Raw genomic sequence first — 56,687 nt, 5'->3', positions numbered from 1 at the left:
ATCTGTTCGATCGACCGGGCGCCGCGTACGTCGCGGGCCCACTCCGACAGGGGTGGGCCGTCGATGCGGTACAGCAGCGATTCGATCGGCCACTCGTAGTCGAGCGCCAGCGTGAGGGGGCGCACACCCTGAATCAGGAAGCGGCCCGCTTTCGAGCGTTTGCTGCGGTTGGTGAGGTAGGACTGCCACTGCTGGAAGCGGGCATTGCGGGCGGTGACCAGGAGATTCGAGGTCGGGCGGTTCCGTCCGGACGGCGTGCGGCTCATCGTTCTCCCGGTGTCGGCGGTTGTTGCAGCATTCGGACGGTCGTGTCGGCGAGGTGTGGATCGCTGCCGTCGACCCAGCGGATACGCGTGTCCCGGCGGAACCACGACCGCTGACGGCGCACATAGCGACGAGTCCCGATGAACGTGCGCTCCCGGGCCTCGTCCAAGTCGTACTTCCCGTCGATCCACGCGAGTACCTGTGCGTAGCCGATGGCGCGCGGCGCGGTCACCCCTTCCCGCAGGCCCACGTCGATCAGACCGCGCACCTCCTCCACGAGACCGCGATCGAACATCAGCTCGGTCCGGAGTCCGATGCGTTGATCGAGTTCCGCGGTGTCCCGGTCGACACCGACAATTCTTGTGCCCCAGCGTGGTTCACCGATGCGGGGCGCAGACGCCGCGAACGGCCGACCGGTAATTTCGACGACCTCGAGGGCCCGCACCAGACGTCTGCCGTCGGTCGGAAGGATGGATGCGGCGGCATCAGGATCCACCCTGCTCAGCTCCGCATGTACTGCGGCGACACCGTGCTCGGCGAGGACGGCTTCCCACCGGGCGCGCACCGAAGGGTCGGTGGCCGGAAAGCTCCACTCGTCGAGCAGGGACTGCACATACATCATCGATCCGCCGACGACGATGGGGACGGCGCCGCGCGCCGCGATCGCCTCCACGTCACGGACCGCAGCCCGTTGGTAGTTCGCCACCGTGGCGGTCTCGGTCACGTCGAGCACGTCGAGTTGGTGGTGCACGATGCCGCGTCGCTCGTGGGGTGCCAGTTTCGCGGTCCCGATGTCCATGCCGCGATAGAGCTGCATCGCGTCGATGTTGACGATCTCCCCGCCCCACCGTTCGGCAAGGTCGAGGGCAAGCTCCGATTTCCCGGTGGCCGTGGGCCCGACGACCGCTACTGGAACCGGCGACGTCATGGACGCCACTCCCCCACGTGATACGCCACTCCATACGGCGCCGCGCTGTAGAGCGTCCGGCACGAGGAAGGGGGCGCGTCGAACACGCCGGCGAGCACCTGCCACGGAACCCGTCCACCGAGCCCCAGTTGGTTGCACAGCCCCGGTTCGAGGGCGAGAAGAGCGTCGCGGTCGCCCGACTCGAGCGCCGCATCGACTCGGGCCTGTACTCCCTCCGCTCGCGGGTCGAACGCACCGGGCGCCTTCGCGGTCAGGGTGTTGGCCCCGTCCGCGACAATCATGAGGCCGCGGGGCTCGTCGTCTCGGTCGAGGAACTCCCGCAGTGCCGCGCCGTACTCGGCGCACCGCTCGACCGGCAGGTCGGCGGCCAATATGCGGGCGTCGACCACCGCGTCCGGCGCCCAGGTTCCGCGTATCCATCCGGCTGTCAGTGCCGCAAGAGGTAGCTCCGGGTCCGGATTCTCGGCGTGTCCGGGCCGCAGCGTGACCCGGACGTCGACCCCGTAGCCCAGGTACGTGCCCTGCGCCTCGGAAGGTACATCGACGGTGGTGGCGCCCGCACCTACCGCAACCCACTCGGAGGAGAGCGCCGACAACGCCTTAACGGCCACCGCCACCGCGTCCCTCAACGATGCCGTCTCTGCTGCCGCCGCGCCCGCCAGTTCAGGGACCAGAAGCGGCGGTGAGGGCACGAGAATTGCGGCGGTGAACACACGCGTCACGCTAGTCGACCGCCCGAACGGACCCGACATCCGATTCGGCGCCTGCACTCGTTCGGTACCAACGGTGCCCGTCTGACCTGATTCAATAGTCCCCAGACCCCGTACCGGGTTCAATGGAACCAGCCCTGCCGGGTCGGTATGGAGCCGGTAATGCGTTCAGGCAGCCGTGACGCGCGGCAGAGATGAGGAAGCGATGACCGACAGTAGCGACGCACAGCCCGCCGTGGAGCCTGCCGCCGAGCAGCACGACACGCCGAAGCCGAGTGTCCCTAAACCGGGCGCCGCGAAACCGGGTGCACCCAAACCGGGCCCCACGCCGAAGCATGCACTCTCCGCCCCCGCCGTCGCAGCCCCGCCCGGGAGCGACCCCAGCAAGTTCGGCCGGGTGGACGACGACGGCACCGCGTGGGTCAAGACCGCCGACGGTGAACGGCAGATCGGTTCGTGGCAGGCCGGTGACGCTGCCGAGGGGCTGGCCCATTTCGGTCGGCGATTCGACGACCTCGCCACCGAGGTGGCCCTCCTCGAGGCCCGGCTCAACTCCGGAGCCGGAGACGCGAAGAAGACCAAGGCCGCGGCGATCGCCCTCGCCGAGTCGTTGCCGACCGCAGCGGTGATCGGTGACATCGAATCGCTCGCTGCCCGACTCGATGCCGTCATCGCCGGCTCGGACGAAGCCGCCGCGCACGCGAAACACGAGAAGGAAAAGTCGCGGCAGGCACATACCGAACGCAAGGAGGAGCTGGCCGCCGAGGCCGAGCGGATCGGCGCGGAATCCACGCAGTGGAAGGCCGCGGGCGATCGCCTCCGCGAAATCCTGGAAGAGTGGAAAACCATTCGCGGAATCGACCGGAAGGTCGACGATGCGCTGTGGAAGCGTTACTCCAAGGCGCGCGAGGCATTCAACCGACGCCGCGGCGCGCACTTCGCCGAACTCGATCGCGAACGTGCGGCGGCGAAGACGAAGAAGGAAGAGCTCGTCGCCCGCGCCGAAGCCCTTGCCGACTCCACCGATTGGGGACCCACCGCCGGGGCGTTCCGTGATCTCCTCGCCGAATGGAAGGCCGCCGGCCGCGCTCCTCGCGAAGCCGATGACGCACTGTGGAAGCGGTTCAAGGGCGCTCAGGACATGTTCTTCGCCGCGCGCAACGCCGCATCCTCCGAACGCGACGCCGAGTTCGAGGAGAATGCGGTCGCGAAGGAGGAGCTGCTGAAGTCCGCCGGACACATCGATCCCACCAAGGACATCGACGCTGCCCGAGCCGCACTACGCGACTTGCAGGAGAAGTGGGATGCCATCGGCAAGGTGCCCCGCGAGCGGATGCACGACCTCGAGGGCAAGTTGCGGGCCATCGAGAAGCGCGTGCGCGACGCCGCCGACGAACAGTGGCGACGCACCGATCCGGAGGCTCTCGCCCGGGCAGCGCAGTTCCGCGAACGCGTCAGCCAGTTCGAGGAACAGGCCGCCAAGGCGACCGCGGCCGGTAAGACCAAGGACGCCGAAAGCGCACTCGCTCAGGCGCAGCAGTGGCGTGAATGGGCCGAGGCCGCGGAGGGCGCCGTCAGCGGACAGTAAGTCCCGAGAACGGCGTCGTCAGACGTTCCAGTCGCCGCGTCGCTCCGCTTCGGCGGCAGCGGCGCGGCGTTCCTCTTCTGCGGCCAGCTGCAACGCCGTCCTGCTCCACACGACTTTCAGCCAGTGGAAGGTCAGTACGATCACGGTCAGCCAGCCGATGATCAGGCCGATACCCGGACCCGCCGCCTCGACACCCGGCGCCGGAGTCTGGCGGGTCCAGATGGCGAGCATCCCGAAGACGATCGACACGGCCGTTCCCGCGAGCGCAACCCAGGCCAGTGCCCAACGGCGCGTGATCAGCGCCAGCATCGACGCGACGACGCCGAACACCACTTCGAACCAGACGAACAGTCGCGACGGCAAAGTGATGACTTCTGCGCGGGCATCGTCCCCGTAGACCAACACCTCCCAGCCGTTCGCGACACCGGAATGCGGCAAGGTCAGGGACCCCAGCAGAATCACGACAGCGATCGCGACGACCAGCGCCCGCACTCCCGGGTCGATCTCACCGGCGACCTTCTTCTCGGCCGCGTCGAAATCTTTCAGATAGCTCTCGATCGGATCGCTCCCGCCGCTCGGACCGTTGTCCCCGCTGGTGCGATCGTCGTCGTGCGAGGAGGTCATGCGCTGCATCCCATCTGAGCGGGTAGTGGTGCCGGTGCACCGATCTGCGGGAGTCCGAGCCCGACACCGATAGGCGGAGTCTTGGGCGTGACGCCCTTCTCGAAGGAGTCACCGGCGCGGGTGCGACGGTGGGTGAGGACCGGGGTGTCGGCGACCAGGTGGTGCGGGGCCGCCGCGCTCACCACCAGGGTGACGACATCGCCGGGCCGGATGTTGCCGTCGATGTTGCCCTCGGGACGGAAATGGACGAGCCTGCCGTCGCGGGCGCGTCCGCTCATCCGCAGCGTTTCCGCGTTCTTGCGACCCTCACCGGCAGCGACGAGGAGTTCCACCTCGGCACCGACCAGCTTCCGATTCTCCTCGAGCGTGATCTCCTCCTGAAGCGCAATGAGACGCTCGTACCGTTCCTGAACAAGAGCTTTGGGGAGCTGACCCTCCATGTCGGCGGCGGGCGTGCCCGGACGCTTGGAGTACTGGAAGGTGAAGGCACTGGTGAACCGGGCCTGCCGGACGACGTCGAGTGTGCCTTGAAAGTCTTCCTCGGTCTCACCGGGGAAACCGACGATGATGTCGGTGGTGATCGCCGCGTGCGGCATCGCAGTGCGGACCTTCTCGATGATGCCCAGAAACCGCGTCGTCCGGTACGAACGCCGCATCGCCTTCAGCACGCGGTCGGAGCCGGACTGCAGCGGCATGTGCAGTTGCGGGCAGACCGCCGGAGTTTCCGCCATGGCCTCGATGACGTCGTCGGTGAATTCGGCCGGGTGCGGCGACGTGAACCGGATCCGCTCGAGTCCGTCGATCTCGCCGCATGCGCGCAGCAGTGAGGCGAACGCCCCCCGATCGCGCGGCTGCTCCGGGTCGGCGAAGGACACGCCATAGGCGTTGACGTTCTGGCCGAGGAGGGTCACTTCGAGGACGCCCTCGTTCACGAGAGCCTGAACCTCGGCGAGAATGTCGCCGGGCCTGCGGTCGACTTCCTTGCCACGAAGGGCGGGCACGATGCAGAACGTGCAGGTGTTGTTGCAGCCCACCGAGATGGACACCCACCCGGCATACGCCGACTCTCGCTTCGCGGGCAGCGTGGACGGGAACGCCTCGAGGGCGTCGAGGATCTCGACCTCGGCTCGCTGGTTGTGACGCGCCCGGTCCAGCAGCGCAGGCAGCGACCCGATGTTGTGGGTTCCGAACACGACGTCCACCCACGGCGCCTTCTTCACGACGACATCGCGGTCCTTCTGGGCCAGGCAACCACCGACCGCGATCTGCATGTCGGGGTTCTTCTCCTTCGCAGGCGCGAGATGACTCAGATTGCCGTACAGCTTGTTGTCGGCGTTCTCGCGCACCGCGCACGTGTTGAACACCACGAGGTCGGGCGTCTGCCCGGTGGCCGCCTTGGTGTACCCGGCGTCCTCGAGCAGACCCGACAGGCGCTCGGAGTCGTGCACGTTCATCTGGCAGCCGTAGGTGCGCACCTCGTAGCTGCGCTGAGAGTTCTGGTCGATCGTGTCCACGTTCCCAGGGTACGGGCCTCGACAAATCGCCTCGTCGGGGCCGCTGTGCACCACGACACCCCGTCGGCACCCGGCAGTAAAGTTTCCGTGACATCCCGAGGATTCTCGGAGTAAATGTCGAGACTGCCGCTTCCACCACATAGGGTCTTCGACTATGACGCAAGCCGACGACGCGACGCCGACACCCCCGACGGGTGCGGCCACGTCCATGATCTCGATGCAATCGGTGAACAAGCACTTCGGCGCCCTCCATGTTCTTCAGGACATCGACCTCGAAGTTCCGCGCGGGCAGGTCGTGATCGTCCTCGGACCCTCAGGTTCCGGGAAGTCGACGCTCTGCCGCACCATCAACCGCCTGGAGCCGATCGACTCCGGGGTCATCGCAGTGGACGGCAAGGTCCTGCCCGCCGAGGGCAAGGCTCTGGCAGCGCTCCGCGCCGACGTGGGCATGGTGTTCCAATCCTTCAACCTGTTCGCCCACAAGACAATTCTCGAGAACGTGATGCTCGCTCCGATGAAGGTCCGGAAGAAGAGCACCGCGGATGCGAAGGCCACCGCTCGCCAACTGCTCGAACGGGTCGGTATTGCGAATCAGGCGGACAAGTACCCCGCTCAGCTGTCGGGTGGACAGCAGCAGCGCGTAGCGATAGCGCGTGCCCTCGCCATGAATCCGAAGGTGATGCTGTTCGACGAGCCCACCTCCGCACTCGACCCCGAAATGGTCAACGAGGTCCTCGACGTCATGACCTCGCTCGCCAAGGAAGGCATGACGATGCTCGTGGTCACCCACGAGATGGGGTTCGCCCGCAAGGCCGGTGATCGCGTCCTGTTCATGGCCGACGGCCAGATCGTCGAAGACTCCGATCCCAGCACCTTCTTCACCGCTCCCGAATCGGAGCGCGCGAAGGACTTTCTCGGCAAGATTCTCAGCCACTGATCCAGTCGAGGGCCGCGGGCGGTCATCCGCTCGCGGGCTTCGGTGGACTGCCCTGTCTCAACCCGTTATTTCTATGGAGAGGAACTCGATGAGGATCAATCGCGCGATTCGTTGGGGAATCGGCGTCATGGCGGTCGCCGTCGTCGCGTCCGGCTGCGGCGGAGGTGAGGAGAAGAGCGCTTCCCAGAGTGCATCCGAGGGCAAGTTGACCGTGGGCATCAAGTTCGACCAGCCCGGTCTCGGACAGCGGAACCCCGACGGAAGCTTCAGCGGCTTCGACGTCGAGGTGGCCGAATACGTGGCCGGCAAGCTTGGCGTCGCACCCGAGAACATCGAGTTCAAGGAGTCGCCGTCCGCACAGCGCGAGACCCTTATCCAGAACGGTGAGGTCGACTACATCGTCGCCACCTACTCGATCACGGACGCCCGCAAGGAAAAGGTCGACTTTGCGGGACCATACTTCATTGCCGGACAGTCACTTCTGGTGAAGTCGGAGAACACCGACATCACGGGCCCCGATTCGCTGCGTGGTGGAAAGAAGCTGTGCTCGGTCACCGGTTCCACTCCCGCGCAGAAGGTCAAGGACCAGTACGCCCAGGATGTGCAGCTGCAGGAGTTCGACACCTACTCCGCCTGTGTCGAGGCCCTGCGTAACGGCGCGGTCGACGCCGTGACCACCGACGACATCATCCTGGCCGGTTACGCCGCCCAGTACCCGGGTGAGCTGAAGGTGGTCGGTGAACCCTTCACCGAGGAGCGGTACGGGATCGGCCTCGCCAAGGGCGACGACGAAACCCGCGGCAAGATCAACGACGCCATCGACGCGATGATCGCGGACGGTTCGTGGCAGACCGCATTCAACGACACCGTCGGAGCTTCCGGCTACCCGCTGCCTGCACCGCCGACCGTCGATCGTTACTGAGTATTTTCTCTCCGTGTCGGACGGCCTCGCTTCGGCGGGCCGTCCGACACGGTTCGACTCCAACCACCGGGATCTCGGGAGACGGTAAGTGGACCTACTGAGCAAGTACAGCGATCAGCTGATCGACGCCTTCTGGACGACGGTGCAACTCACCGCCTTCTCGGCCATCGGCGCGCTGATACTCGGCACCATCCTCGCCGCGATGCGGGTGTCGCCGATTCCCGTCGCACGCGGCGTCGGCGCCGCGTACGTGACAATCTTCCGGAACACTCCCCTGACGCTCATCATCATCTTCTGTTCGTTCGGGCTCTTTCAGACGATGGGCGTCACTCTCGCCCCCGAACAGTCACCGACCTTCTTCACCGAGAACAACTTTCGTCTCGCCGTTCTGGGTTTGAGCATCTACACCGCAGCCTTCGTCTGTGAGTCACTCCGGTCCGGTATCAACACCGTGCACGTCGGGCAGGCCGAGGCCGGACGATCACTCGGCCTCACGTTCTCCCAGAATCTGCGCCTGATCGTGCTGCCCCAGGCTTTCCGCGCCGTGACCGCGCCCCTGGGTAGCGTCCTCATCGCCTTGACCAAGAACACCACGATCGCCTCGGTGATCGGCGTCGCCGAGGCGTCACTTCTCATGAAGGAGATGATCGAGAACGAGGCCGCAATCTTCGTCGTCGGTGGCATCTTCGCCCTCGGATTCGTGGTTCTCACACTGCCAATGGGCCTTTTGTTCGGCTACCTGAGCAAGCGATTCGAGGTTGCACGATGAGCAATTCCGCCACTGTCCTCTACGACGCCCCCGGACCCCGCGCGCGGAACACCTACCGCTTGATCTCCGTGGCGGTGGCCGTCGTCCTCCTCGGCATCGGTTACCTCGTCTTCGCAGCGCTCGACGACAAGGGACAGCTGACGTCCGCGAAGTGGAATCCCTTCGTCGAGTCGACGTCGTGGACCACGTATCTGATTCCCGGCATCCGCGGAACGCTCGTGGCTGCAGCCGTGTCGATCGTGTTCGCGTTGATTCTCGGCGCGATTCTCGGTATCGGCCGACTGTCGGATCATCGGCCGATTCGGTGGATTGCCGGCGGGATCGTGGAACTTTTCCGTTCCATCCCGGTGCTGATCCTGATGATCTTCTCGTACCAGCTCTTCGCCGAATACGAGGTCTTCAAGTCGAAGTATCTGGCCCTCGCCGCCGTCATCGTGGGTCTCACTCTCTACAACGGTTCGGTGATCGCCGAAATCGTGCGCGCAGGGATCAAATCACTCCCCAAGGGGCAAAGTGAGGCGGCGATGGCCCTGGGTATGCGCAAAGGCCAGATCATGCGGACGATCCTTCTTCCGCAGGCCGTCACCGCGATGCTGCCGGCCATCATCTCGCAGATGGTGGTGGCTTTGAAGGACTCCGCCCTCGGTTACCTCATCGGGTACGTGGAGGTGGTGCGCTCGGGGCAGCAACTCGGCGCCTTCTACGGCAACTACCTGCCCGCGTTGATCGTCGTGGCCATCATCATGATTGCGCTCAACTCGACACTGACCGTGGTGGCGACCCGAGTGGAGAAGCGACTGCGTTCCGGCCGCAAGGGTGGAGCGATCCCCCCTGCGGACATCGGGGTCGTCCCTGCGGTCTCGGTTCCGGGACTGGACATTACCGACAAGAGACTGTGATGTGGAGCGGCAGGGCGGAACGCCGTCCCACCCTGCCGCTACTCCCGGAATGCTGCGGGGCTCACCCGTCGTCGAACATTCCGTCGGTGTCGTCGCCGAGGTGATCGAGCTGTTCTTTGACCACCTCGAATGCCATTCCCTGTGAAAAGCCCCGGCGGGCAAGCATCGACACGAGGCGTCGAACTGCCCGGTCGCGGTCGTCGACCGAAAGCGTCCGCAGCTTCTTCGCGACCAGTTCTGTGGCCCGTTCGCGTTCGTCTTCGCTGTCGATCTGTGCGAGCGCCTCGCTGGCGTGCTCCTGGCCGATGCCTTTGCGGCGCAATTCCATGGCAAGCGCCCGCTTGCCTTTGCCGGAGTAGGTGTGCCGCGACTGGACCCACTGCTGGGCGAAGTCGGCGTCATTGACCAATCCGACTTCGCTGAGGCGATCGAGTACACGTTCGGAGATATCGGCCGAGTAGCCCTTCTTCGCGAGCCGCTCGGACAGTTCCGCTCTGCTTCGGGCACGATCCGTGAGGAGACGCAGGCACAATTCCTTGGCCTGCGTCTCCGTCCCACCTTCGCCCGTCGGACGCACGGTCGCTTCCCTAGAAGTCGACCGGGGCAGCGTCGTCCGTCACAGCGGTCACGTCGGCCCCGATCCCAAGCTTTTCCTTGATCTTCTTCTCGATCTCGTCCCGGATGTCGGTGTTCTCCAGCAAGAACTTTCGGGCATTTTCTTTACCCTGCCCCAACTGGTCGCCTTCGTACGTGTACCAGGATCCGGACTTGCGGATGAACCCGTGCTCGACGCCCATGTCGATCAGCGAGCCTTCCTTGCTGATTCCGAGCCCGTAGAGGATGTCGAACTCTGCCTGCTTGAACGGCGGGGCCACCTTGTTCTTGACGACCTTGACGCGCGTGCGGTTACCGACCGCGTCCGTGCCGTCCTTGAGGGTCTCGATACGCCGAACATCCAGGCGCACCGAGGAGTAGAACTTCAGCGCTTTACCGCCCGTGGTCGTTTCGGGGGAACCGAACATGACGCCGATCTTCTCACGCAGCTGGTTGATGAAGATGGCGGTGGTGCCCGAATTGCTGAGCGCACCAGTCATCTTGCGCAGCGCCTGGCTCATCAGACGGGCCTGCAAACCCACGTGGCTGTCGCCCATTTCGCCTTCGATCTCGGCACGGGGGACGAGCGCCGCCACCGAGTCGATCACGAGAATGTCGAGGGCGCCGGAACGGATCAGCATGTCGGCGATTTCGAGTGCCTGCTCACCGGTGTCGGGCTGCGACACCAGCAGGGCATCGGTGTCGACACCGAGCTTCTGGGCATAGTCGGGATCGAGAGCGTGCTCGGCGTCGATGAACGCGGCGATGCCGCCGGCAGCCTGGGCATTGGCGACCGCATGCAGAGCGACCGTCGTCTTACCCGACGACTCCGGGCCGTAGATCTCGATGACTCGGCCACGGGGCAGGCCGCCGATGCCGAGGGCCACGTCCAACGCGATGGAACCGGTCGGGATGACAGCGATGGGCTGACGCACACCTTCGCCCAGGCGCATCACCGAGCCCTTGCCGAAGTTCTTGTCGATCTGCGCAAGCGCCAGGTCGAGCGCCTTGTCGCGATCGTGTGCTTGTGGTGCCATCGTCGGTCCCCATTCTCGAGTTCGTCTGTGCTCTGCGGTCAGGTTAGATCCAGGTACCGACAAGAACCGTGACCACCGAACATCTCCAGCATAGGGGAACGTGTGTTCGATTGTCGCGATCGGGGGTCCGACACGCCGCCCAGATTGCCGGCCGCCTGATCAGGCAGCGGTGCAGCTCATCTACGCCGCGGCGGTGCCGCTCATCTACGCCGCGGCGGTGCCGCTCATCTACGCTGCGGGGGGACGTCGAATTCGGCGCAGAGTTCTCGCCACACTTCCCGTGGTTCGCGGCCTTCCTCGATGGCTTCGGCGGCGGTTTTGCCACCGAGGCCGAGGAGGACGTGGTCGACGAGCAGTGCGTCGCCGCGCATCTGTCCGAACTCGTCGCGGACCAGTTGGTGAAATTCGGTCAGTCGCACGTTTCCACGCTAGCGGACGCGCGCGGCGAGGGTTGTCATCGCAGCGCTCCACGGCACACTTCGACGGGATCATCGACTTCGGCGATGGTTTTCGCGGCCCGTTGTGCCGCCTCGGCGAATGCCGCGTGGGACAGCACCTGTTCCACCGCGGCACGAAGAGCATTCGGGCTCGGTGGTCGAACGATGACGGCGCTCCCCTGCCGGACGGCACGGTTGGCCAGTTCCCATTGATCGCCGCCTCCGGGCACCACCACCACCGGGACTCCTGTAAGCAGCGCCTTTGCGAGCATCCCGTGGCCACCCCCGCAGACGACGACGTCGGCCTGCTGCAGCATGACATCCTGCCGTCCGAGCCCGGCGCGCGCCCAGGCCGGGACCGTCGTCGGCGCTCCCTCCAGAATCGAGGCGATCACCCGTACTCCGGCTCCCTCGAGTCCGCTGAGGGTGGTCTCGAGCATGCCTTCGGCGCCGGTGAAGGCGGTGGACGGCGCAACCATGACCAGCGGATCACTGCCCTCGGGGACCGGTAGCACGTCGTCGGTCGGTTCCCACAACAGCGGGCCGACCACATACGTCTCCGCAGGCCAATCGGGTCGCGGCACCTCGAGCGCAGGGAGGGTGGCGACAAGTCGGCGCACGGGCCCCGGGTCCTTGCTCGGCAGCCCGACACTGACGCGCGCCTGCGCACGCTGCCGCTCACCCTGCCGGATCGATCGTGCCGTCGCGGCCCGCATGAGCGTGTCGCGAATCCGGCCGCGGACACCGGTACCGGGAGCGAGACCACTACCTATCGGCGGCAATCCCTTCGACGGTGCGTAGAGCGGATGCGGTGACAGTTCGATCCAGGGGATTCCCAACCGCTCGGCGGCCATTCCACCGCCCGCGGTGAGGATGTCGGAGACCACCAGGTCAGGGTTCATCGCGCGCAGGTCGGGCAGGAGTTCGGTGGAGATGTGCGCGGCCCGTCCGTGGATGCGCGCACCTGCGTCGAGATCGTCGTCGATGGGCCGTGGTGCCAGGCCCCTCAGCATTTCGGTGGGCACTCCGGCTGCCCGTGCCGGCTCGATCCAGCGGGTGCCGGTGAACAGGACCGGTTCGTCGCCCGCCTCGATGAATGCCAGGCACAAGGCAAGGGCAGGAAAGGCATGTCCGGGATCCGGCCCGGCGACCACAGCGACTCGCACGAGCACAGGGTGTCACACGGCCGTCGTCACCGAGTCTCGAACGCCGATTCGGCAGCGCCCAGCGCCCGCGCCCGGTCGGCGGCGACGAGCCCGATCCGGGTACGCCGGTCGAGGAGATCATCCACGTCGAGCGCGCCCTCGTGCGAGACCCCGAAGTCGAGTTCGGCACGGCTGACGTCCAACCCGTCCGCAATCGGCGCCAGCATGGCCGGGTCGGCGGCGACGAGCGCGGCTTCGGTCCCGTAGCGGGCGATCAGCGACGGCGGCGCGGCCACGTTTTGCAGGGCGTCCGGGGAGGCCGCACCGACGAGCGGCAGTGCGCGAGTGCGGCAGGGACCCGCCTGCAGTCCTGCGAGCTCGACGACGGCGTCGACCGCGTCTTCCGCCATCTTGCGGTAGGTGGTCAGTTTGCCACCGACCACGCTGACGAGTCCCGTGCTGGAATGCAGGACCGCGTGGTTACGAGACAGGTCGGCCGTCGAGCCGTCGCCGGTGTGGAGGAGGGGGCGCAGACCAGCGAAGGTACCCAGAACATCGGAGCGTCCCAGCGGGTTCTCCAAAGCAGTGTTGACCGTGGCCAGCAGGAAGTCGATCTCCTCCTCGGACGCGGCCGGGATGTCGGGCACAGGCCCGGGTGCCGCCTCGTCCGTCAAACCCAGGTACACCCTTCCCAATTGGGCCGGCAACGCGAAGACGAAACGATTGGACGCCCCCGGGATCGGCACGGTCAGCGCGGCGGTGGGATTGCCGAGGCGGCCTGCGGACAACACGAGGTGCGTGCCACGACTCGGCCTGAGACTGATGTCGGGGTCGATCTCCCCCGACCAGACCCCCGCCGCGTTGATCACCGTGCGCGCCTCGATCACCATTTCCGACCCGGTCAACTCGTCACGCAGTGTGGCCGACGTGCCGGTCACCTTGTACGCGCCCGTCCGTGTGAGAATTTTCGCGCCGTGCATCGCCGCCGTACGGGCGAGACCGATCACGAGTCGGGCGTCGTCGACGAGCTGGCCGTCGAACGCGATGAGACCGCCTCGCAACCCCTGCCTGCGCACTGCTGGGGCGAGCTCGGCCACACGGTCGGGACGCACCGTCCGCGACCTCGGCAGGACGGTCGGCGACGTGTGTGCCCCGGCGCGCAAGATGTCGCCCGCGAGGAAACCCGCGCGAACCAGGGTCTTGCCGAACACGGTGGTGGAGTCGAGGACGGGAACCAGCTGCGGCAGTGCCCGGACGAGGTGCGGGGCCGTCCGGGTCATCAGAATCCCCCGTTCGATCGCACTTTCACGTGCGATACCGACGTTGCCCGACGCCAGGTAGCGCAATCCCCCGTGTACGAGCTTGGAACTCCACCTGCTGGTTCCGAACGCGAGGTCGCGTTTCTCGACGAGCACGACATTCAACCCCCGCGTCGCGGCATCGAGGGCCACACCGGCGCCGGTCACGCCGCCACCGATCACGAGTACGTCGATGCGCCCGTCGTCTGCCAGCTGGTGCAGTTCGCGCGTCCTGCGGTCGGCATGGAGCGCCGAGGAGTGAGACGCAATTCCGTCGGTCACCGAAGTCCTCCAGCGCTCTCGTGGTTCCGTGGTTCAAGATAGGCACCGATCGCCCGGCGCAGCTCTTCGGTAAGCGCATCGTCGGGTAGTTCCTCGGCGACCATTGCCGCTGACTGGACCGCGGACTGTGCGATGAGCAGCACCATGGTGGCGATGTGGCGACTGTCGCCGGCGCGCACGGAGTTCTGTCGCTGGCCGGCAACCACGGCGAGTGCCACCCGGTCGATGATCGCTTTCTGGCTGGTTCCCAGGCGCTCGAGGACATACGTCGTGAAGAGGTCCTGATCCGAGCGCAGAATCTTGACGAAAAGTGGATGATGTCGCACCGCCGCGGAGACGTCGACGACAGCGTCGACGAGTTGGTCGAAAACCGGCTCGGCGAGTGTGAATGCCGGGGTGAGGTCGGCGATCTCGCGCGTCATGAGGTCGGCGACCACCGCCCGGGTGTCCGCCCAACGGCGGTAGACCGTCGGTCGGCTGACCCCCGCCCGGCGTGCGACCTCGGCCAGGGTGGTTCTGCGCAACCCGAAGTCGAGGATGCAGGAACGTGCTGCGTCGAGAATGGCGTCGTCGACGCTCGGCGTGCTGTCGTCACGCGACAGAGGATTACGGATAGACATCGTGTGTAACACCGTAACGTATCGGCGATGTTCACATCTCCACACTGCAGTAGCGAGCAGCACTCGGGACTGTGGGCGTCGGCCATCAGTCGAGGGCGCGGACTCCAAGTTCGGGAATCCGGACACTTCCGTCACGGTCCGAGTTTTGCACCGCCGCCGCCAGCCCCGCCACAGCGCTTCAGGAAGACGGAGTCACTCGAAGTAGTAGAGGTCGAAGCCGACGGCGCGGTCGGCTTCGAATCCGGGGTGTGGGGCGGTGACCGCCTCGACCTGGGCGCGCGCCTGTTTTCCCACGGGGATGTCGGACAGCGCTTCGAGATAGCGTGCATGCTCGGTGAGTGACAACACGGCTCGATCGACCGTGTCCGTGACGTCGACCGCATGAGTGGGTTGCATGGTGTTGACCGCGACCCAGCGCACGCCGCGCCACGGCGGCAGTCCCCTCTCCCCCAGTTCGGGAAAGATCCACTCGTTCGCGGCATCCGCTGCGGCATCGAGGACGCTGCGTCCGAGGGCTCGATGGTCGGCACTGTTGGGCTGCCCGGGACCCCAGGTATCGCCGAAGTGTGCGGTCACCACCATGTCGGGGCGATGACGCCGAATGGCCGCAGCGAGGTCGCGGCGCAGATCCAGACTCTCGACGAGCCGCCCGTCGGGGTAGCCGAGAAACTCCACTTGGGACACCCCCACGACGGCCGCCGAGCGACGTTCCTCCTCCTCGCGGATGGGACCCGATTCGCGAGGGTGCAGTCCCGCGATTCCGGCTTCGCCACTGGTCGCGAGCACATATCGGATGTCCTTGCCCTGTGCGGTCCATCGGGCGATCGCCGCTGCCGCCCCGTATTCGATGTCATCGGGGTGGGCGACGACGACGAGCCCGCGATGCCAGTCCTCAGGTACCGGTTGCATGGTTCGAGACTGCACCTCAGAGGCGTGTGATGTCAGACTTCTCGCCGGATCCGGACATCGCCTTGTACAGGAGGCATGCCCCGAACACGACGGCACCGACGACAAGTACCCAGAACAGGCCCTCGATCAATGCACCGACGACGGCCAGCGCGATCCAGATCAGCACGATCGCGAGAACGACTTTCCAGAACATGACTTCCTCCACTCACATCTCCCCGATCGATTCCTGCGCGACATCCGATGGACCCCACTCGTCGGGTACGCACACCAGCCTGGCACGTAGATGCCCGTAAAGCACCAGGTCATCGCAAAGATCAGGGAAAGTTCAGGGTTGTCCCCCACTCCCCCGAGCCCGGGCGGCGCGGGTCATGACGCCATGGGAAAGACATGACAGAGCTCAGCGGTATCGGCGCACGATGTCGTCGATCTCGCCGAGCGCCGCGGCGAGGCCGGCCAGCTTTTCGGTAGCCGACACCAGCTCCGCACGTTCGGTGGCCAGGCCGCCCACCGCCCCGGACGCGCCGGGAACCGTGACTTCGGCGGCAGCAGCTACCAATTCCTCGAATTGATCGACGCCGTCGTCGAGTTGGGCGGCGGCGGACGCGATGGCCCGGTGGAGCGACGGCGCTGCTGCCCGGCTTCCGGCGGCGGCGCTCTCCATCTCCGCGATATCGACGGCGACCGCGTGCAGAGCGGCCGCCGCGGACCGCGCTGTGCGGTGGGTCTCCTCGATGTCATCCGGACTGATCGCCGCCGAGCGACTGAGTACCCCCAGAATTCCGTGGAGTGCGCGCTCGCTGTGCACGAGCCGCTCCATCGGCTCCCGGGCGGCCGAGGAGGGCGACGGAAGGGGCCGTCGGTCAGGGCGGCCCGGCGGCGGCACGACTGCGCCGAGCTTCCGGTAACGGTTCAGCGCCATCACGGCCGGCACCGCGAACACGACCGCGCCGCAGCCGGCCATCACCATCGACCATTCGGGAGCAGCGGCGAGGGCGAGGCCCGCAGCACCGGTCGCCGAGGATCCGGACACGATGCCGTAGCGCTGCGCCCACCGGCGAGCGCGTCGCTTCTTCCGTAACAGGCGTTCGCGCGGATCACGCCAGCGCTGAGCAGCCTCGACGACCGACTCACCGGCGTCCCGCAAGGCGCCCTGCACTCCAACGAGGCCGGATACGACAGTGGCCGACCGGACGACACGTCCGGGTCGGCCACCTCGGGTGGTACTCATGGGGATCAGTGTTCGGCTACTGACCCGCAGTGCCGGTCTGGCCCGCGGCGGGAGGCTGCTGGTTGGCGGCTGGGGTAGCCGGGGCGGCGGTCCCACCGGAAGGGAGCGCATCACCCTTCATCGACGCGCGGATCTGCTCGAGGCGGCTGTGGCCTGCCATCTGGATGCTGGCCTGCTGCACTTCCATCATGCGACCGGAGACCGAGTTCTGGGCGAGTTCGGCGGAGCCCAGTGCGTCGGCGTAGCGGCGTTCGATCTTGTCGCGCACGGCGTCGAGGCTGGGTGTATTGCCGGGCGCGGACAGCGTGCTGTCCATCGAACGCAGCGACTCGCTGACCCGCTCCTGCATCTTCGCCTGCTCGAGCTGACTGAGCAGCTTGGTGCGTTCCGCAACCTTGGACTGCAGTGCCATCGCGTTCTGCTCCACGGCCTTCTTTGCCTGCGCGGCGGCCTGGAGAGACTGATCGTGCAAAGCTTTGAGGTCTTCGACGCCCTGCTCTGCTGTGACCAGCTGAGCAGCGAATGCCTCGGCGGCGTTGGTGTACTGGATCGCCTTCTCGGTGTCACCGGCAGCTTGCGCCTGATCAGCCAGGTTGACGGCCTGCCGGGCATTGGCGTTCAGCTTCTCGACCTCGTCGAGTTGACGGCTCAGCTTCATCTCGAGCTGGCGCTGGTTGCCGATGACAGACGCGGCCTGCTGTGAAAGGGCCTGGTGCTGACGCTGCGCATCCTCGATCGCCTGCTGAATCTGAACCTTGGGGTCAGCCTTCTCATCGATCTTGGAATTGAAGAGCGCCATCAGGTACTTCCATCCCTTGACGAAAGGATTAGCCATGGGTTTGATCCTGCCTCCATCTGTTGCGCCGCGCGATGCGCGACCCGATGCGCGACCGTCACGCACCGGAACAAGGGCTGCGCCCCGACTGCCTGTCTGACCACCGAAGACGAGATCGGCGTTACGTGAAATCTATCGGTTCGGCGGGCGCGGTGCTACGCAGCAGCGAGTGCCTGCGCCGTCGGCGCGGGAATCACGACCCTCGTGTCGCGGGCGATGGTCGTCGAACCGGCCCGTGCGGACACCTCGGCCGAAGCTCCGTCAGCGGTACGCCCGGCCGACGATCGGTCGGACAGCGACTCGCTGACGTCGACGAGGACATCGGAGAGTGGAACCTCCAACGCATCGCAGATCGCCGCCAGAAGCTCGCTCGAGGCCTCTTTACGCCCCCGCTCGACCTCGGACAGGTACCCGAGGCTCACTCGCGCACTGTTCGACACCTCACGCAGGGTCCGGCTCTGCGAAACGCGCGTGCGCCGAAGACTGTCACCGATTGCCTCACGCAATAGCAGCGCCATCTCGCTCCTCCTTCATCCGTCACCTGTCTCGCCTACTCAACGCGCGAACAGGACCGATTGGTTCCCGACCTTAGCCTGCGGATGTTTCCTGCACGCGATCGAGGAGTTCCGACACGGCCGCAGAAACCGCAGATTTACGGATTCCCCATCTGTCGCCCGCCAATCGCAGTTCGAGCACCGAGTGCCCACCGGCACCGGAGATCCCCAGGAATACCGTGCCTACGGGGTGCCCGTCCTGCGTGTCCGGGCCCGCGACACCGGTCAGGCCGATCCCCCAATCGGCGGTGCAGCGCACACGTGCAGCCTCGGCAAGTCCAGCGGCGGTGGACGCCGAAACGGGTCCGTCCACGGCCAGCGAGACGGGATCCACGCCTGCAAGGGTCTCCTTCAGATTTGTCGCATAGACGACGAGGCCGCCGCGGAGGATCTTGCTGGCGCCCGGGACGCCCGCGATGGTCGCCGCGAGAAGTCCCGCCGTCAGTGATTCCGCAGTCGCGACCGTCTCACCGCGCCGGGTCAGCAGATCCACCAGTTCGCCCACGCGGGTGCCCGGGGTCAACGGGTCGGTCATGCGCCGGTACCCGCCCTCATCTCGACTCGGTGGACCCCGGCACGTAGACGAACGGCCTGGACGACATAGTCGAGCCCGGTGATCACCGTCAGCGCCACGGCAGCGCCCATGAGTACCCAGCCGGCGACATCGAAGGCGTCGGGAAGGGGCAAGAGGTAGAAACCGATCGCGATCGTCTGCACGAGTGTCTTGAGCTTTCCTCCCCTGCCTGCCGGAATGACGGCGTGGCGCAACACGGCGAACCGCAGCAGGGTGATGCCCAGTTCACGTACCGCGATGACGACCGTCACCCACCAGGGCAGATCGCCCAGCACGGAGAGACCGACCAGTGCGGCACCGATCAGCGCCTTGTCTGCGATCGGATCGGCGAGCTTGCCGAAATCGGTGACCAATCCGTATTTGCGGGCCAGCTGACCGTCGATCCGGTCCGTGATGGCCGCCACCGCGAACACGCCTGTCGCCACCAGCCGCCACACCAGCTCGTGACCGTCGCCGATCAGCAGTACGACCAGGAAGACCGGCACCAGCAAGATCCGCAGGATCGTCAGAATGTTGGCGATGTTGAGTAGTGGCACCTGCGTCTCACTCGCCGGCTCGACAGCGGGGTTCGCAGCCGTCGGGTCATCTGCCGCAGGCCGATCCTCACGCTGCGTACTCATCGGCACACCACGGCGTCGAACTGCGCCCCTGGACGTCCTGGGGATCGGGGAGAAGTCAGACGCGGTACCGGCACGTGCCTAAGAATATCGGTAGGGCTGTTGGCTAATGTTCACGCCATGACATCTCGGACGCCGAACACCGCCGACAATCAGCTGATCGTGCGGCGAGCACGAACCTCCGACGTGCCCGAGATCAAGCGTCTGATCGACATCTACGCCGGCAAGATTCTTCTCGAAAAGAATCTCGTCACTCTGTACGAATCCATCCAGGAGTTCTGGGTCGCAGAGCGTGACGACGCTGTAATCGGTTGCGGCGCAATGCACGTCCTGTGGGCCGACCTGGGCGAGGTGCGCACCATCGCAGTCGATCCGCAGGCGAAGGGCCGGGGCGCGGGCCACCAGGTGGTCGCAAAACTGATCGAGGTCGCGCGCGAACTCGAGCTCGAACGACTCTTCGTGCTCACCTTCGAGGTCGACTTCTTCGCCAAACACGGGTTCGTGGAGATCGACGGCACACCCGTCACCGCGGAGGTGTACGCCGAAATGTGCCGTTCGTACGACACCGGTGTCGCCGAGTTCCTCGACCTCAGCTATGTCAAGCCCAACACCCTCGGGAACACCCGGATGCTCCTCACACTCTGACGAATCCCGGCATCCGGGACGAAATCGGCCCAGCCGTGAGTGAATTTTCCATATCTACAGAGAGCGAAAACATGTCACTGTTCGTAGTGGAGTACACCTATTCAGACGAGACCGCGGCCGGCCGCGACGAACACCGTGCCGCACACCGGGCCTGGCTCGGTGACCTCGTCGAGGGCAAGACCGTACTGTCTTCGGGTCCGTTCGCCGACGGCAGTGGTGCCTTCATCATCGTCGACGCCGCCGACGCCGAGACCGTGGAGTTGCTGTTCACCCACGACCCGTTTGCCGTCCACAACCTGGTGACGGCGTCCCGGATCGTGGAGTGGATCCCGGTACTCGGCGAGTTCAGTCTCTGACCCGCCGAGTACCGGCCCCACCGGCGTTCCGCGAGTGAACGCTACGTGACGGAGCTCATGTGCCGCGTCTTGAGGAGGCTGGCCACGGTCGTGACGGCCAGCACCCCGACGATGACGGCGAGGGACATGCCCGTCGAGATCTCGGGGACCGCGACGTGTTCCCCGCCGTTGACGAAGCCCAGCGTGTTCTCGTGGAGCGCGTGCAACACGAGCTTGACACCGATGAACGCCAGAATGATCGACAGTCCATAGGACAGGTACACGAGCCGGTCGAGCAGCCCACCGATCAGGAAGTACAGCTGGCGCAGTCCCATGAGCGCGAACGCGTTGGCGGTGAAGACCAGGTACGGCTCCTGAGTGAGGCCGTAGATCGCCGGAATCGAGTCGAGGGCGAACAGCACGTCGGTGAAGCCGATGGCGACGAGTGCCAGAAGCAGCGGTGTGACCACGCGCTTGCCGTTGATCCTGGTGACGAGCTTGTCGCCGTCGTAGGAATCCGTGGTGGGAAGAACCTTCTTCACCAGGGTGACGATCTTGCTGTCGCGTTCCTCCTCGACCTCTTTCTCGTGCCCGTGGTCCCGGACCAGCGTGTACGCGGTGTAGATGAGGAACGCGCCGAACAGGTAGAACACCCAGCTGTAGGTGTTGATGGCCGCCGCGCCGACGGCAATGAAGATGCCGCGCATCACCAACGCCATGACGATACCGATCAGAAGTACCTTCTGCTGGAACTCCCGCGGCACGGAGAACGTCGCCATGATGATCACGAAGACGAAGAGGTTGTCGACCGACAGCGCTTTCTCGGTGACGTAACCCGCGAAGTATTCCCCGCCGTACTGGCTGCCCCAGAGCCACATCACGATCAATCCGAACAGGATCGCGATGGCGATGTACACCGTCGACCAGAAGGCCGACTCCCGGAAGCTCGGGGCGTGCGGGGTGCGCACGTGGGCGAAGAAGTCGAAGACGAACAGTCCGAGAATCACCACACAGGTGATGACCCAGACCAGCGGCGAGACATGCATGTAGACAGACCTCCGGTAGACCTCGTTGGGTACCGGAGGTCTCTCTCGCCGAGTCGGACCGAGGTCCGACCGACTGGCAGCCCCGGATCGGCAATGGTGCCGATCGTGCTGACGATGCTGCCACAGAGGTGGGGATACTCCCCTCCAAGTCGCTGACCATTCAACCACATCGCGCCGGAATCGCACATTTCGGACACTGCGTCCGCACTACTCGTCGGACGGGGCCTCGTTCGGATCTCCACCTCGGATCGACCACAACAGGCCGTCCAATTCATCGGGCTTGATCAGAACCTCACGTGCCTTGGAGCCTTCGCTGGGTCCGACGACACCCCGAGTCTCCATCAGGTCCATCAACCGGCCGGCCTTCGCGAACCCGACACGCAGTTTGCGCTGCAGCATCGACGTGGAACCGAACTGGCTGGACACGACGAGTTCGACGGCCTGCAGCAGCACGTCCATATCGTCGCCGATATCGGGGTCGACATCCTTCTTCTCCCCGACCTTCGCCGCCGTGACACCCTCGGTGTACTCCGGCTCCGCCTGGTTCTTACTGAAATCGACCACCGCCGAGATCTCTTCGTCGGTGATGAAGGCGCCCTGAAGACGGGTCGGCTTGCCCGCACCCATCGGGAGGAACAACCCGTCGCCCATACCGATCAACTTCTCGGCACCGGGCTGATCCAGGATGACTCGGGAGTCGGTGAGCGAGGACGTCGCGAAGGCGAGCCGCGAGGGCACATTGGTCTTGATCAACCCGGTTACGACGTCCACCGACGGCCGCTGCGTGGCCAGCACGAGGTGGATGCCGGCTGCACGCGCCTTCTGGGTGATGCGCACGATCGCTTCCTCGACATCGCGCGGTGCGGTCATCATGAGGTCCGCCAGCTCGTCGACGATGGCGAGAATGTACGGATACGGACGGTAGACCCGTTCACTTCCGAGTGGGGCAGTGATTTCCCCGGACTTCACCTTGGAGTTGAAGTCGTCGATGTGGCGCACCCGATTGGCCTGCATGTCCTGGTAACGCTGTTCCATCTCTTCCACCAACCAGGCCAGCGCGGCAGCGGCCTTCTTGGGCTGGGTGATGATGGGCGTGATGAGGTGCGGAATGCCCTCGTACGGCGTCAGTTCGACCATCTTGGGGTCGATGAGGATCATCCGAACCTCGTCGGGCGTCGCGCGCGAGAGCAGCGACACCAGCATCGAGTTGACGAAGCTGGACTTACCGGAGCCGGTCGACCCTGCCACGAGCAGATGCGGCATCTTGGCCAGGTTCGCGCTGACGAAGTGGCCCTCGATGTCCTTACCGAGACCGATCACCAGCGGATGATGGTCCTTCCGCGTCGAGGGCGCGGTGAGGACGTCTGCCAGGCGCACCATCTCACGGTCTGAGTTGGGCACCTCGATACCGACGGCGGACTTTCCGGGGATCGGCGCCAACAGGCGCACGTTGTCGGTGGCGACGGCATACGCGATATTGCGGGCCAGAGCGGTGATCTTCTCGACCTTGACGCCGGGACCGAGTTCCACCTCGTACCGGGTGACGGTGGGGCCCCGGGTGAACCCGGTGACCGCGGCGTCGATCTTGAACTGATCGAGGACCTCGGTGATCGCCTCGATCATCGCGTCGTTGGCCGAACTGCGCTTCTTCGGTGGATCACCGTCGATCAGCAGCGACGTCGGAGGCAGCGTGTAGTCACCCTCCACAACCCGATCGGTCACGAACTTGTCGACCTCCGGCAGCGGCGGCTCCGGTTCGGGTTCCGGCTTCGGCGTCACCACCGGCTTGGTCTTGGGGCGAGCGGGTTTCGGCGTCGGAACAGGTGGCGGCGGCACCGGCTCCGCCGCGGTCTCGGCCTCCCAGAGTCCAAGCACTTCCGTCTTCGCCGTGTCGCTCACGGTGTATTCGTCGGTGGGATAGTTGTCGGCCGGTGCGCCCTTCGGTCCGGACGCGTAGTCGTCCACCGGGTAGCCGTCGGCGTCGAACAGCGTGGGGTCGTATTCGCCGTCCTCGTAGTACTCGCTGTCGTAGTCGGCGTAGTGGTCGCGGCCGAAGGAAGTGCCGAAGTACGCCTGCAGCTTGCCGGGGACTTCGCGCACCGTGGTCCCGGTGACCAACAGGACGCCGAAGAGCGCCGCCATGAGCAGCAAAGGAGCGGACAACCACACGGTCAGTCCGTCCGTCAACGGGCCGCCCGCCGCATAGCCGACGAAACCCGCACCCTGCGCCCGGCCGTCGGCGTCGGTGGGGGCGCCACTCGCGATGTGCCAGAGACCCAGTGCGGGCAACCCCACCAACAGCGACCCGAGCACCAGTCGCGGCCGGATCTCCGGCTTCGGCTCCGTTCGCATCAGTACAACGGCAATGCCGACGCCGATCACGGGCAACACCGCCGAAGCGCCGCCGAATACCGCCCGGACACCGGTTTCGATCCACTCCCCCACAGGACCGCCCGCGGAGAACCAGATGCCTCCGGCGATGACGACACTCATCGCGATCAGGCCGAGCGCAATTCCGTCGCGCCGATGTCCTTGTTCGATCTCGGCAGCCTTGCCGACGGTGCGGGTGGTTGCCCCGACACCCTTGGCCACCAGCGACCATCCGGCACCGATGCCGCGGCCCACCGACTTCAACGGGCTCGCGCCGGACGCCTTCTTCGCCGCCGGCTTTCTCCCACCGCCGCGGGCGGCACCACCACGCGGCGAGGTGGCCTTACGCGGAGTGCTGACAGTGCGGGTCGTCCGCGACTTCGGCTTGGACGCAGACGAGGCACCCCGCACGCCCGTCCTTGCCGTGGACGTCGTCGTGCTCGAACCGCGGGCGCTCGCCTTACCTGCCATGGTTCTCAGATTAGTCGCTGCGGCACCTTCCGGACCATCCGCAACACCCGTAACAGCCGTCGACCTGTGCCGAGCGCCTCAGAAGCTACGGTCCAGTGACATGATCGCGGCGACATCCTCGGCGTCGCCCGCGGCTTCGATCCGCACGGCGTCTCTCCCGAACGCGTGCAGGGCCAATTCGGCCGGTTCACCTCGGAGAACGACCTGTCGGGGCCCGGCGTTGCGCACCGTCGCCTGCTCACCCGATGGACGTTCGAGCACCACCGTGACAGGCGCGCGGCGATAGCCGAGCTTTCCCACCTTGCGTGCCAGCCCCCACAGGGCGTCCTGGCGCGCTGTCGGGAGCATCCGCGGCTCCCACCCTTCGTGGGCACGGCGCACGTCCTCGTGATGGACGAACATCTCGCCCAGGTTCACCTGAGCGTCGACCCAGTACATCGGCGACCACCGCGGAGGACCGGTCCGGACCTCGTCGAGCAGCCGGCTCCACGAGCGCGTCGAAGTCTCGTTCTGGACCCGCTCGGTGTAACCGGCGAGACGGCTGACGAGGATTCCCGGGGCCGCGTCGAGCCGCCGTTCACGGACGACGAGGTGGGCCGCGAGATCGCGGTTGGTCCAGTCCCCGCAGAGGGTGGGCGCATCCGGGCCGAACTCGGCCATCGAGTCGACCAGGGCAAGGCGTTCATCTCGGGCGAAGGTCACCCGAACGAACCTACCTGCCGCGGAACTACTTGCCGTCGAACGACGGCACCGCGATCACGGTGGGCACGATCATCGGCCGGCGGCGGTACTTGTCCGCAACCCACTTGCCCACTACCCGCCGGATCGCCTGGGCAATCCGATGCGCGTCGTTGATGCCCTCCGTGGCCAGGCGCGCGAGTTCCGCCTCGACCAGCTGGGCGGCGTCCTTGAGGGCGGTCGGGTCGTCGGAGAATCCGCGCCCGGACACCTCCGGGGTGCTGACGGCGCGGCCGGTGTGGTCGTCGATCACCACGTTGATCGCAATGAACCCGCCCTCCCCGAGAACCAATCGATCCGACAGCGTGGAGTCGCCGACATCACCGACGGACAGTCCGTCGACGTAGACGTGTCCGACCGGCACCTGCCCGACGATTTCGGCGAGACCGTCCACCATGTCGACCACTACGCCGTCCTCGGCGAGCACGATGCGTTCTTCCGGAACGCCGGTGGCCTTGGCCAGCGCGGCGTTGGCGCGCAGGTGCCGCCATTCGCCGTGCACCGGCATGGCGTTGGTGGGCCGGACCGCGTTGTACAGGTAGAGCAGTTCACCCGCCGACGCGTGACCGGAGACGTGCACCTTGGCGCTCTGCTGCGTGACCACGGTGGCGCCGCGCTTGGCGAGACCGTTCACCACCGCGAAGACAGAGTTCTCGTTACCCGGAATCAATGACGAGGCGAGGACCACCAGGTCGTTGGCCCGGACATTGATCTGCCGGTGTTCACCCCGCGCCATCCGCGACAACGCCGACAGCGGTTCACCCTGAGAGCCGGTCGAGATGAGAACGAGGCGATCGTCGGGCAGGTTCGCCGCGGTGTCGATGTCGACCACCAGACCGTCGGGCACGCTCAGGTAGCCGAGATCCTGTGCGATCTGCATGTTGCGGACCATGGACCGGCCCACGAACGCAACCCGGCGGTTGTAGCGGTGCGCCACGTCGACGACCTGCTGGATGCGGTGGACGTGGCTGGCGAACGACGCCACGATCACACGTTGCTTCGCCTTACCGATGACGTTGTCGAGCACGCCGCCGATCTCACGTTCCGGTGTGACGAATCCCGGCACCTCGGCGTTGGTCGAGTCGACCAGGAACAGGTCCACGCCTTCGTCGCCGAGACGCGAGAAGCCGGCGAGGTCGGTGAGCCTGCCGTCGAGCGGAAGCTGGTCGAGTTTGATGTCACCGGTGTGCAGCACGACTCCGGCGTCGGTCCTGATGGCGACCGCGATCGCGTCCGGGATGGAGTGGTTGACCGCGAAGTACTCACACTCGAACGGGCCGTGTGCCGTGCGCTGGCCTTCCGTCACCTCGACGAGGTTGGGTCGCTGACGATGTTCCCGGCATTTGGCTGCGACGAGCGCGAGCGTGAACCGGGAGCCGATGACCGGCAGATCCGGCCGCAGGCGGAGCAGGAACGGGATCGCGCCGATGTGATCCTCGTGACCGTGGGTGAGGACGACGGCCTCGACATCGGCCATGCGATCCTCGATGTGCCGGAAGTCCGGCAGGATCAGATCGACACCAGGCTGCTGATCCTCGGGAAACAGCACGCCGCAGTCGACGATGAGCAGTTTTCCCTGGTGCTCGAAGACCGTCATGTTCCGGCCGATTTCACCGATGCCCCCGAGGGCGACCACTCGCAGTCCCTTGAAGGGCGCCTTGGGCGGTGCACCGAGCCGCGCGGTCGGATCGGGGGTTGCCGCCCGGTTGTCCGGACGCTTGTTGCCGTTGCCACCGCGACGAGGGCGCGAGGGCGACTTGCCGGTGGCGCCCGTCTTGGTGGATGCGGCCTTCACCGGCGCGGACTTCGCCTGCTTCGGCGCAGTGGGGGTCTCCGCGAGCGGGGGTTCGGATTTCGGTTGCTCCATCGCCGGCGCCGACGGCTCGGACACGGGAGGTGCTGTGGGCTGCTCGGCCGGGCTGGGAGACGGCGGTCCAGCCTGGCGACTTGCGCTGCGACGACGGGGGGGACGGGTCATGCGAGTACCCCCGCAGCGTGAAGGTCGGCGGCCAGGAGATCGAGCTGATCGTGGGTGGGTGCCACTTGAGGGAGCCTGGGTTCGCCCACGTCGAGACCTATCAATCGCAATCCTGCCTTTGACGCACTGACGCCGCCCAACCGCGCAACGGATCGGATGACCGGGATCAGGCTGAGGTTGATGGCACGCGCCCGGGCGATATCGCCGGCCGCGAATGCCGTGTGGAGTTCACGCAGCCGGGACGGCACTAGGTGCCCGATCACGCTGACGAAACCGGTGGCGCCGACCGCCAACCACGGCAGGTTCAGCGGATCATCGCCCGAGTAGAAGAGGAGGTCGGTGGTTCCGATCAATTCGGCGCCGGCGTTCAAGTCGCCCTTCGCGTCCTTGACCGCCACGATGCGCGGATGCTCGGCGAGGCGGCGGATCGTCTCGGTCTCGATGGGGACGACGGAGCGCGGCGGAATGTCGTAGAGCATCACCGGAAGGTCGGTGGCATCTGCGACGGCAGTGAAGTGGGCGTACAGACCCGCCTGCGGCGGACGCGAGTAGTACGGGGTGACGACGAGGAGTCCCTGCGCCCCGGCGCGGGCGGCGTCGCGCGCGAGCTCGACACTGTGGGCTGTGTCGTTACTTCCTGCGCCTGCGATGATCTTCGCCCGGTCGCCGACGGCGTCGATGACGGCGCGGAGCAGCTCGAGCTTCTCGTTCTCCGTGGTCGTCGGCGACTCACCGGTGGTACCGGCGAGCACGAGAGCGTCGCATCCATTGTCGACGAGGTACGCCGCGAGGCGGACACCCGCGTCGACGTCCAGCTTTCCGTCGGAGGTGAACGGCGTCACCATCGCAGTGGAAACGGTGCCGAACGGACGCTCGACGTGAGAAGCGGAATCACCGTAGGTCATGGTCAGAAGGCTACCCGGTGGCCCAGGTACTTTCGCACACCACTCACAGGTCGGCGGAAAACGTGCTCGTCGCCACTTCCGATCCGTCTCCCCAGTCGACGATCTCGAAGTCGCCGAACACATTAGGTGCCGCCTTCTGCAACTGCCTGAGGCATTCGACAGCAAGTCGCCGAATCTCGACGTCGGCGTGCTCGGTAGCCCGCATGGACACGAAGTGACGCCACGCGCGGTAGTTGCCGGTGACCACTACCCGGGTCTCGGTCGCGTTGGGCAATACGGCGCGGGCGGCCTGGCGGGCCTCCTTGTTCCGCACGGGAAGGCTCGAGGTCTCCGCAAGCTTGGCTTCGAGTGCTTCGAGCAGCTCGCCGTATGCCGCCCGGCTCGCGTCCGTCGCTGTGGCGAAGAGCGCCTCGAGTTCGGGATCACCTGCGATCGCGGGCGGCACGACCACGTTGGAGTCGTTCTCCCGCACGAACCGCTGCGACAACTGCGAGTAGGAGAAATGCCGGTGCCGAATCAGCTCGTGAGTGCACGAGCGGGAGATTCCGGTGATGTAAAAGGTGACGCTGCCGTGTTCCAGGACGGATTCGTGCCCGACTTCCAGGAGGTGGCGGAGATACCCGGCGTTGGTCGCCGTGCGGGGATTCGGCTTCGACCAGCTCTGATAGCAGGCGCGCCCCGCGAACTCGGCCAGCGCCTCCCCGCCGTCGGCGTCCGTCTCCCACGGGATGTCCTCCGGTGGAAAGAACTCCGTCTTCGCGACGAGCTGCACCCTGAGCGACACCGTCTGCGGCACTGCCTGATCCTCCTACCGGACCCGAGAACGGATCCATTCCTGATGCATAAACCCTAGTTGCGCCGTGATTCGGGCTCCGTGCGGGTGGGGGCGCCCGTGCGGCAGTCGCTGCCACCCCTCCACCGCCACCCTTGACCGACGTCACAGATGACGTCATGCTGACGTCATGAACCTCGACAGTTACGTCGCCCGGCTGCGCGACGACCTCACGGCAGCCGCAGCCCTCGGCGACGACCGGACCCGGGACACCGCGGCGGCGCTCGCGGCAGCCGTCGAACCGGCGACCCGGCTCCTCCTGCTGTCCGCACTCACCGAATTCGCTGGTGAGGTGTCTACTGCCCTCGAGAGCCGCACCGTGAAGGTGCGACTGGAAGGTACCGAGGTCGGGGTCGACATTGCCCGCACCACCGCAACCGCCGCAGGAGCCGAGGACAAGAACACCACCACCGCCGAAGACATCAGCGCCGCCTTCGATGACGCCACAGGTGACATCAGCCGCGTCACTCTGCGGCTGATGGATCAGATCAAGTCGAAGGCAGAGGAGGCCGCGTCACAGAATGGAGTGTCGCTGAACTCGTGGGTGTCCCAGGCAGTGCAGGGCGCCCTCAAAGACCATATGCGCCGGAACCTCGGCAACAATTTCTGAAGCGGCGCCGTACTCCCTCCACTCCCCCGACACCGACGGTGTTCTAATTACGTCGCAACAGCCACACGGTGAGAGTCGCCACGGGCTCGAAGGAGCGAAAAATATGGCCGTTTCCGGCGTCAAAGAGTTCGAAATCAAGGCCGATCCGGCCACGGTGATGGCCGCGATCGCCGCGGTGGATCGGCTGCCCGAGTGGTCGTCTGCTCACAAGTCGGTGACCATCGAAAGCACCCACGACGACGGCCGCCCCCACCGTGTTCGGATGAACGTCTCCATTCTCGGCATCAGCGACGAGCAGGTGGTCGACTACACCTTCGAGGGTGACGACACCGTGTCGTGGCACCTCGTCGAGAGCGGTCAGCAAAATGCGCAGGACGGTTCGTATGTTCTGACCGAATCAGGCTCCGGTACCAAGGTGACTTTCGAGCTGACGGTCGATCCCAAGATCCCGTTGCCCGGCTTCCTCGTGAAGAAGGCGCAGAAAACTGCACTCGAGACGGCTAGCAAGGGTCTCACCAAGTTCGTCGAAAGCCTATAGGGATCACACTTCTCGTGGTCGCTTCGCCGCGGCCGCGAGAAGTGGGGCGAGATCTCCACGTTTGTCTACCGTGACTTCGCCCAACTCGAGCCACTCCGCCATCCGGTACAGCTCGGACAGCAGTGGCTCCACCACTCGCTCGGGACGCGCTCCCGCTTCGACGAAGGCCGACCGCACCTCGAGCGCTCCCCTCGCCCGGTCGGCTTTCACATCGACTCGGGCTACCAACTCGCCGTCGAGTAGGAACGGAAAGACGTAGTATCCGTGCACCCGCTTGTGCGCGGGAGTGTAGATCTCGAGGCGATACCGGAAGTCGAACATCCGCTCCGTCCGCGGTCGGAAAAATACAAGCGGATCGAACGGACACAATAACGCAGCGCCCTCTACCCGCCGCGGCGTCCGGACGTCGCGATGCATGTACGCCGGAACGTCCCAGCCTCGCACGGTGACGGTGTGGAGCACACCGTCCTCGACGAGGACCTCGACTGCGGGCTTGATCTGCGCCGGAGACAGCCGGTAGTAGTCGCGCAGGTCCGTCTCCGTCGCGACTCCCAGTGCCCGTGCGGACCGGCCGACGAGTCGTCGAATCGACTCCTCCTCCGAATACTCCTGCGCGAGAATGCTTTTCGGCAGCACTCGGTCGGTGAGATCGTAGTGACGGGTGAACGCGACTCGTTTGTCGACCGCGAGGGCCCCGGCGGCGAACAACTGCTCGCATACGACCTTGGTGTCGCTGCGATCCCACCACGGCCCTTTGCGATCGGGCCGGTCGACCTCGAGGTGCTTCTCCACGTCGCGAGCGCTGCTGGGTCCCACCGCCCGGATCACGTCGAGCACATCGGCGGCGAGGGTGGGATTGCGGTCGAGTACCCGGGCCTCGCCTGCCCACCTGCCATGCCGGTAGCGGTGCATACGCCACCGGAACAACGGCCAGTCCTCGACCGGGATGAATGCCGCCTCATGCGCCCAATACTCCGCGAGCATGCGCGGCGTGCGGGCACGGTGCGACCACGCCGCCGAGTCGAGCATTCCCCGGTCGTACACGCCGATTCTGCTGAACAGCGGAACGTAGTGGGCCCGAGCCGCCACCGACACCGAATCGATCTGGAACAACCGGATCCGGTCGAGAACCGAGCGGATATGCCGTCGGGTAGGGATACCCGTCGGCCTGGCATCGGCAAATCCCTGCGCCCACAGTGCCGACTTCCTGGCCGCGGCGGCGGTCATCTCACGCATGACCGCATCCTGTCACCAGGTACCGACAGTATGAGGCAGGTTCGCGGATTGAAACGGCCCAGCGGGCGTCAGATGCCCTCGGCGAGAACCACTGCCACCGTCGCACCGAGTTCGTAACAGCGCTCACGTGCGGCCGCGTCGACCGCACCGGTGAGTTCGACCGCTTCGGCGGCCTGCGTGAGTGCGAGGCCGGTCACGATCTTCTGTACCGACGTGACCGCGCCGGCGGTGTCGTTGTTGCCGTGTACCCACAGACCGTAGGGGCGGCCCGCGACCGCGTCGAGACAGGGGTAGTACACGGTGTCGAAGAAGTGCTTGAGCGCTCCCGACATGTAACCGAAGTTGGCGGACGTCCCGAACAGGAAGCCGTCGGCGGCGAGGACGTCGGGCACGGTGGCCCCGAGTGCGGGTATCGACCGCACCTCGACGCCCTCGATGTCGGGGTCCCGGGCACCCTTCAGCACCGCTTCGAGGCACTCGCGCGTGACCGGCGACGGGGTGTGGTGGACGACGAGGAGTGATGGCACAGTCGTCAGCGTACGACCGGTTCCGGCACTACTGTCCCGCCCCGCTCTCACGTTCGAGACGTTCGAGTTCCACGGCTCGCTTCATCGTCTCCCGGGCGCGGCCGCGGTCGCCGGCGTAGTCGTAGGCGCGGGCGAGCCGGTACGAGCTCCGCCAGTTGTCGGGGTCCGCCTCCCATTCCGCCTTGACCTGCTCGAAGAGGGCGTCGGCAGCGTCGCGGTCTATTCGTCCGGACGGACGCTTCGGCAGATTCGTGACGTCCAGTTCGAGACCCTCGTCGCCGATGCGACGGGCGAGTTGCTGATGTTGCAGGCCGGCCCGGAGTGTCGCGTAGACGATCCACGCACCGAGGAACGGAAGGATGAGAACGCCGATGCCGAGCCCGACCGCGGCGGCCCCGCCGTCCTGGATCAGGGCGATCCCGCGCTGACCGAGCAACACGAAGTAGAACACGAGCGCGGCGACGAGCAATGCGATCGTGACGACCGTCTTGGTCGACTCGTTACTCTTCACAGGTCGAGAAGCGGGTCGATACCCACGGTGAGGCCGGGGCGGGACGCGATCTGCCGCACCCCGAGGAGTACGCCGGGAGCGAAGGAATTGCGGTCGATCGAGTCGTGCCGGATGGTCAGCGTCTCCCCCTGTGTTCCCAGGATGACCTCCTGATGCGCGACGAGCCCGGCGAGCCGGACGGAGTGCACCCGGACACCGTCCACGTCGGCGCCGCGGGCACCGTCGAGTTCGGTGGTGGTGGCGTCCGGACTGGGGCCGAGGCCCGCCTTGCGGCGCGCCTCGGAGATGAGCGCCGCGGTCCGGTAGGCGGTGCCGGACGGTGCGTCCGCCTTGTTGGGGTGATGCAGTTCGATGACCTCGACGGAGTCGAAGAAGCGCGCGGCGGCCTCGGCGAACCGCATCGACAGAACGGCTCCGATTGCAAAGTTGGGAGCGATGAGGACCCCCACCGACGGCTGATCGGCCAGCCACGACCGCACCGTGTCGAGGCGGGTGTCATCGAAGCCCGTGGTCCCCACCACTGCGTGAATGCCATTGGCAACGAGGAAGTTCAGGTTGTCCATCACCACATCGGGGTGCGTGAAGTCGACGACAACCTGGGTTCCGGACTCGGTGAACGACTCCAACCGGTCGCCGTGATCGACCTCCGCCACGAGCTCGAGGTCCGACGCCTGCTCCACCGCCTCGCAGATCGCTCGGCCGACCTTGCCCTTGGCTCCGAGAACTCCGACCCTGATGGGTGCTGCTGCGCTCACTTCTCCACGCTCCGTCCAGTCACATCGATTCGCCCGAAAGCCTACGCAACCACCGGGCGACGGCCGAAGTGCAGGGGCCGACCGGGAGATCTTCCTCTCCTCACCCGTAGCTTCCACACCCGTAGCCGGGTGCGATCAATCGAAGACGATGATCTGGCGGATCGCGCGACCCTCGGCGAGTTGGTCCATGCCGTGGTTGATCTGGTCGAGTGAGATGCGGGACGAAATCAGCTTCTCCACGGGCAGCTTTCCCGAACGCCACAGATCCTCGTAGACGGGGATGTCCCGAGCGGGAACAGCCGATCCGAGGTAGCTGCCGATGATTGTGCGGGCCTCGGCCACCAGGGTCAACGGCGAAATCGACGAGCGCGCCTGTGGGGACGGCAGACCGACGGTGATGGTTTTTCCGCCGGGGGCGGTGGCGGACACGGCCGATTCGAAGGCTCGCGCATTGCCGGCGGCCTCGATCACGATGGGCGCCCGTATGCCGGCCTGGACCAGTTCGGCAGGCGTGTATACCGCCGACGCACCCAGTTCGAGTGCGGCCTGGAGCTTTTCCGGCACCGAGTCGACCCCGATGACCTCGCCCGCACCCCGCGAGACCGCGGTGAGAATCGCTGCCATTCCGACCCCACCGAGGCCGACCACCATGACGGCCTGACCGGGGCGCGGATTGCCGGCATTGAGAACGGCGCCGCCTCCGGTGAGAACAGCGCATCCGAGTACCGCGGCCACATCGGCGGGCACGTCGTCACCGACAGGAACGACAGAACGGCGGTTGACCACCGCATGCGTGGCGAAACCGGACACTCCGAGGTGGTGGTGCACCGACTCGTCGCCCCGATGCAGACGCGAGCCGCCGTCGAGCAGGGTTCCGTCGTTGTTGGCTTTCGTACCCGGCACGCACGGCATCTGGCCGTCGGTCGCGCAGCCCTCGCACTGGCCACAGCGCGGTAGGAACGTCATCACGACCCGTCGTCCGACGCTGAGGTCGTCCACGCCCGCGCCGAGTTGCTCGACACGCCCGGCTGCCTCATGACCGAGCAACATTGGAACCGGCCGGACCCGATTGCCGTCGACGACGGACAAGTCCGAATGGCACAGTCCCGCAGCCTCGATCCGGACCAGAATTTCACCCGGACCCGGCTCGTCCAGTTCGAGTTCGGCGATAGAGATGGGCGCGGACTCCGCGAAGGGTCGTGTTCGGCCGATCTCTTCGAGCACTGCTCCACGAATCTTCATCTCGCACGCCTCCTGTGGTCGGGGGTAGCTCGTTACCGGACGATGCCGCGCACCGACGCGGGCAGGTCACGTTTGCGCCGATACGGCCCTACGACGGCGGCGCCGAAGGGGCGCTGCAACAGCACCCTCGCCACGTCGCGAACCTCGTCGGTGGTAACCGCATCGATCTTCGCCAAGGTTTCGGCGATGCTGCGATGGTTGCCGTAGTTCAGTTCGCTCTTGCCGATGCGGTGCATCCGCGATCCCGAATCCTCCAGGCCGAGGACCAGACCCCCGCGCAGAGACCCCTTCGCGCGGGCAGTTTCGGCGTCTGTGATCCCGTCGGCGGCGACGGTGGACAGCACCTCTCGGATGACCGTGGCGACCTCGCCGAGGTTCTCGGGCTGGCAGCCCGCATAGACCGAGAACGCACCGGTGTCGGCGAACGTATCGACGCCGGAGTACACGGAATACGCGAGCCCACGGATTTCGCGCACCTCTTGGAAGAGACGGGAACTGAGCCCGCCCCCGACGGCGGCATTGAGCACCGACAGCGCCCACCGATGCGACTCGTGCCTGCCGAACGCCCGAACGCCGAGGGAGAGATGGACCTGTTCGCTGTCGCGGTTGGTGAGGCTCAGCGTCGGCGTTGTGCGCAGCCGCAACGCACCGGCGCGGCGAGGCGCGGGCTCGGCCGCTTCCTCGAGATGACCGGCGAACGCCCGGCGCACCATCTCCACCGTGTGCTCGTGGTCGACGTTCCCGGCCGCCGCCACCACCATCCGCGGCGGCGTGTACCGGCGAACGTGGAACGAATGCAGCTGGGTGCGAGTCATCGATTCGATCGACTCGACACTGCCGATCACGGGCCGGCCGACGGGGTGGTCGCCGTACAGGGCCGTCAGGAAGGCATCGCCGAGCAAGTCTTCGGGATCGTCGTCACGCATCGCGATTTCCTCGAGGACCACCTGGCGCTCCACGTCGACATCCGAGGAACGGCAGCGGCCTCGAAGCACCACATCGCTTACCAGGTCGACTGCCAGGGGCAGATCCTCATCCAGCACGTGCGCGTAGAAGCAGGTGTGTTCCTTCGAGGTGAAGGCATTGAGTTCGCCTCCCACACCGTCCATCACCTGGGCGATGTCGAGGGCACTGCGTGACGGAGTGGCCTTGAAAAGCAAATGCTCGAGGAAGTGCGCGGCTCCCGCTACCGTGGGTTGCTCATCACGGGATCCCACACCGACCCACACACCGACGGATGCTGATCGCACGCCGGGGACGTATTCGGTGACAACCCGGAGACCGCCGGGAAGCACAGTGCGCTCGACACCGGGATCCGGTTCACGCAGGGTCGACGCTGCAGTGGGGGCCGCGACGCGGCGGCGATCGATCTTGGCCATGTAGTGGTTCAGCGGTCCTCGAAAACTGGGCGACGTCGAACGGCAAACTTTACACGGAGACACCGACCGACCCGTTTCCGCCTCCGGCGGGATCACTCGTCGAAGCTACCTGGGCGTAAACCGGCTCTCGACCCCACATCCGTGGCGGCCAGTACGACGATCCGCTCGGTTCGCTGCCCAGGGAGAATCATTCCCCTCTCCTCCAGCATCCGCGCGCGGCCGGCGAGTGCTGGGCCGAACGGAACTTGTTCCGAGGCCACGACCTCGACCCGCAGCCCCCGCTCCTCGAGCATGGTTCGCGACTTCTCCACACCGTTCAGAACAGACTGGACGAGGAGAAGAGTGCCGCCCGGAGCAAGGAGATCCGGGACCGCGACGCAGAGGCGGTCGAGGACGGCGCGCCCGTCGATTCCCGCATCCCAGGCCAGCCCGAGAACGCGCCCGCGACCGCGACCGCGAACAGAGTCGTCCGACGCCGGCGAGTACGGCGGATTCGCCACCACCACATCGAAGCGCAGCGTCCGCACCGGGTCGACGAGATCGCCCCGGACCACCCGCACGGTCCGGCGATTCAGCTTGGAATTGAGCCAAGTGCTGATCACGGCGCGGCGAGACACGTCGACGGCGGTGACCCATCCCGCGCCACCTTCACAGGCGGCCACACTCAATGCGCCGGTGCCGCAGCATAAATCGAGCACACGCGTTCCCGGCCCGAGCTCTCGTCCGGCAAGTACCTCGGCGAGCAACCAGGTGTCCCGCTGAGGCCGATAAACCCCGGGCAGGCGAAACAACATGACCGGCTCCCTCCCACGCCGTTGATGACCAGCGTGGGAGGGACCCACAGTTACATGCAACTCGACTGGCCGCATTTCATCCGGTGTTCACGTCGGATCCCGTCCGAGCCGGCTGAAGACGTCGCGAATCGGGTATATGACGGGGGTGCCTCGTTCCTATTCCGCCGATTCTCGCGCGCCGGCCGACGCGATATGGTCCCTGCTGTCACGGCCGTCACGGTGGCCAGAGTGGGCTCCGCACATTCGCGGTGCCTGGGCTCTGGGATCTCCGGAGGTGCAGTGCGGGCGCTGCGGGGCAGCACGGGTGCTGTGGTTGATTCCGGTTCCGGTGGTCATCTCCGCCAAGACGCCCGGACGGTCCTGGACCTGGCGGGTGGGTCCCATGGACCTCGAGCACTCCGTCGAACCCCTCGGTTCCGGCTCGCGAATCACGATGACGCTGTCGGCGCCCGGGCCGGTGGAGCCGGTGCTGGCCGCCACCTACGGGCCGATCATCGCCCTTCTCGTTCGGCGACTCGCCCGCGTCGCCGGCGTGGCACCCGCCACCTGACAGTGGTCCCGAATACGCGAGCGGCCCCGCACGAGTAACGTGCGGGGCCGCTCGGCAGGAGCCGAGAGAGACCTACTTCTCGGCTGCCTGCTCTTCGTCCTGCTCGGTGGCCGGCGCAGCGCCGTCCTCCTCGACCGGGATCAGCGAGATCTTGCCGCGGTTGTCGATGTCGGCGATCTCGACCCTCAACTTGGAGCCGACGCTCACGACGTCCTCGACCTTGGCAATGCGCTTGCCGGAGCCCAGCTTCGAGATGTGCACCAGCCCGTCGCGGCCGGGGAGGAGCGACACGAACGCACCGAAGGCGGTGGTCTTGACGACCGTGCCCAGGAAGCGCTCGCCGACCTTCGGCAGCTGCGGGTTGGCGATGGCGTTGATCATGTCGATCGCGGCCTGCGCGGACGGGCCGTCCGTCGCACCGACGAACACGGTGCCGTCATCTTCGATGGAGATGTTGGCGCCGGTCTGCTCGGTGATCGAGTTGATCATCTTGCCCTTGGGGCCGATGACCTCGCCGATCTTGTCGACGGGCACCTTGATGGCCGTCACGCGCGGAGCGAACGGGCTCATTTCGTCCGGAGTGTCGATGGCCTCGGCCATGACGTCGAGGATCGTCGCACGCGCATCCTTGGCCTGCGACAACGCGCCGGCGAGAACCTTCGACGGGATGCCGTCGAGCTTCGTGTCGAGCTGGAGGGCCGTCACGAAGTCCTTGGTGCCCGCGACCTTGAAGTCCATGTCACCGAAAGCGTCTTCGGCACCGAGGATGTCGGTGAGGGCCACGTAGCGGGTCTCCCCGTCGACCTGGTCGGACACCAGACCCATGGCGATACCGGCAACCGGAGCCTTCAGCGGCACACCGGCGTTGAGCAGCGCGAGCGTCGACGCACACACCGAACCCATCGAGGTGGAACCGTTCGAGCTGAGAGCCTCCGACACCTGGCGGATGGCGTAGGGGAACTCCTCGACGCTCGGCAGTACAGGCATGAGTGCCCGCTCGGCCAGCGCACCGTGTCCGATCTCGCGGCGCTTCGGCGAACCGACACGACCGGTCTCTCCGGTGGAGTACGGCGGGAAGTTGTAGTGGTGCATGTACCGCTTGGTGGTCTCGGGACCGAGGCTGTCGACCTGCTGCGCCATCTTCACCATGTCGAGGGTGGTGACGCCCAGGATCTGGGTTTCGCCACGCTCGAACAGCGCGGAACCGTGTGCCCGCGGCACGAGGGCGACCTCGGCGGAGAGCGAACGGATGTCCGTGATGCCACGACCGTCGATGCGGAACTGGTCGCGCAGGATGCGCTGACGTACCAGCTTCTTGGTCAGCGAACGGAACGCTGCGCCGAGTTCCTTCTCGCGTCCCTCGAACTTGGGTGCGACCTGCTCGAGCACCTCGACCTTGACCTCGTCGGTCTTGTCGTCGCGCTCCTGCTTGCCGGCAATGGTGAGTGCGGCACTCAGCTTTTCGGCGGCGGCCTCTTCGACCGCGGCGAACACGTCGTCCTGGTAGGCCGGGAAGACGGGGAACTCGCCGGTGGGCTTCGACGCCTTCGCCGCGAGCTGCTGCTGAGCGGTGCACAGCCGCGCGATGAACGGCTTGGCCGCCTCGAGGCCCTCGGCCACGATCGCCTCGGTCGGTGCCTGAGCGCCGTCCGCGATCAGGGAGATCACGTTGTCGGTGGCCTCCGCCTCGACCATCATGATCGCGACATCGGCGTCGTCACCGGAACCGGAGACGATGCGGCCGGCAACGACCATGTCGAAGACTGCGTTCTCGAGCTGCTCGACCGTCGGGAATGCCACCCACTGGCCGGCCTTGTTCTCAGCCGAGGTGATGAGCGCTACACGCACACCACCGACAGGACCGGAGAACGGCAGGCCGGCGATCTGGGTGGACGCCGACGCCGCGTTGATGGCGACCACGTCGTAGAGGTCCTGCGGGTTGAGGCTCATCACCGTGACGACGACCTGGATCTCGTTACGCAGGCCGTCGACGAACGACGGGCGCAGCGGACGGTCGATCAGGCGGCAGGTGAGGATGGCGTCCGTGGAGGGCCGGCCCTCACGGCGGAAGAACGAGCCGGGAATGCGACCGGCCGCGTACATCCGCTCCTCGACGTCCACCGTCAGGGGGAAGAAGTCGAAGTGCTCTTTGGGGTGCTTGCTGGCGCTGGTGGCCGACAGCAACATGGTCTCGTCGTCGAGGTAGGCGACGACGGCGCCGGCGGCCTGCTGAGCGAGGCGGCCGGTCTCGAATCGAATGGTGCGGGTGCCGAAGGACCCGTTGTCGATCACGGCGGTGGATTCGAACACGCCCTCATCGATCTCTACTGCGGAGTTCTCTGTCATCTCTTCTTTTCACTTCCCTCTCGTCTTCGCCGTACCCGCGCGGGCGTTCTCACCCTCCTGGCGAGAACTGCGCACCTGAGGGACATCCCCCTCTCGAGATCTCGGGATGTCGCTGTGCGGAGGCGGCCGTCGATCGAAGTCCCCCGGACCGTGTCCGGACGACCACTACCGAAGACCGACACCACATTCTCGGGTGCATACGGTAGTGCTGCCCTACGGCAGCGAACGCCGATAGCCAGCGAAGCCCAGTCTAAGCAAGGCCACGCCGGCTACCGGAGTGATTGGCGATCGAATGATCGCCGTGCCACGAAACTCAGCGACGCAGGCCGAGACGCTCGATCAGCGAGCGGTAACGCTCGATGTCGACCTTCTGGACATACTTGAGCAGACGACGACGGCGTCCGACCAGCAGCAACAGGCCGCGGCGGGAGTGGTGGTCGTGCTTGTGCGTCTTGAGGTGTTCGGTGAGATCGACGATGCGCTTGGTGAGCATGGCCACCTGCGCCTCCGGCGAACCGGTGTCGGTCTCGTGCAGGCCGTACTCGCCCAGAACCTGCTTTTTCTGTTCGGTGGTCAATGCCACTGTTTTCACTCCTGGTAATGACGTTCGCGTGAAAGGATCGATATTCGACGCGGCCACCGCGAACCGCAGCGCACGCCAGCGGACTACTTTACCAGCTGAAATGCGGCTCGATTACGTTGCGCCGTCCGAGGCGGACAGGATTTCGCGCGACCGCTCCGCGTCGCTCCCCATCGCGACGATCAAATCGTCGACGGAGTCGAATTTTTCCATCCCGCGCAACCGCTCGACCAGGTCGACGGCGACGTGCTGGCCGTAGAGGTCGGCCTCACGATCGAGAACGAAGGCCTCCACCGTGCGGGTGCGGCCCGAGAACGTGGGGTTGGTGCCGACCGACACGGCCGCCATGTAGCGCTCCCCCGAGGTGACCGTACCCAGATCGACGCCGTGCCCGAGCACGGTGAACCAGGCCGCGTAGACCCCGTCCGCGGGGATGGCTGCGTACATCGGAGGCGCGACATTGGCCGTCGGATAACCGAGCTGACGCCCGCGACCGTCCCCGTGGACGACTACACCCTCTACCCGGTGGGGCCTGCCCAGGGCCTCCGTCGCGGCGGCCATGTCACCGGCATCCACGCACGAACGGATGTAGGTGGAGGAGAAGGTGACGGCGTGCTCGGCGAGCAGCGTGACGCCGTCGACCGCGAACCCGAACCGGTCGCCGATCTGACGCAGCAGGTCGACGTTGCCGGCGGCCTTCTTGCCGAAGGTGAAGTTCTCACCGACGACGACCTCGGCCACGTGCAGACGCTCCACGAGAATTTCGTGGGCATACCGCTCCGGCGTCAGCTTCATGAATTCGGCGGTGAACGGCATGACGCAGAACACGTCGATCCCGAGGTCTTCCGCGAGTTCGGCGCGGCGGGCCAGCGTCGTCAACTGGGCGGGATGACTGCCCGGGCGAACCACTTCCATGGGATGTGGGTCGAAAGTCATGAGCACGCTGGGTATTCCACGCTTGCGTGCAGCCGATACCGCCCGGCTGATCAGTTGGGCGTGACCTCGGTGCACGCCATCGAATACGCCGATCGTGAGTACACAACGACCCCAGTCGGCAGGAACCTCGTCGAGACCACGCCATCTCAGCACGACTGGCAGCCTACGGTGCGGCGCGCCGATGTTCATCTCCGGACCGGCCGGTCCTCCTGGATCGTGTAGGCGGACGTGCCGTCACCTCGCCGTTCTTCCCCCGCGAGTCCCCCTTCGAGGTGTGTCGATGTGTCTGTCCGGTAAGACTTGCCTAAGCTCGGGGCGTGGCCGGAAACAAAAATGACCAGATCGCGACCGAGGACACGGCATCGGAGACCGGCTCCTTGTCGGCTGTGGCGCAGGACTACCTCAAGGTCATCTGGACGACCGGGGAGTGGTCGCAGGAGCGGGTGTCCACCAAGTTGTTGTCCGAGAAGATCGGCGTGTCGGCGTCCACCGTGTCGGAGGCCATCAGGAAGCTGTCTGATCAGGGGCTGGTCGATCACGCCCGCTACGGTTCCATCGCACTCACTGAGGCGGGCAGGGTGGCCGCCATCGGAATGGTCCGTCGCCACCGGCTCATCGAAACGTATCTGGTGCGCGAACTGGGGTACGGCTGGGACGAAGTCCACGACGAAGCGGAAATACTCGAGCACGCCGTGTCCGACCTCATGATCAACCGGATGGACGCCAAGCTGGGACACCCGGAGCGGGATCCCCACGGTGACCCCATCCCCTCGGTCGACGGTTCGGTTCCGACACCCCCGGCCCGCCAGCTGAGTCACTTCGCGAACGGCGAAAGCGGCCGGATCGCGCGGATCTCCGACTCGGACCCGGCCATGCTGCGCTATTTCGATTCGGTTGGAGTAGCACTGGATGTCGAAGTGACAGTGCTCGAGCGACGCGACTACGCGGGGACGGTGTCGGTGCGGCTCGACGCCGGTCCGGACTCCGTCGAACTGGGCAACCCGGCGGCCCAGGCCATCTGGCTGGTGTGAGCTATCTCAGCGTCGCCGGACGAACGACCATCACCGAACTGGCACGCTTGCCGCGCTCCTGCAGCAGTGCGATGGTGGAGCCGCCCGGGTCGATGGCGGCGTACACACCCTTGATTCCGATCGGCTCGAGCCACCGGCCCTGACTGATCGACTCGGCCTCCGCAGCATCGACGAGTCGATGCGGGAACGCGGTCTGCGCTGCCGCGTCGATGTCGAGGCTGACCGCCGGCTCCTCGGCCAACTGTTCGAGGGTGCGGGCATGGTCCAGTGTGAAGGGCCCGACTCGCGTTCGCCGCAACCTTGTCAGATGACCGCCCACCCCGAGCGCGGCGCCGAGATCGCGGGCGAGAGAACGAATGTAGGTGCCGGACGAACATTCCACCTCGACATCCAGATCGACGAACGTGCCCTCGTCGCGTCGCGCGACCACGTCGAAGCGGGACACCGTCACCGAGCGCGCCGCCAGTTCCACTTCCTCGCCCGCACGAATCCGGGCATGGGCGCGTTGCCCGTCGACCTTGATGGCACTGACGCTCGCAGGAACTTGCGAAATCTCGCCCGTGAGGAGCGCCACGTGCGCGGCGATCTCCTCGTCTCGCACAGCAGAAGCATCGGCCGACGCCAGAGTCTCGCCCTCGGCGTCGTCGGTGGCGGTCGACTGCCCCAACCGAATAGTCGCGGTGTACGCCTTCGTGGTCAACGCCAGAAGCCCGAGCATCTTCGTGGCCCGCTCCACGCCGAGGACGAGGACGCCCGTCGCCATGGGATCCAAAGTGCCCGCATGCCCGACCTTCCGGGTACCGAGGAGCTTGCGGCACCGCGCAACGACATCGTGGCTGGTGATCCCGGCGTCTTTGTCGACGATGAGCAGACCGGCACCGACGAGACCGGACGAAGGCTTTCCACGCGCAGGCACGTGTTCCGATTCTGCCAGCCCGGCAATCGGCACTCTCACTGCACCGCAATTGTCGTGATGATGAGGCCGTCCGACACCATCCAGCGTCCGTCGAACGACGCCAGCGGCGGCCCGTCGAGGGTCTCCCCCGAGATGAGCAGATTTGAATGAAAGGTGCCCGTGCCGCCGTCCGCGGCCTCGAAGGTGATGTGTGCGTCCTCGAAACCCAGCCATCTCCCGGTGAGCGGGAACCATGCCTTGTACGTCGCCTCCTTGGCACAGAACAGCAGCCGGTCCCAGTGCACCGAGTCGTCCGTCCCCGACAGCCACTTCCGTTCCACTTCGAGGCTCACCGCGTCGAGCACACCCTCGGGCAGAGCCTCATGCGGCTCGGCGTCGATTCCGACGGACCGCACCTGCATCGCGTACCCGAGCACAGCGCCGCGGTAGCCGTCACAGTGCGTCAGACTTCCGACGACGCCGCGAGGCCACACCGGCGCGCCTTTCTCTCCCCGGAGAATCGGGGCAGGGTCCACACCCAGCTTCGCCATGGCCAGTCGCGCGCAATGCCGGGCGCTCGTGAATTCGCGGCGACGTTTCTCCACCGCCCGCCCGATCAGCGCCTCCTCCTGCGGATGCGGACGCAAACCCGGCGGGTCTTCGAAGAGTTCGGCAGACGCCACACCAGAGGGCAGGATCCTCTCGATCACAAAGTCCCCCTCGCCCGCATCTTCTCCACTTCCGCCTCCTGCTCGGGAGTCACCTTGAAATGACCGCCCCACTTGTTGAGCGTCCCCGGCGGATACTCCGGCACCGGCATGATCTGGCGGAGCAGTTTCTCCGGAAGGCCACGCCGCTGCCACTCCCTCGGATAGCCGAGAGAGACCTCTTCGAACCGCACGCCGTCGTAGTAGGTGGTACGTGGAATGTGCAAGTGCCCGTACACCGCACAGACAGCGTTGTACCGGGTATGCCAGTCCGCCGTCATCTCGGTGCCGCACCACAACGAGAATTCCGGGTACCACAGCACCTGGGTCGGCTCACGCACGAGGGGAAAGTGGTTGATCAGCACCGTCCGGGTGCCGGCGGGCAGCGCATCGAGGCGCTCCTTCGTCGTCTCCACGCGGTGACGGCACCACGCATCCCGGGTGCCGTACGGCTCGCTCGACAACAGGAACTCGTCCGTCGCCACCACGTTCTTCTCCCGCGCGATCGCGAGGCCCTCCTCCTTGTTGGCCGCTCCGGCGGGCAGAAACGTGTAGTCGTAGAGAAGGAACATCGGAACCAGCGTGACCGGGCCGTCCTCTGCCTCCCACACCGGGAACGGATCCTCGGGAGTGATGACGTCGATCTCGCGGCACATCGTGACCAGGTAGTCGTAGCGCGCGACACCGTGCATCTGGACCGGATCCTTGGCCGTCGTCCACAGCTCGTGATTGCCGGGCACCCAGATGACCTTGGCGAATCTGCTCCGAAGCAGCTTCAGGGCCCAGCGAATGTCGTCAGTCTTCTCGGAGACGTCACCCGCGACGATCAGCCAGTCCTCCGGGGAATCCGGGTAGATCTCCTCGGTGATCGGGCGATTTCCCCGGTGTCCGACATGGGTGTCGCTCACCGCCATCAACTTGGCTGCCACGTCCACTCCCCTTCCCGATCGTGTTTCCTTGTCGATCGCTCGTTGCACCGGTTCGCGTTTCACTCCGCGTCAGGACTCGGGGCGCCGGACCTGAAGGTCGGCACCGGTCACCGCCCAGCGGCCGGTGCCGACGCGCCAGACAACCGCGAGCATCCGAAGCACTATGAACACGGTCAACCCCGTCCAGATTCCCGCCAGACCCCAGTCGCGGAGCATCGACAGCCAGATCAAGGGCAGAAAGCCGACCAACGCACAGGCCAGGGTGGCATTCCGGAGAAACACGACATCTCCCGCCCCGAGAAGCACGCCGTCGAGAGCGAAGACCACTCCGGCCACGGGAATGATGGCAACGAAGAACCACCACACCACCGCCATGTCGTCCAGCACCGCAGTATCGGAGGTGAACAGGCGGGGTACGACACTGTGACCGAGCGCGAACATGAGCGCCAACGCCGACGCGAAGAGCGTGGACCACCGCGTGATACGCCACGACAGGCGGGTGGCCCCGCGGGCGTGCCCCGCGCCCAATGCGGCACCCACCAAGGCCTGTGCGGCGATCGCGAGGGAATCCAGGGTGAGTGCGACCAGATTCCACAACTGCAGGACCACCTGATGTGCGGCGACAGCTGCGGCCCCGAACCGTGATGCGACTGCGGCTGCCGAGAGGAAACACGCCTGGAACGCCAGACTCCGGAGGATCAGGTCCCGGCCGAGGATCATCTGAGCCCGCATCACGCCCCACTGCGGACGCAGCGGCACTCGTTCGAATACCAGCGCACCGACGAAGAGACTGGCCGACACCGCCTGGCCGATCACATTCGCCACGGCCGAACCCTCGAGTCCGAGGCGCGGGACACCCCACAGTCCGTGTACGAGCAGCGGACATGCGATCGCCGACACGACGAGGCCCGCGATCACGAACCGTAAGGGCCGCACGGTGTTCTGCATGCCGCGCATCCAGCCATTGCCGGCCATCGCGATCAGGATCAACGGGGCGCCGAACACGGCGATGCGCAACCAACTCGCCGCCGCGTGCGCGATGTCGGAGCCACCGGCGATCGCCGAAGTCACGGGACCGGCCAGCAGTTGAACGAGCGCGGCCACCATCACGCCGATGATGAGCGCCAGCCACGTCGCCTGCACCCCCTCGCGGACGGCACCACGCTCGTCGCCGGCACCGTGCATCCGCGAAGCGCGGGCCGTGGTCCCGTAAGACAGAAACGTCAGCTGGGTGCTGACCTGCGCCAGGATCAGTCCGCCGACCGCAAGACCCGCGAGTGCCAGCGCACCGAGCCGTCCGACGACAGCGATGTCGAACAGCAGATAGATCGGTTCCGCGGCAAGCACCCCCAGTGCCGGGAGTGCAAGACCGAACACCGTGCGGGCAGCTACATCGCCCGAAACCTTCGTCCCAGCCGTTACATCGCCCGTGCTCTCCGAGACTTCCGCCAACAGACCCGAACCTCAGCCGAGCGAATCGACGAGTGACGCCACGATCTCGTCGACGGAGGTGACTGCGGTGTACCCGGCCGCGAACCGGTGGCCGCCGCCGCCGAGGTATCCGGCGACGAGCGAGACGTCCACGTCGGACTTGGAGCGCAGTGAGACCGACCAGGTGCCGTCTGCGGCCTCTTTCAGGACCGCGGCGACCTCGGCCTCCGAGGTGGTGCGGACGATATCGATGACGCTTTCGATTTCTTCGGAGCGCAGACCCCGCACATCGGCCTGTCGGATGACGGCATAGACCAGACCACGGCCGCCTGCGGCGCCGGGAACGAATGTGGCTGATCCCAGCACTGTGGACAGCATCGGCAGCCAGCCGAAGGGATGGGTGTCGAGCAGTCGCCTGGCGATCCGGGCACCGTCTATACCGGTCGCGAGTAGCCGCTCGGCGAGGGTGTGGGTGCCGGGCTGGACCCAGCGGAACGAACCGGTGTCGGTCACGAGGCCGGCGTAGAGGCAGTGCGCGAGGTCGGCGTCGATCTCCACGCCCCACAGGTCGAACATCTGAGCCAGGACTGCAGTGGTCGATTCCGCCGACTCGTCCACGAGGTTCATCCGTCCGAACCGGGTGTTGGACCGATGGTGGTCGATGACGAGCGTCTCCGCCGCATCATGGAGGCGGCCCGCGAGCGTGCCGAGCCGCCCTGCGCTGCCGCAGTCGACGGTGACCAGCAGATCGACGTTTCGATGCACCTGATCCGCCGGCACCAGCAGGTGGGTGCCGGGCAGTTCGCGCATCGACTCGGGCAGTTCGTCCGGAGCAGCGAACGCCACCTGCACCGGGATACCTTTGCGCTCGAGTACCAACCCGAGCGCAAGGCCGCTGCCGATGGTGTCGGCATCGGGCTGAACGTGACACAGAACCGTCACCGACGTCGCGTTCTCGAGGACGGCGACCGCCTGCGGCAGATACACCTCTTGGCGGTCGAGATCAGACAGGGACGTCTCCTGAGTGTGGGTCATGTCGTCGGCGTCAGTCCGCCTGGCGGGAACCGGACGGCTCGTCGACATCCACGTCGTCCGAGTCCTCGGTTCGTGGCTCCTTGTACGGGTCCGGGTCTCCGGCCGGGGACGCCGCGGCAGCGACACGGGCGACCTCGTCGTCCGCGGCACGAGCGCGGGCGAGGAGTTCTTCCATATGACGGGCGGTGTCCGGCACGGTGTCCGCGACGAACGTGAGCGTCGGCGTGAATCTCACGCCGGTGCCGGCACCGACCTTGGAGCGCAGAACACCCTTGGCCTTCTCCAGGCCTGCGGCCGCAGCAGCGAGATCAGGTTCCGACTCGAGGTCGGCGCCCATCACGGTGTAGTACACGGTCGCGTCGTGGAGGTCGGCCGTCACCTTGGTGTCGGTGATGGTCACGAACGCCAGGCGGGGGTCCTTGATTTCGTGATCGATTGCCGTCGCAACAATGGTGCCGATGCGCTTGGCGAGCTTGCGTGCCCGGGCGGGATCCACCATGACAATCAGACTCCTCTCCCTGGCCGCTCGATAAGTTGTGGTCCTACTTTTGCTCTGTCTTTCTCATTCTGCACGCCGGGGCGTCGTGACGACCCGCCGGGCAGGGCATACCGAGTCAGTCCTCGGGCCCGAAAATTCTCCGCCGCACGGCGAGTAGTTGCAGCTCCGGCAGATCTGCAACATGCCGCTCGCAGGTGTCGAGCACTTCGTGTACGTGATCGACGGCCGAGCTCGCCATGGTGACGCCCAGCATCGACCGGCGGTACCGATCTTGTTCGCCGGTTTCCGCGGCGGACACACCGTAGCGACGCAGCTCCGCGAGAACCGGTTTGACCATTGCACGCTTCTCTTTCAGAGATCGCACGTCACCGAGCAAGATGTCGAGCTCGAGCGCACCGACGTACAACTTTCCTCCTTCGGGGAGACGTGCGCTTCTCGGCCGAACCAGTCGGCCGGAGAAGCGCACGTCGGATAACGCTGCTACGTCACCCCACTCGAAAAGGGAGATCAGTCACGCGGCTTTTCCCGAAGCTCGTAGGCCTCGATGACGTCACCGACCTTGATGTCGGTGTAGGTGACCGTCAAACCGCACTCGTAACCCTCGCGTACCTCGACGACGTCGTCCTTCTCCCGCTTCAGCGAAGAGATGGTGACGGTCTCGGCGACAACCGTGTTGTCACGCAGCAGCCGGGCCTTTGCATTGCGACGGATGCTACCCGAGGTGACGAGGCAACCGGCAATGTTGCCGACCTTGGACGAGCGGAACATCGCGCGGATCTCCGCCTTGCCCAGCTCGACCTCTTCGTAGATCGGCTTGAGCATGCCCTTGAGGGCCTTCTCGACCTCGTCGATTGCCTGGTAGATCACCGAGTAGTACCGGATGTCGACGCCCTCGCGGTTCGCCAACTCGGTCGCCTTGCCCTCGGCGCGGACGTTGAACCCGATGATGATCGCGTTCGACGCAGCGGCCAGGTTGACGTTCGTCTCGGTGACGCCACCGACACCACGGTCGATGACGCGCAACTGCACCTCGTCGTCGATCTGGATGCCGTGCAGCGCCTCCTCGAGGGCCTCCACGGTTCCGGAGTTGTCACCCTTGAGGATGAGGTTGAGCTGCGACGTCTCCTTGAGGGCCGAATCGAGGTCCTCGAGGCTGATCCGCTTGCGGCTCTTCGCGGCCAGAGCGTTGCGCTTACGCGCATTGCGCCGGTCGGCGATCTGACGGGCGATGCGGTCCTCGTCGACCACGAGCAGGTTGTCGCCTGCACCGGGGACCGATGTGAAACCGACCACCTGCACGGGACGCGAGGGCATTGCCTCGAGTACGTCCTCGCCGTGCTCGTCGACCATCCGGCGCACACGGCCGTAGGCGTCGCCGGCGACGATCGAGTCACCGACCCGCAACGTTCCACGCTGGATGAGCACGGTCGCGACGGGTCCGCGTCCACGGTCGAGGTGCGCCTCGATGGCGACACCCTGTGCGTCCATATCCGGGTTGGCCCGCAGGTCGAGGGCAGCGTCCGCCGTCAACAGCACGGCGTCGAGCAGTGCATCGATGTTGGTGCCCTGCTTCGCCGAGATGTCGACGAACATGGTGTCTCCGCCGTATTCCTCGGCCACCAGCCCGTACTCGGTGAGCTGCTGCCGGATCTTGTCCGGGTTCGCGCCTTCCTTGTCGATCTTGTTCACCGCGACCACGATCGGCACGTCGGCCGCCTGGGCGTGGTTGATCGCTTCCACCGTCTGCGGCATGACGCCGTCGTCGGCGGCGACGACCAGGATCGCGAGGTCGGTGGCCTTGGCACCGCGAGCACGCATGGCCGTGAAGGCCTCGTGACCGGGGGTGTCGATGAACGTCACGAGACGCTCGTTGCCGTCGAGCTCGGTGAGCACCTGGTAGGCACCGATGTGCTGCGTGATACCGCCGGCCTCGCCCTCACGGACATTGGCCTTACGGATCGTGTCGAGCAGGCGGGTCTTACCGTGGTCGACGTGGCCCATGACGGTGACCACCGGCGGACGGGACATGAGGTCCTCTTCGCCGCCTTCGTCTTCACCGTAGGTGAGGTCGAAGCTGTCGAGCAGCTCACGGTCCTCGTCCTCCGGGCTGACGACCTGGACGACGTAGTTCATCTCGCCGCCGAGCAGCTCGAGGGTCTCGTCGTTGACGGACTGGGTAGCCGTCACCATCTCACCGAGGTTGAACAGTGCCTGCACGAGGGCGGCCGGGTTCGCGTCGATCTTCTCCGCGAAGTCCGAAAGCGAAGCACCACGGGCGAGGCGGATGGTCTCGCCGTTGCCACGCGGCAACCGCACGCCACCGACGGCGGGCGCCTGCATGGAGTCGTATTCCTGGCGCTTCTGACGCTTGGACTTGCGACCACGACGCGGGGCGCCACCGGGGCGACCGAACGCGCCCGCTGCTGCACCGCGCTGACCGGGGCGTCCACCGCCACCGGGACGGCCGCGGAAACCACCTGCGGGTGCGCCGCCACCGGGAGCACCGGCACCGGCACCGGGGGCACCGCCACCGCGGTAGCCACCGCCGCCGCCTGCACCGCCGGGACGCCCACCGGGAGCGCCGCCGGGACGGCCGGGACGGCCACCACCGGGTGCGGGACGAGCCGAGCGTGCCGGCATCGCGCCGGGGTTCGGACGCGGAGGCATCGAACCGGGACTCGGTCGAGGACCGCCCTGACCGGGAGCCGGACGAGGTCCGCCCTGACCCGGAGCCGGACGAGGTCCACCCTGACCCGGAGCCGGACGAGGTCCACCCTGACCCGGAGCCGGACGAGGTCCACCCTGACCCGGAGCCGGACGAGGACCGCCCTGGCCCGGAGCGGGTCGAGGAGCACCGGGACGCGGTGCGCCGGGAGCCGGACGCGGCGCCGGGCGCTCGGCCGGAGCCGACGAGTACGGGTTGTTACCGACGCGCGGAGGCTTGGGGCCCGGGCGCGGCCCACCCGGCTTTGCGCCGGTGGACGGAGCTGCGGACGCACTGGCGGCCGGAGCCGACGGCGCAGCGGGTGCCGGCTCGGCCGGAGCCGGGCGACCCGGCTTCGGCGCATTGCTGATCGGTGCACTGCTTGTAGGTGCACTGCTTGTAGGTGCACTGCTGCTGGGAGCTGCCGGAGCCGCTGCTGCGGGCGCGGCCGGAGCCTGCGCCGCGGGCGTAGCTGCGCGAGCTGATGCAGCCGGGGCCGCCGGTGCGGGTGCTGCCGGAGCCGGAGCTGCCGGCTTGGGGCCGGGACGGGGTCCGCCCGGCTTGGCCGACGTCGTCGACGGTGCGCTCGGCGCAGGTGCGCCGGGCTTTGCCGCCGGGCGTGCCGCTGAATCGGGCGACGAAGACTTCGGGAACGACTCCCGCAGACGTCGGGCAACGGGCGCCTCCACTGTGGAGGACGCCGACTTCACGAACTCGCCCTGCTCCTTGAGCGTTGCGAGTAGTTCTTTACTTGTGACACCGAGTTCTTTAGCCAACTCGTGCACGCGGGCCTTGCCTGCCACTGCTCTCCTCACTGATGAGGTCGAGCAGGAGGCTCCCCTGAGAGGGGCCCGCACGACCTCGGGTTATCTCCGATGGACGATCATCGCTGGTGCTTCACGGTGTGCTCATGAGTGCTTGTGCCTGTTCTGTTCGAGAGGTACTGCTCTGCGTGTGCGTTCTGCTCGTACCCAATGTTCGATCTCTGACGTATCCACACTTCCGGTGACTCGCAGCGCTCTGCCGAAGGCTCGGCGTCGCTCCGCGAGACTCAGGCAAGCCTGATCGGGGTGCAGCCACGCACCTCGCCCGGGAAGCCTACGTCGTGGGTCGGGAACGAGTATATGGCCTTGCGGCCCACTCTCACTTACCACGACCCTGAGCAGATCGAGAGCCAGCGCGCGCTCTCGACATCCAATGCACGTCCGTACCGGCGAACCGGCACTGGCGCGCGTGAAATCCGAGAGCTCATGCTGAACCATTGACCACTCTACCGCCGACTCGCCCCGATCTCCGCATTCCACGCTCAACGAGTGGTCGCGGCGGGTCCGTCGGCCGACTCCGGGGTGGGCGCCGCATCGCTGCGGATGTCGATCCGCCAACCGGTCAGGCGCGCAGCCAGACGGGCATTCTGCCCTTCCTTGCCGATCGCGAGGGACAGCTGGAAGTCGGGGACGACGACTCGCGCCGCGCGCGCATCCGGATCCACCACTGTGACGGACACCACCTTCGACGGCGACAACGCGTTGCCGACGAACCGGGCGGGATCCTCGTCGAAGTCGATGATGTCGATCTTCTCGCCGGCGAGTTCACTCATCACGTTCCGCACGCGCTGGCCCATCGGGCCGATGCACGCACCCTTCGCGTTGAGTCCCGAGACGCGCGACGCGACGGCGATCTTCGACCGGTGGCCCGCTTCCCGCGCCACGGCGATGATCTCCACCGACCCGTCCGCGATCTCCGGAACCTCGAGCGCGAACAACTTCCGGACGAGATTCGGATGTGTCCGGGACAGGGTGATCTGTGGTCCGCGCTGCCCCCGCGACACCCCCACGACGTAGCACTTGAGACGCTCGCCGTGCTCGTAGGTCTCGCCGGGAACCTGCTCGGCGGGCGGTATCAGCCCTTCGGCACCGTTGGCCTCGCTGCCGATCCGCACGACGACCATGCCTCGGGAATTCGCCCGCGTGTCGCGCTGGATGACACCGCCGACGATCTCACCCTCGTGGGTGGAGTACTCACCGAAGCTCCGCTCGTGCTCGGCGTCGCGCAGGCGCTGGAGGATGACCTGACGCGCGGTGGTCGCCGCGATGCGGCCGAAGCCCTCCGGGGTGTCGTCCCACTCCTCGCCGACCATGTTGCCGTCCGCGTCGACGTCGTGCGCCATCACGCGCACGATGCCGCTTTTCGTATCGACGTCGATCCGCGCATGATTCTTGTGGCCCTCGGTGTGCCGATAGGCCGTCAGCAGCGCCGTCTGGATTGTCGAGATGACGGTTTCGATCGAAATGCCTTTGTCAGCCTCGATGGCGCGCAACGCCGCAATGTCGATATTCACTTGTCCAACTCCTCTACTACTTCTTCCTCTTCCGATATATCGGAGTCGGACGGCGACACCCGACCCTCGGGTATTCCACCTGCGAGCTCCAACTCTCGCGGATCGGGCGTCGAAAACTCCACCTGCACAATGGCTTTCTCGATGTCCGACACGGATACTCGGCGAACCTCCGGCCCGGACCGCGACCCGATCACCACCTCGACTGCGTCGTCGTCCCACCGACCGATCCGGCCCACGACGGTCTCGTTCGGAAGGTCGATGCGCACCTTCCGGCCGCGGGCCCGGCGCCAGTGCCGCTCGTGTGTGAGCGGCCGGTCGATACCGGGAGAGGTGACCTCGAGCGTGTACGGAGTCTCCCCGAAGTCGGGAACCGAGTCGAAGACCTCCGAGATCGTGTGACTCAGGCGCGCCACGGCATCGAGTTCGAGCCCGGCGTCGCTGTCCACCATGATCCGGACCGCGCTGTGCTTGCCCGCAAGGTTGACGGCAACGTCCTCCAAGTCGTAACCCTGGCTGTGCACCAGGTCGGAGATGAGCTCCGTCACCCTCTCCTTGGATGGAACCGGCATCGGGAAAGCTCCTCGTTTCAGTTGTCGTTCGTCGGGCGGGTCGTTCGTCGGAAGTCTGGGGCTGCCGTGTCACGTGCTGGGCGCACGCGGCACCGCTACCCGTTCCGACGGGTTCGGGCATCTAAGAGTAACGCCGATCGGAGGCTTCCGTGACCAGCACCGCTCGCCGATTCCCGGCTTCGCCACCAGACCTGGCACCATGGACCGGTGCTCACGCCCACCGCCTCCCGACCGCCGACGTTCGGCCCGGCCGTGTCCCGGCGCGCCGCTCTCCGGCTCGCAGCAGTCTCCGCCGTCGGCGCCACCGGTGTCGCCCTACTGGCGGGGTGCACCGAGGACACGAACGACCGGGCAGAGGTCGATTCCCTCGTCGCCCAGTCGCAGCTGGCCCGACGTGATGCCGCAGGCGCTGCGGCCGCGATCGCACTGCTCCCCGACCGCAGCGCCGCGCTCGACCTCGTCCGCGTCCAACGCACCGCGCACGCAGACGCGTTGGATGCCGAAATAGCCCGAGCCGCAGGAACTTATCCGGACGGAACGACGCCAACCACCTCGCCGTCCGCGTCCGCAGCACCGACCGCGCCGGTTCCCCCGCCGACATTGGATCAGCTACGCGCCGAACTCGCCGAGTCCCAGCGCAGTGCAGCTGATTCGGCGCGGACTCTGAGTGGCTACCGCGCCGGGCTGTCGGCGTCCATCAGCGCCGCGTGCGCCACCTACCTGGCGGTGGTGCTGTCGTGACCGCTCCTACCGAGTCCGAGGGGCGGAGTCTCGCCGACGCACTCGCCGCCGAGCATGCCGCAGTATTCGCCTACGGGGTGGTTGCTGCATTCTCCAATCCGGTTCGTGCGGATCAGGTGGCTGCCGGCGCCGCTGGCCACCGTGCACGCCGCGACGCCCTGGTCGACACGTTGACGGCCGCAGAGTTGACGGCCCCGGCCGCCGAGGCGGGTTACACCCTGCCGTTCCCGGTCACCGACCCTGTCTCGGCGGCCCAGCTCGCCGCACGAGTAGAGGCCGATACCGCCATCGCCTGGCGCGCTGTCGTCGAGCACGGCGAGACGGAGGACACGCGGTCGCTGGGTGTCGCCGGGCTGACGGAGTCGGCGATCCGGGAAGCGGGCTGGCGTCTCGCGCTCGGAACAGACCCCACGACAGCGGTCTTCCCCGGCCAACCGTAACCGCGCCCAGGCCCCGACGACCCGGTTCCCGGCCACCGGGATGCGCACACCCACGCGGCTCGTTCTCGGCCTAGCGTCTCAGCCAGGCCACTGGTGGAACGAGAGGACGACGGCGTGGACGATCGCTCGATGGAACGGCGTCTGGACGATCTCGAGAGGGTCGAGGCCATCAAGGCGCTGAAGTACCGGTACTGGCGCGCCTGTGACGGAAAGGACCCGGACGCGTTCCGGGCCTGCTTCGTCTCGTCGGGCGCGTCGATCGACTTCGGCGTCCTGGGCCGGTTCGACGACGCTGACCGCATCACCCAGGTGTTCACGGACATTGCACTACGGGAAGTGGACGGTCGGCCGGTCATCCTCGACATGCATCACGGCTTTCATCCCCACATCGAGTTGCACGGCGAGACCGAGGCGTCCGGCGCGTGGACGCTGGCCTTCCGTCAGATCGATCTGCTCCACGGTACGGAGACGGTGTCCTCCGGCGAGTACGACGACGACTATCGGGTCGAGAACGGTGAGTGGCGAATGTCGCGGTGCCACTACAGCGTGAGATGGTCGATAACCCGTCCGCTCACTTCGGACACGGTGGTGGTGCAGTGACCGCCCGCGTTGCCTTGGTCACCGGTGCGAGCCGCGGCGTCGGCAAGGGTGTAGCCACGGCTCTGGGCGCGGCGGGATGGACGGTGTACCTGACCGGCCGGGGCCCCGCACCGGAAGGCAGCCCACTGGTTGCCGCTGCCGAGACGGTCTCCGACTCCGGCGGCGCCGGAGTCGCCGTTGCGTGCGATCACCGGAACGACGCCGACGTGCGGACCCTGTTCCGGCGCATCGCCGACGAGCAGGGTGGCCGGCTCGACCTGCTGGTCAACAACGTGTGGGCGAGTCCGCGAGGGTTCGGGGGATTCAGCACTCCCTTCTGGGAGCGTCCGCTCGACGACTGGGACTCCCTCATCGGCGTCGGATTGCGGGCCCACTACGTTGCGTCCGTGGAGGCTGCCCGGCTGATGGTTCCCCGGCGCCGCGGCCTGATCGCCAACATCTCGTCGTTCGGCACCCGGAGCCACCTTCATTCCGTCCTCTACGGCATGTCGAAGGCGGGGCTGGACAAGATGGCCAGTGACATGGCCGTCGAGCTGGCGCCGCACGACGTGCGGACGGTGTCCCTGTGGCCGGGGATCGTCCGGACGGAGATGATCCTCGCCAGCGGTGTCGACAGCATCGCGGGATTTCCTGTCGCGGACGCCGAGTCACCGCAGTTCGTCGGTCAGGTGATCTGCGGGCTCGTCGACGATCCGTCCCTTCCCGACCGCAGCGGTCACACCTTCGTGACCGCGGAACTCGCGCGCGAGTACGGAATCACCGACACGAACGGCCGCACCCCGCCGTCCCACCGGGCGGCGTTCGGCGGCGGGCCCGTCTTCTGACCCGCTGCTGTCGATGCGGCGACACCGCAAGCACCCCGCCGCACTTGATCTTGCTCAGCACACCCGCGGCGGGGCAGGATAGGAACGTGCCGAAGGGTTGTCGCCGTGGACCGAGACACTGAATCTCGTCTGAGCTATTCCGATCGGGAAGGTCACCACCACACCGTGGACCTCTCCCTCGAATCGCCGCGCGTCACCATCGGACGATCGCCGGGTTCCGACCTCCCCCTCACCGAAGACGATGAGGTGTCACGACTCCACGCCGTGGTCGAATGCGTGGGCTCGCACTGGACCATTCTCGACGACGGACTGTCCCGTAACGGCACCTTCGTCAACGGCGAACGCCTCGCCGGACGGCGGCGACTACGGCAGGGCGACAGCATCCGCATCGGTGCCACCCGCATCCGCTATCAAGAGTTCGGCGGCGGACCCGACGAGGCAACCCAAATGGGCACCGACATGCCCGATGTCCGGTCTCTCACGGAGACGCAGCGCGGCGTGCTCACGGCGTTGTGCCGGCCCTACAAGCACGGTGCCGCCTTCGCGAATCCGGCGTCGAATCAACAGATTGCCGAGGAGCTCTTCTTGAGCGTCGATGCGATCAAGACGCACTTGAGGACGTTGTTCGCAAAGTTCGGGGTCGGGGATCTGCCGCAGAATCAGAAGCGCGTTCGCCTGGCGGAGCGGGCGATGCGCAGCGGCATCATCAACGAACGCGATCTCTGATCAGCCGACCGCCATCAGTTCACGGCCGGAGGCGGCGGGCGCGGTGTGCGCAATCCGCTCGACCAGCCCGATGATCGCGGCTGCCACATCGGCCGCACGTTCGAGAATGACGGAGTGTCCCGCCCCGTCGACACTGACCAATTGCGATGCGGGCAGCAGCGACGCCATGGCAGCAGAGTGCTGGAACGGTGTGAGCATGTCCACCGAGCCGCAGAGGACCAACGACGGGATATGCGCGAGAGCCGCGAGGGAGGCACGCTCGTCGAAGCCGAGCAGCGATTCGAGGAAGCTGGACATCGTCACCACGGAGGTCGTGTTGACCATGGCGGCCACCAGAGCGGCGAGCCGCGGGTCGACGGGCCGATTACGTGCCTCCGCCGCTTTCGCCAGTGCAGTGCCGACTGTCCGGCCGAGCTTTTTCGATCCGTGCACGACCCGTGGCGCCCGCCGGACAGCGCTGCAGAGCAACGACACTGCCGGACTGCGCAGATGGCGGGCGAGGCCCGCCTCGGCGAGATCGTATGCGGCGGTCGATATCAGGGCCATCCCGACGATGCGCGAACCGATCGTGTGCGGATTCTGCCGCGCATACGACAACGCGGTCATTCC

The 56,687-nt window shown here is 66.4% G+C and carries 62 protein-coding genes (2 of these 62 only partly in view); 16 read left to right on the top strand and 46 right to left on the bottom strand.

The window, feature by feature from the left end; translation table 11 throughout:
- The 3 genes in view from HYG77_RS29650 to HYG77_RS29640 are tightly spaced (each overlapping or abutting the next) and all read right to left on the bottom strand, a layout consistent with a single transcriptional unit that may run on beyond the window.
- Positions 1–266: the beginning of a TrmH family RNA methyltransferase gene (locus HYG77_RS29650; RefSeq protein WP_208961380.1), read on the bottom strand. Its footprint begins 583 nt before the window's first position; the window shows 266 of its 849 coding nt (coding positions 1–266); its start codon is at positions 264–266; its stop codon lies off the left edge, out of view.
- Complete coding sequence (gene miaA / locus HYG77_RS29645; RefSeq protein ID WP_208961379.1) at positions 263–1,192, bottom strand: tRNA (adenosine(37)-N6)-dimethylallyltransferase MiaA; 930 nt, start codon at positions 1,190–1,192, stop codon at positions 263–265. Before miaA ends, HYG77_RS29650 begins: the two co-directional genes overlap by 4 nt.
- Positions 1,189–1,905, bottom strand: a complete 717-nt coding sequence (locus HYG77_RS29640) for a class III extradiol dioxygenase subunit B-like domain-containing protein (RefSeq protein ID WP_208961378.1) — start codon at positions 1,903–1,905, stop codon at positions 1,189–1,191. Before HYG77_RS29640 ends, miaA begins: the two co-directional genes overlap by 4 nt.
- Before the next feature lie 202 nt (positions 1,906–2,107).
- On the opposite strand from HYG77_RS29640, the gene HYG77_RS29635 reads away from it, so the two are divergent.
- Positions 2,108–3,490 carry a DUF349 domain-containing protein gene (locus tag HYG77_RS29635; RefSeq protein ID WP_208961377.1) on the top strand — a complete coding sequence of 461 codons (1,383 nt, stop codon included), beginning with the start codon at positions 2,108–2,110 and terminating at the stop codon, positions 3,488–3,490.
- Positions 3,491–3,508: 18 nt separating this feature from the next.
- On the opposite strand, the gene HYG77_RS29630 is transcribed toward HYG77_RS29635, so the two are convergent.
- Together HYG77_RS29630 and miaB are read right to left on the bottom strand one after the other, a co-directional pair.
- Positions 3,509–4,114: a hypothetical protein gene (locus tag HYG77_RS29630; RefSeq protein ID WP_109330749.1), complete on the bottom strand. Its 606-nt coding sequence runs from the start codon at positions 4,112–4,114 to the stop codon at positions 3,509–3,511.
- The gene (gene miaB, locus HYG77_RS29625) at positions 4,111–5,628 is read right to left on the bottom strand and encodes a tRNA (N6-isopentenyl adenosine(37)-C2)-methylthiotransferase MiaB (RefSeq protein ID WP_208961376.1); all 1,518 of its coding nucleotides are present in this window, start codon (positions 5,626–5,628) and stop codon (positions 4,111–4,113) included. Before miaB ends, HYG77_RS29630 begins: the two co-directional genes overlap by 4 nt.
- A 208-nt stretch (positions 5,629–5,836) precedes the next feature.
- Here miaB and HYG77_RS29620 point away from each other — a divergent pair, with 208 nt between their 5' ends.
- The 4 genes from HYG77_RS29620 (at position 5,837) to HYG77_RS29605 (ending at position 9,155) form a co-directional block, all read left to right on the top strand.
- A complete protein-coding gene (locus HYG77_RS29620; protein WP_109335165.1) occupies positions 5,837–6,565 on the top strand; it encodes an amino acid ABC transporter ATP-binding protein in 729 nt (242 codons plus the stop codon).
- A gap of 88 nt (positions 6,566–6,653) precedes the next feature.
- Entirely contained in the window at positions 6,654–7,487 is an 834-nt protein-coding gene (locus HYG77_RS29615) for a glutamate ABC transporter substrate-binding protein (protein ID WP_109330753.1), read from the top strand.
- 88 nt (positions 7,488–7,575) lie between these two features.
- Positions 7,576–8,256, top strand: a complete 681-nt coding sequence (locus HYG77_RS29610) for an amino acid ABC transporter permease (protein ID WP_109330755.1) — start codon at positions 7,576–7,578, stop codon at positions 8,254–8,256.
- Entirely contained in the window at positions 8,253–9,155 is a 903-nt protein-coding gene (locus HYG77_RS29605; RefSeq protein WP_109330757.1) for an amino acid ABC transporter permease, read from the top strand. Before HYG77_RS29610 ends, HYG77_RS29605 begins: the two co-directional genes overlap by 4 nt.
- Before the next feature lie 61 nt (positions 9,156–9,216).
- On the opposite strand, the gene recX is transcribed toward HYG77_RS29605, so the two are convergent.
- The 13 genes from recX to pgsA form a co-directional block, all read right to left on the bottom strand.
- Positions 9,217–9,732: a recombination regulator RecX gene (gene recX / locus HYG77_RS29600; RefSeq protein ID WP_230989875.1), complete on the bottom strand. Its 516-nt coding sequence runs from the start codon at positions 9,730–9,732 to the stop codon at positions 9,217–9,219.
- 10 nt (positions 9,733–9,742) lie between these two features.
- Positions 9,743–10,786 carry a recombinase RecA gene (gene recA, locus HYG77_RS29595; RefSeq protein WP_109330760.1) on the bottom strand — a complete coding sequence of 348 codons (1,044 nt, stop codon included), beginning with the start codon at positions 10,784–10,786 and terminating at the stop codon, positions 9,743–9,745.
- Positions 10,787–11,010: 224 nt separating this feature from the next.
- Entirely contained in the window at positions 11,011–11,205 is a 195-nt protein-coding gene (locus tag HYG77_RS29590; protein ID WP_109330762.1) for a DUF3046 domain-containing protein, read from the bottom strand.
- Between the two features lie 35 nt (positions 11,206–11,240).
- The gene (locus HYG77_RS29585) at positions 11,241–12,389 is read right to left on the bottom strand and encodes a nucleotide disphospho-sugar-binding domain-containing protein (protein ID WP_208961375.1); all 1,149 of its coding nucleotides are present in this window, start codon (positions 12,387–12,389) and stop codon (positions 11,241–11,243) included.
- A 26-nt stretch (positions 12,390–12,415) separates the two neighbouring features.
- Positions 12,416–13,948: a glycerol-3-phosphate dehydrogenase/oxidase gene (locus HYG77_RS29580; protein WP_244373308.1), complete on the bottom strand. Its 1,533-nt coding sequence runs from the start codon at positions 13,946–13,948 to the stop codon at positions 12,416–12,418.
- The gene (locus tag HYG77_RS29575) at positions 13,945–14,568 is read right to left on the bottom strand and encodes a TetR/AcrR family transcriptional regulator (RefSeq protein WP_109330764.1); all 624 of its coding nucleotides are present in this window, start codon (positions 14,566–14,568) and stop codon (positions 13,945–13,947) included. The genes HYG77_RS29580 and HYG77_RS29575 overlap by 4 nt, the downstream gene beginning before the upstream one ends.
- 192 nt (positions 14,569–14,760) lie before the next feature.
- The gene (locus tag HYG77_RS29570; RefSeq protein ID WP_208961374.1) at positions 14,761–15,477 is read right to left on the bottom strand and encodes a PIG-L deacetylase family protein; all 717 of its coding nucleotides are present in this window, start codon (positions 15,475–15,477) and stop codon (positions 14,761–14,763) included.
- Positions 15,478–15,493: 16 nt separating this feature from the next.
- Complete coding sequence (locus tag HYG77_RS29565) at positions 15,494–15,670, bottom strand: hypothetical protein (RefSeq protein ID WP_208961373.1); 177 nt, start codon at positions 15,668–15,670, stop codon at positions 15,494–15,496.
- Positions 15,671–15,874: 204 nt separating this feature from the next.
- Positions 15,875–16,705 (bottom strand): hypothetical protein, encoded by an 831-nt coding sequence (locus tag HYG77_RS29560; protein WP_208961372.1) that lies wholly within the window; start codon positions 16,703–16,705, stop codon positions 15,875–15,877.
- Positions 16,706–16,721: 16 nt separating this feature from the next.
- Positions 16,722–17,540: a PspA/IM30 family protein gene (locus tag HYG77_RS29555; RefSeq protein ID WP_109330772.1), complete on the bottom strand. Its 819-nt coding sequence runs from the start codon at positions 17,538–17,540 to the stop codon at positions 16,722–16,724.
- Positions 17,541–17,695: 155 nt separating this feature from the next.
- Entirely contained in the window at positions 17,696–18,058 is a 363-nt protein-coding gene (locus HYG77_RS29550) for a helix-turn-helix transcriptional regulator (RefSeq protein WP_109330774.1), read from the bottom strand.
- A gap of 70 nt (positions 18,059–18,128) precedes the next feature.
- A complete protein-coding gene (locus tag HYG77_RS29545; RefSeq protein ID WP_109330776.1) occupies positions 18,129–18,629 on the bottom strand; it encodes a nicotinamide-nucleotide amidohydrolase family protein in 501 nt (166 codons plus the stop codon).
- Entirely contained in the window at positions 18,626–19,288 is a 663-nt protein-coding gene (gene pgsA, locus HYG77_RS29540; RefSeq protein WP_109330778.1) for a CDP-diacylglycerol--glycerol-3-phosphate 3-phosphatidyltransferase, read from the bottom strand. The genes HYG77_RS29545 and pgsA overlap by 4 nt, the downstream gene beginning before the upstream one ends.
- A 117-nt stretch (positions 19,289–19,405) precedes the next feature.
- Here pgsA and HYG77_RS29535 point away from each other — a divergent pair, with 117 nt between their 5' ends.
- Together HYG77_RS29535 and HYG77_RS29530 are read left to right on the top strand one after the other, a co-directional pair.
- Positions 19,406–19,930: an amino-acid N-acetyltransferase gene (locus tag HYG77_RS29535; RefSeq protein ID WP_109330779.1), complete on the top strand. Its 525-nt coding sequence runs from the start codon at positions 19,406–19,408 to the stop codon at positions 19,928–19,930.
- Between the two features lie 71 nt (positions 19,931–20,001).
- Complete coding sequence (locus HYG77_RS29530) at positions 20,002–20,286, top strand: YciI family protein (RefSeq protein WP_208961371.1); 285 nt, start codon at positions 20,002–20,004, stop codon at positions 20,284–20,286.
- A 41-nt stretch (positions 20,287–20,327) separates the two neighbouring features.
- On the opposite strand, the gene HYG77_RS29525 is transcribed toward HYG77_RS29530, so the two are convergent.
- The 6 genes from HYG77_RS29525 to thyX all read right to left on the bottom strand — a co-directional run bounded on the left by HYG77_RS29525 (position 20,328) and on the right by thyX (position 28,569).
- Entirely contained in the window at positions 20,328–21,311 is a 984-nt protein-coding gene (locus tag HYG77_RS29525; RefSeq protein WP_208961370.1) for a TerC family protein, read from the bottom strand.
- Between the two features lie 207 nt (positions 21,312–21,518).
- Positions 21,519–24,152 carry a DNA translocase FtsK gene (locus tag HYG77_RS29520; protein ID WP_109330785.1) on the bottom strand — a complete coding sequence of 878 codons (2,634 nt, stop codon included), beginning with the start codon at positions 24,150–24,152 and terminating at the stop codon, positions 21,519–21,521.
- 78 nt (positions 24,153–24,230) lie between these two features.
- Entirely contained in the window at positions 24,231–24,854 is a 624-nt protein-coding gene (locus HYG77_RS29515; protein WP_208961369.1) for a TIGR03085 family metal-binding protein, read from the bottom strand.
- A gap of 25 nt (positions 24,855–24,879) precedes the next feature.
- Positions 24,880–26,868 carry an RNase J family beta-CASP ribonuclease gene (locus tag HYG77_RS29510; RefSeq protein ID WP_244373306.1) on the bottom strand — a complete coding sequence of 663 codons (1,989 nt, stop codon included), beginning with the start codon at positions 26,866–26,868 and terminating at the stop codon, positions 24,880–24,882.
- Positions 26,865–27,773 (bottom strand): 4-hydroxy-tetrahydrodipicolinate synthase, encoded by a 909-nt coding sequence (gene dapA, locus HYG77_RS29505; protein WP_109330791.1) that lies wholly within the window; start codon positions 27,771–27,773, stop codon positions 26,865–26,867. Before dapA ends, HYG77_RS29510 begins: the two co-directional genes overlap by 4 nt.
- 43 nt (positions 27,774–27,816) lie before the next feature.
- Entirely contained in the window at positions 27,817–28,569 is a 753-nt protein-coding gene (thyX, locus tag HYG77_RS29500; RefSeq protein ID WP_109330793.1) for an FAD-dependent thymidylate synthase, read from the bottom strand.
- Positions 28,570–28,735: 166 nt separating this feature from the next.
- Here thyX and HYG77_RS29495 point away from each other — a divergent pair, with 166 nt between their 5' ends.
- Positions 28,736–29,215 carry a toxin-antitoxin system HicB family antitoxin gene (locus tag HYG77_RS29495; protein ID WP_208961368.1) on the top strand — a complete coding sequence of 160 codons (480 nt, stop codon included), beginning with the start codon at positions 28,736–28,738 and terminating at the stop codon, positions 29,213–29,215.
- Between the two features lie 103 nt (positions 29,216–29,318).
- Positions 29,319–29,753: an SRPBCC family protein gene (locus HYG77_RS29490; RefSeq protein ID WP_159926281.1), complete on the top strand. Its 435-nt coding sequence runs from the start codon at positions 29,319–29,321 to the stop codon at positions 29,751–29,753.
- A gap of 3 nt (positions 29,754–29,756) precedes the next feature.
- Here HYG77_RS29490 and HYG77_RS29485 read toward each other — a convergent pair whose 3' ends face one another.
- The 7 genes from HYG77_RS29485 to HYG77_RS29455 all read right to left on the bottom strand — a co-directional run bounded on the left by HYG77_RS29485 (position 29,757) and on the right by HYG77_RS29455 (position 36,197).
- Entirely contained in the window at positions 29,757–30,989 is a 1,233-nt protein-coding gene (locus HYG77_RS29485; protein ID WP_208961367.1) for a crosslink repair DNA glycosylase YcaQ family protein, read from the bottom strand.
- 68 nt (positions 30,990–31,057) lie between these two features.
- The gene (locus tag HYG77_RS29480; RefSeq protein WP_208961366.1) at positions 31,058–31,516 is read right to left on the bottom strand and encodes a flavodoxin family protein; all 459 of its coding nucleotides are present in this window, start codon (positions 31,514–31,516) and stop codon (positions 31,058–31,060) included.
- Between the two features lie 28 nt (positions 31,517–31,544).
- Positions 31,545–32,027, bottom strand: coding sequence for a hypothetical protein (locus HYG77_RS29475; RefSeq protein WP_109330802.1), 483 nt, complete (start codon positions 32,025–32,027; stop codon positions 31,545–31,547).
- Positions 32,024–32,782: a 4-hydroxy-tetrahydrodipicolinate reductase gene (gene dapB, locus HYG77_RS29470; protein WP_109330804.1), complete on the bottom strand. Its 759-nt coding sequence runs from the start codon at positions 32,780–32,782 to the stop codon at positions 32,024–32,026. Before dapB ends, HYG77_RS29475 begins: the two co-directional genes overlap by 4 nt.
- Positions 32,783–32,917: 135 nt before the next feature.
- Positions 32,918–34,024 (bottom strand): alcohol dehydrogenase catalytic domain-containing protein, encoded by a 1,107-nt coding sequence (locus HYG77_RS29465; RefSeq protein ID WP_208961365.1) that lies wholly within the window; start codon positions 34,022–34,024, stop codon positions 32,918–32,920.
- 32 nt (positions 34,025–34,056) lie between these two features.
- Positions 34,057–35,403, bottom strand: a complete 1,347-nt coding sequence (locus HYG77_RS29460) for a pitrilysin family protein (RefSeq protein ID WP_109330808.1) — start codon at positions 35,401–35,403, stop codon at positions 34,057–34,059.
- A 92-nt stretch (positions 35,404–35,495) separates the two neighbouring features.
- On the bottom strand, positions 35,496–36,197 hold the full coding sequence (locus HYG77_RS29455; protein WP_109330810.1) for a HemK2/MTQ2 family protein methyltransferase: 702 nt from the start codon (positions 36,195–36,197) through the stop codon (positions 35,496–35,498).
- A gap of 136 nt (positions 36,198–36,333) precedes the next feature.
- Between HYG77_RS29455 and HYG77_RS29450 the strand changes: the two genes are divergently transcribed.
- Positions 36,334–36,747: an SRPBCC family protein gene (locus HYG77_RS29450; protein ID WP_244373303.1), complete on the top strand. Its 414-nt coding sequence runs from the start codon at positions 36,334–36,336 to the stop codon at positions 36,745–36,747.
- 72 nt (positions 36,748–36,819) lie between these two features.
- Here HYG77_RS29450 and HYG77_RS29445 read toward each other — a convergent pair whose 3' ends face one another.
- The 3 genes from HYG77_RS29445 to HYG77_RS29435 all read right to left on the bottom strand — a co-directional run bounded on the left by HYG77_RS29445 (position 36,820) and on the right by HYG77_RS29435 (position 40,762).
- Positions 36,820–39,093: a polyribonucleotide nucleotidyltransferase gene (locus HYG77_RS29445; RefSeq protein ID WP_109330812.1), complete on the bottom strand. Its 2,274-nt coding sequence runs from the start codon at positions 39,091–39,093 to the stop codon at positions 36,820–36,822.
- Between the two features lie 313 nt (positions 39,094–39,406).
- Positions 39,407–39,676: a 30S ribosomal protein S15 gene (gene rpsO, locus HYG77_RS29440; protein ID WP_109330815.1), complete on the bottom strand. Its 270-nt coding sequence runs from the start codon at positions 39,674–39,676 to the stop codon at positions 39,407–39,409.
- 111 nt (positions 39,677–39,787) lie between these two features.
- Positions 39,788–40,762: a bifunctional riboflavin kinase/FAD synthetase gene (locus HYG77_RS29435; RefSeq protein WP_208961364.1), complete on the bottom strand. Its 975-nt coding sequence runs from the start codon at positions 40,760–40,762 to the stop codon at positions 39,788–39,790.
- A gap of 164 nt (positions 40,763–40,926) precedes the next feature.
- On the opposite strand from HYG77_RS29435, the gene HYG77_RS29430 reads away from it, so the two are divergent.
- The gene (locus tag HYG77_RS29430) at positions 40,927–41,640 is read left to right on the top strand and encodes a metal-dependent transcriptional regulator (protein ID WP_109330819.1); all 714 of its coding nucleotides are present in this window, start codon (positions 40,927–40,929) and stop codon (positions 41,638–41,640) included.
- A 1-nt stretch (position 41,641) separates the two neighbouring features.
- Here the strand turns inward: HYG77_RS29430 and truB are convergent, their stop codons facing one another.
- The 11 genes from truB to rimP form a co-directional block, all read right to left on the bottom strand.
- On the bottom strand, positions 41,642–42,556 hold the full coding sequence (truB, locus tag HYG77_RS29425) for a tRNA pseudouridine(55) synthase TruB (protein WP_208961363.1): 915 nt from the start codon (positions 42,554–42,556) through the stop codon (positions 41,642–41,644).
- A 35-nt stretch (positions 42,557–42,591) separates the two neighbouring features.
- Positions 42,592–43,245, bottom strand: a complete 654-nt coding sequence (npt, locus tag HYG77_RS29420) for a 4'-phosphopantetheinyl transferase Npt (protein WP_109330821.1) — start codon at positions 43,243–43,245, stop codon at positions 42,592–42,594.
- Positions 43,242–44,171, bottom strand: coding sequence for a metallophosphoesterase (locus tag HYG77_RS29415; protein ID WP_109335170.1), 930 nt, complete (start codon positions 44,169–44,171; stop codon positions 43,242–43,244). The genes npt and HYG77_RS29415 overlap by 4 nt, the downstream gene beginning before the upstream one ends.
- A 69-nt stretch (positions 44,172–44,240) precedes the next feature.
- A complete protein-coding gene (locus tag HYG77_RS29410) occupies positions 44,241–45,548 on the bottom strand; it encodes an MATE family efflux transporter (RefSeq protein ID WP_208963564.1) in 1,308 nt (435 codons plus the stop codon).
- 87 nt (positions 45,549–45,635) lie between these two features.
- A complete protein-coding gene (locus tag HYG77_RS29405; protein WP_109335171.1) occupies positions 45,636–46,637 on the bottom strand; it encodes a bifunctional oligoribonuclease/PAP phosphatase NrnA in 1,002 nt (333 codons plus the stop codon).
- A 10-nt stretch (positions 46,638–46,647) separates the two neighbouring features.
- Positions 46,648–47,136, bottom strand: a complete 489-nt coding sequence (gene rbfA, locus HYG77_RS29400) for a 30S ribosome-binding factor RbfA (protein ID WP_109330825.1) — start codon at positions 47,134–47,136, stop codon at positions 46,648–46,650.
- Positions 47,137–47,251: 115 nt separating this feature from the next.
- Complete coding sequence (locus tag HYG77_RS29395; RefSeq protein WP_109330827.1) at positions 47,252–47,542, bottom strand: DUF503 domain-containing protein; 291 nt, start codon at positions 47,540–47,542, stop codon at positions 47,252–47,254.
- A gap of 101 nt (positions 47,543–47,643) precedes the next feature.
- Complete coding sequence (infB, locus tag HYG77_RS29390) at positions 47,644–50,643, bottom strand: translation initiation factor IF-2 (protein ID WP_208961362.1); 3,000 nt, start codon at positions 50,641–50,643, stop codon at positions 47,644–47,646.
- Between the two features lie 105 nt (positions 50,644–50,748).
- Positions 50,749–51,102: a YlxR family protein gene (locus HYG77_RS29385; protein WP_208961361.1), complete on the bottom strand. Its 354-nt coding sequence runs from the start codon at positions 51,100–51,102 to the stop codon at positions 50,749–50,751.
- 44 nt (positions 51,103–51,146) lie between these two features.
- A complete protein-coding gene (nusA, locus tag HYG77_RS29380; RefSeq protein WP_109330833.1) occupies positions 51,147–52,178 on the bottom strand; it encodes a transcription termination factor NusA in 1,032 nt (343 codons plus the stop codon).
- Positions 52,175–52,747, bottom strand: a complete 573-nt coding sequence (gene rimP, locus HYG77_RS29375) for a ribosome maturation factor RimP (protein ID WP_208961360.1) — start codon at positions 52,745–52,747, stop codon at positions 52,175–52,177. Before rimP ends, nusA begins: the two co-directional genes overlap by 4 nt.
- 207 nt (positions 52,748–52,954) lie before the next feature.
- Here rimP and HYG77_RS29370 point away from each other — a divergent pair, with 207 nt between their 5' ends.
- The 5 genes from HYG77_RS29370 (at position 52,955) to HYG77_RS29350 (ending at position 56,078) form a co-directional block, all read left to right on the top strand.
- Positions 52,955–53,488 carry a hypothetical protein gene (locus tag HYG77_RS29370; protein ID WP_109330837.1) on the top strand — a complete coding sequence of 178 codons (534 nt, stop codon included), beginning with the start codon at positions 52,955–52,957 and terminating at the stop codon, positions 53,486–53,488.
- Positions 53,485–53,928 carry a ferritin-like domain-containing protein gene (locus tag HYG77_RS29365; RefSeq protein WP_109330839.1) on the top strand — a complete coding sequence of 148 codons (444 nt, stop codon included), beginning with the start codon at positions 53,485–53,487 and terminating at the stop codon, positions 53,926–53,928. The genes HYG77_RS29370 and HYG77_RS29365 overlap by 4 nt, the downstream gene beginning before the upstream one ends.
- A gap of 114 nt (positions 53,929–54,042) precedes the next feature.
- Complete coding sequence (locus HYG77_RS29360; RefSeq protein ID WP_109330841.1) at positions 54,043–54,528, top strand: nuclear transport factor 2 family protein; 486 nt, start codon at positions 54,043–54,045, stop codon at positions 54,526–54,528.
- Positions 54,525–55,352, top strand: a complete 828-nt coding sequence (locus HYG77_RS29355; protein ID WP_208961359.1) for an SDR family NAD(P)-dependent oxidoreductase — start codon at positions 54,525–54,527, stop codon at positions 55,350–55,352. Before HYG77_RS29360 ends, HYG77_RS29355 begins: the two co-directional genes overlap by 4 nt.
- Before the next feature lie 105 nt (positions 55,353–55,457).
- Positions 55,458–56,078, top strand: a complete 621-nt coding sequence (locus tag HYG77_RS29350) for an FHA domain-containing protein (RefSeq protein ID WP_109330845.1) — start codon at positions 55,458–55,460, stop codon at positions 56,076–56,078.
- Here the strand turns inward: HYG77_RS29350 and HYG77_RS29345 are convergent, their stop codons facing one another.
- Positions 56,079–56,687, bottom strand: the 3' portion of a protein-coding gene (locus HYG77_RS29345; RefSeq protein ID WP_208961358.1) for an alpha/beta hydrolase. The gene runs 354 nt beyond the window's last position; only the last 609 of its 963 coding nucleotides appear in the window; its start codon lies off the right edge, out of view; its stop codon occupies positions 56,079–56,081. It lies immediately after the preceding gene.

The sequence above is a fragment of the Rhodococcus sp. ZPP genome (genome assembly GCF_017656075.1).
In the GTDB taxonomy this organism is placed as follows: Bacteria; Actinomycetota; Actinomycetes; order Mycobacteriales; family Mycobacteriaceae; genus Rhodococcus_F; species Rhodococcus_F oxybenzonivorans.
This window is presented reverse-complemented; position numbering and strand designations above follow the sequence as displayed.

Bases quoted from the DNA above. Each gene is read 5' to 3' on its own strand.
- miaA (WP_208961379.1), bottom strand. From the start codon at position 1,192: ATGACGTCGCCGGTTCCAGTAGCGGTCGTCGGGCCCACGGCCACCGGG.
- HYG77_RS29490 (WP_159926281.1), top strand. From the start codon at position 29,319: ATGGCCGTTTCCGGCGTCAAAGAGTTCGAAATCAAGGCCGATCCGGCC.
- rimP (WP_208961360.1), bottom strand. From the start codon at position 52,747: ATGCCGGTTCCATCCAAGGAGAGGGTGACGGAGCTCATCTCCGACCTG.
- HYG77_RS29385 (WP_208961361.1), bottom strand. From the start codon at position 51,102: ATGGTTCAGCATGAGCTCTCGGATTTCACGCGCGCCAGTGCCGGTTCG.
- HYG77_RS29510 (WP_244373306.1), bottom strand. From the start codon at position 26,868: ATGACCCGTCCCCCCCGTCGTCGCAGCGCAAGTCGCCAGGCTGGACCG.
- HYG77_RS29445 (WP_109330812.1), bottom strand. From the start codon at position 39,093: ATGACAGAGAACTCCGCAGTAGAGATCGATGAGGGCGTGTTCGAATCC.
- HYG77_RS29605 (WP_109330757.1), top strand. From the start codon at position 8,253: ATGAGCAATTCCGCCACTGTCCTCTACGACGCCCCCGGACCCCGCGCG.
- HYG77_RS29495 (WP_208961368.1), top strand. From the start codon at position 28,736: ATGAACCTCGACAGTTACGTCGCCCGGCTGCGCGACGACCTCACGGCA.
- HYG77_RS29520 (WP_109330785.1), bottom strand. From the start codon at position 24,152: ATGGCAGGTAAGGCGAGCGCCCGCGGTTCGAGCACGACGACGTCCACG.
- HYG77_RS29485 (WP_208961367.1), bottom strand. From the start codon at position 30,989: ATGCGTGAGATGACCGCCGCCGCGGCCAGGAAGTCGGCACTGTGGGCG.
- HYG77_RS29635 (WP_208961377.1), top strand. From the start codon at position 2,108: ATGACCGACAGTAGCGACGCACAGCCCGCCGTGGAGCCTGCCGCCGAG.
- HYG77_RS29630 (WP_109330749.1), bottom strand. From the start codon at position 4,114: ATGACCTCCTCGCACGACGACGATCGCACCAGCGGGGACAACGGTCCG.
- HYG77_RS29460 (WP_109330808.1), bottom strand. From the start codon at position 35,403: ATGGCCAAGATCGATCGCCGCCGCGTCGCGGCCCCCACTGCAGCGTCG.
- HYG77_RS29405 (WP_109335171.1), bottom strand. From the start codon at position 46,637: ATGACCCACACTCAGGAGACGTCCCTGTCTGATCTCGACCGCCAAGAG.
- HYG77_RS29535 (WP_109330779.1), top strand. From the start codon at position 19,406: ATGACATCTCGGACGCCGAACACCGCCGACAATCAGCTGATCGTGCGG.
- HYG77_RS29620 (WP_109335165.1), top strand. From the start codon at position 5,837: ATGATCTCGATGCAATCGGTGAACAAGCACTTCGGCGCCCTCCATGTT.
- HYG77_RS29565 (WP_208961373.1), bottom strand. From the start codon at position 15,670: ATGTTCTGGAAAGTCGTTCTCGCGATCGTGCTGATCTGGATCGCGCTG.
- HYG77_RS29575 (WP_109330764.1), bottom strand. From the start codon at position 14,568: ATGTCTATCCGTAATCCTCTGTCGCGTGACGACAGCACGCCGAGCGTC.
- HYG77_RS29455 (WP_109330810.1), bottom strand. From the start codon at position 36,197: ATGTTGTTTCGCCTGCCCGGGGTTTATCGGCCTCAGCGGGACACCTGG.
- HYG77_RS29570 (WP_208961374.1), bottom strand. From the start codon at position 15,477: ATGCAACCGGTACCTGAGGACTGGCATCGCGGGCTCGTCGTCGTCGCC.
- HYG77_RS29525 (WP_208961370.1), bottom strand. From the start codon at position 21,311: ATGCATGTCTCGCCGCTGGTCTGGGTCATCACCTGTGTGGTGATTCTC.
- HYG77_RS29530 (WP_208961371.1), top strand. From the start codon at position 20,002: ATGTCACTGTTCGTAGTGGAGTACACCTATTCAGACGAGACCGCGGCC.
- rbfA (WP_109330825.1), bottom strand. From the start codon at position 47,136: ATGGTGGATCCCGCCCGGGCACGCAAGCTCGCCAAGCGCATCGGCACC.
- HYG77_RS29560 (WP_208961372.1), bottom strand. From the start codon at position 16,705: ATGAGTACCACCCGAGGTGGCCGACCCGGACGTGTCGTCCGGTCGGCC.
- HYG77_RS29465 (WP_208961365.1), bottom strand. From the start codon at position 34,024: ATGAAGATTCGTGGAGCAGTGCTCGAAGAGATCGGCCGAACACGACCC.
- dapA (WP_109330791.1), bottom strand. From the start codon at position 27,773: ATGACCTACGGTGATTCCGCTTCTCACGTCGAGCGTCCGTTCGGCACC.
- HYG77_RS29615 (WP_109330753.1), top strand. From the start codon at position 6,654: ATGAGGATCAATCGCGCGATTCGTTGGGGAATCGGCGTCATGGCGGTC.
- pgsA (WP_109330778.1), bottom strand. From the start codon at position 19,288: ATGAGTACGCAGCGTGAGGATCGGCCTGCGGCAGATGACCCGACGGCT.
- HYG77_RS29555 (WP_109330772.1), bottom strand. From the start codon at position 17,540: ATGGCTAATCCTTTCGTCAAGGGATGGAAGTACCTGATGGCGCTCTTC.
- HYG77_RS29550 (WP_109330774.1), bottom strand. From the start codon at position 18,058: ATGGCGCTGCTATTGCGTGAGGCAATCGGTGACAGTCTTCGGCGCACG.
- HYG77_RS29545 (WP_109330776.1), bottom strand. From the start codon at position 18,629: ATGACCGACCCGTTGACCCCGGGCACCCGCGTGGGCGAACTGGTGGAT.
- HYG77_RS29450 (WP_244373303.1), top strand. From the start codon at position 36,334: ATGACGGGGGTGCCTCGTTCCTATTCCGCCGATTCTCGCGCGCCGGCC.
- recA (WP_109330760.1), bottom strand. From the start codon at position 10,786: ATGGCACCACAAGCACACGATCGCGACAAGGCGCTCGACCTGGCGCTT.